General features: G+C 60.8%; 43 protein-coding genes and 9 pseudogenes (1 of these 52 running past the window's edge). 24 read left to right on the top strand and 28 right to left on the bottom strand.

Annotated features, from left to right (window positions below; all coding sequences use genetic code 11):
- Positions 1 to 987: the 5' end (the start) of a trifunctional glycosyltransferase/class I SAM-dependent methyltransferase/polysaccharide deacetylase gene (locus tag F3H96_RS21550; protein ID WP_149803730.1), read on the bottom strand. The gene continues 1,977 nt to the left of window position 1, outside the view; 987 of the gene's 2,964 nt are visible here — the first part of the coding sequence; its start codon is at positions 985 to 987; its stop codon lies off the left edge, out of view.
- 6 nt (positions 988 to 993) lie between these two features.
- Complete coding sequence (locus F3H96_RS31540) at positions 994 to 1,101, bottom strand: glycosyltransferase (RefSeq protein ID WP_348530077.1); 108 nt, start codon at positions 1,099 to 1,101, stop codon at positions 994 to 996.
- A gap of 453 nt (positions 1,102 to 1,554) precedes the next feature.
- On the opposite strand from F3H96_RS31540, the gene F3H96_RS21540 reads away from it, so the two are divergent.
- The gene (locus tag F3H96_RS21540) at positions 1,555 to 3,768 is read left to right on the top strand and encodes a mechanosensitive ion channel family protein (protein ID WP_149803729.1); all 2,214 of its coding nucleotides are present in this window, start codon (positions 1,555 to 1,557) and stop codon (positions 3,766 to 3,768) included.
- A 231-nt stretch (positions 3,769 to 3,999) separates the two neighbouring features.
- Here F3H96_RS21540 and F3H96_RS21535 read toward each other — a convergent pair whose 3' ends face one another.
- The 6 genes and pseudogenes from F3H96_RS21535 to F3H96_RS21510 form a co-directional block, all read right to left on the bottom strand.
- On the bottom strand, positions 4,000 to 5,067 hold the full coding sequence (locus tag F3H96_RS21535) for a cyclic nucleotide-gated potassium channel (protein WP_149803728.1): 1,068 nt from the start codon (positions 5,065 to 5,067) through the stop codon (positions 4,000 to 4,002).
- 263 nt (positions 5,068 to 5,330) lie between these two features.
- Positions 5,331 to 6,218, bottom strand: coding sequence for a metal-dependent phosphohydrolase (locus tag F3H96_RS21530; RefSeq protein ID WP_149803727.1), 888 nt, complete (start codon positions 6,216 to 6,218; stop codon positions 5,331 to 5,333).
- A gap of 239 nt (positions 6,219 to 6,457) precedes the next feature.
- Entirely contained in the window at positions 6,458 to 7,951 is a 1,494-nt protein-coding gene (locus F3H96_RS21525; protein ID WP_149803726.1) for a hypothetical protein, read from the bottom strand.
- Between the two features lie 355 nt (positions 7,952 to 8,306).
- Positions 8,307 to 8,945, bottom strand: coding sequence for an NAD(P)-binding domain-containing protein (locus F3H96_RS21520; RefSeq protein ID WP_149803725.1), 639 nt, complete (start codon positions 8,943 to 8,945; stop codon positions 8,307 to 8,309).
- Positions 8,946 to 8,949: 4 nt separating this feature from the next.
- Complete coding sequence (locus tag F3H96_RS21515; protein WP_149803724.1) at positions 8,950 to 9,288, bottom strand: hypothetical protein; 339 nt, start codon at positions 9,286 to 9,288, stop codon at positions 8,950 to 8,952.
- Positions 9,285 to 9,755 (bottom strand): annotated as a pseudogene (locus F3H96_RS21510) (Lrp/AsnC family transcriptional regulator). Before F3H96_RS21510 ends, F3H96_RS21515 begins: the two are co-directional and overlap by 4 nt.
- A gap of 123 nt (positions 9,756 to 9,878) precedes the next feature.
- Between F3H96_RS21510 and F3H96_RS21505 the strand changes: the two are divergent.
- Together F3H96_RS21505 and F3H96_RS21500 are read left to right on the top strand one after the other, a co-directional pair.
- Positions 9,879 to 10,425 (top strand): annotated as a pseudogene (locus F3H96_RS21505) (alpha/beta fold hydrolase).
- 170 nt (positions 10,426 to 10,595) lie between these two features.
- A pseudogene (locus tag F3H96_RS21500) lies at positions 10,596 to 10,877 on the top strand (ParB/Srx family N-terminal domain-containing protein); the annotation flags it as partial.
- A gap of 57 nt (positions 10,878 to 10,934) precedes the next feature.
- Here F3H96_RS21500 and F3H96_RS21495 read toward each other — a convergent pair.
- Both F3H96_RS21495 and F3H96_RS21490 read right to left on the bottom strand, forming a co-directional pair.
- Positions 10,935 to 11,246 carry a hypothetical protein gene (locus F3H96_RS21495; RefSeq protein ID WP_149803723.1) on the bottom strand — a complete coding sequence of 104 codons (312 nt, stop codon included), beginning with the start codon at positions 11,244 to 11,246 and terminating at the stop codon, positions 10,935 to 10,937.
- A gap of 210 nt (positions 11,247 to 11,456) precedes the next feature.
- On the bottom strand, positions 11,457 to 12,353 hold the full coding sequence (locus F3H96_RS21490) for a LysR family transcriptional regulator (protein ID WP_149803722.1): 897 nt from the start codon (positions 12,351 to 12,353) through the stop codon (positions 11,457 to 11,459).
- A 254-nt stretch (positions 12,354 to 12,607) separates the two neighbouring features.
- Between F3H96_RS21490 and F3H96_RS21485 the strand changes: the two genes are divergently transcribed.
- From F3H96_RS21485 to F3H96_RS21465, 6 genes are all read left to right on the top strand, one after another.
- Positions 12,608 to 13,342: an SDR family oxidoreductase gene (locus F3H96_RS21485; RefSeq protein WP_149803721.1), complete on the top strand. Its 735-nt coding sequence runs from the start codon at positions 12,608 to 12,610 to the stop codon at positions 13,340 to 13,342.
- 154 nt (positions 13,343 to 13,496) lie between these two features.
- Complete coding sequence (locus F3H96_RS21480) at positions 13,497 to 14,096, top strand: NADPH-dependent F420 reductase (protein ID WP_149803720.1); 600 nt, start codon at positions 13,497 to 13,499, stop codon at positions 14,094 to 14,096.
- Positions 14,097 to 14,902: 806 nt separating this feature from the next.
- Positions 14,903 to 17,278 carry an AAA family ATPase gene (locus F3H96_RS21475; protein WP_210248163.1) on the top strand — a complete coding sequence of 792 codons (2,376 nt, stop codon included), beginning with the start codon at positions 14,903 to 14,905 and terminating at the stop codon, positions 17,276 to 17,278.
- Between the two features lie 26 nt (positions 17,279 to 17,304).
- On the top strand, positions 17,305 to 18,132 hold the full coding sequence (locus tag F3H96_RS30900) for a hypothetical protein (RefSeq protein ID WP_210248162.1): 828 nt from the start codon (positions 17,305 to 17,307) through the stop codon (positions 18,130 to 18,132).
- A gap of 64 nt (positions 18,133 to 18,196) precedes the next feature.
- On the top strand, positions 18,197 to 19,579 hold the full coding sequence (locus F3H96_RS21470; RefSeq protein WP_149803719.1) for an FAD-binding oxidoreductase: 1,383 nt from the start codon (positions 18,197 to 18,199) through the stop codon (positions 19,577 to 19,579).
- A 5-nt stretch (positions 19,580 to 19,584) separates the two neighbouring features.
- Positions 19,585 to 20,790 carry an acyl-CoA dehydrogenase family protein gene (locus F3H96_RS21465; RefSeq protein WP_149803718.1) on the top strand — a complete coding sequence of 402 codons (1,206 nt, stop codon included), beginning with the start codon at positions 19,585 to 19,587 and terminating at the stop codon, positions 20,788 to 20,790.
- Between the two features lie 784 nt (positions 20,791 to 21,574).
- Here F3H96_RS21465 and F3H96_RS21460 read toward each other — a convergent pair.
- From F3H96_RS21460 to F3H96_RS31205, 5 genes and pseudogenes are all read right to left on the bottom strand, one after another.
- On the bottom strand, positions 21,575 to 22,492 hold the full coding sequence (locus F3H96_RS21460; protein ID WP_149803717.1) for an oxidoreductase: 918 nt from the start codon (positions 22,490 to 22,492) through the stop codon (positions 21,575 to 21,577).
- 48 nt (positions 22,493 to 22,540) lie between these two features.
- Positions 22,541 to 23,110, bottom strand: a complete 570-nt coding sequence (locus tag F3H96_RS21455) for a TetR/AcrR family transcriptional regulator (protein WP_149803716.1) — start codon at positions 23,108 to 23,110, stop codon at positions 22,541 to 22,543.
- Positions 23,111 to 23,314: 204 nt separating this feature from the next.
- Positions 23,315 to 24,208: an NAD(P)/FAD-dependent oxidoreductase gene (locus tag F3H96_RS21450; RefSeq protein WP_149803830.1), complete on the bottom strand. Its 894-nt coding sequence runs from the start codon at positions 24,206 to 24,208 to the stop codon at positions 23,315 to 23,317.
- A gap of 624 nt (positions 24,209 to 24,832) precedes the next feature.
- Positions 24,833 to 24,955, bottom strand: a pseudogene (locus F3H96_RS31210) (SEL1-like repeat protein); the annotation flags it as partial.
- 77 nt (positions 24,956 to 25,032) lie between these two features.
- Positions 25,033 to 25,701 (bottom strand): hypothetical protein, encoded by a 669-nt coding sequence (locus tag F3H96_RS31205; protein WP_244620097.1) that lies wholly within the window; start codon positions 25,699 to 25,701, stop codon positions 25,033 to 25,035.
- 599 nt (positions 25,702 to 26,300) lie between these two features.
- On the opposite strand from F3H96_RS31205, the gene F3H96_RS21425 reads away from it, so the two are divergent.
- From F3H96_RS21425 to F3H96_RS21415, 3 genes are all read left to right on the top strand, one after another.
- Entirely contained in the window at positions 26,301 to 26,525 is a 225-nt protein-coding gene (locus F3H96_RS21425; RefSeq protein ID WP_149803715.1) for a hypothetical protein, read from the top strand.
- 372 nt (positions 26,526 to 26,897) lie between these two features.
- Positions 26,898 to 27,602 (top strand): Crp/Fnr family transcriptional regulator, encoded by a 705-nt coding sequence (locus tag F3H96_RS21420; RefSeq protein WP_149803714.1) that lies wholly within the window; start codon positions 26,898 to 26,900, stop codon positions 27,600 to 27,602.
- Positions 27,603 to 27,898: 296 nt separating this feature from the next.
- Positions 27,899 to 28,642 carry a response regulator transcription factor gene (locus F3H96_RS21415; protein ID WP_244620096.1) on the top strand — a complete coding sequence of 248 codons (744 nt, stop codon included), beginning with the start codon at positions 27,899 to 27,901 and terminating at the stop codon, positions 28,640 to 28,642.
- Between the two features lie 127 nt (positions 28,643 to 28,769).
- Here F3H96_RS21415 and F3H96_RS21410 read toward each other — a convergent pair.
- Positions 28,770 to 29,216: pseudogene (locus F3H96_RS21410) on the bottom strand (methyltransferase C-terminal domain-containing protein); the annotation flags it as partial.
- A 1,007-nt stretch (positions 29,217 to 30,223) separates the two neighbouring features.
- On the opposite strand from F3H96_RS21410, the pseudogene F3H96_RS21405 reads away from it, so the two are divergent.
- The 3 genes and pseudogenes from F3H96_RS21405 to F3H96_RS21390 all read left to right on the top strand — a co-directional run.
- Positions 30,224 to 30,751: pseudogene (locus F3H96_RS21405) on the top strand (transposase); the annotation flags it as partial.
- A 117-nt stretch (positions 30,752 to 30,868) separates the two neighbouring features.
- Complete coding sequence (locus F3H96_RS21400; protein WP_149803713.1) at positions 30,869 to 34,222, top strand: Ig-like domain-containing protein; 3,354 nt, start codon at positions 30,869 to 30,871, stop codon at positions 34,220 to 34,222.
- Between the two features lie 532 nt (positions 34,223 to 34,754).
- On the top strand, positions 34,755 to 35,453 hold the full coding sequence (locus F3H96_RS21390; protein WP_244620095.1) for a hypothetical protein: 699 nt from the start codon (positions 34,755 to 34,757) through the stop codon (positions 35,451 to 35,453).
- Positions 35,454 to 35,621: 168 nt separating this feature from the next.
- On the opposite strand, the gene F3H96_RS21385 is transcribed toward F3H96_RS21390, so the two are convergent.
- From F3H96_RS21385 to F3H96_RS21365, 5 genes and pseudogenes are all read right to left on the bottom strand, one after another.
- Positions 35,622 to 35,864, bottom strand: coding sequence for a hypothetical protein (locus F3H96_RS21385; RefSeq protein WP_149803712.1), 243 nt, complete (start codon positions 35,862 to 35,864; stop codon positions 35,622 to 35,624).
- A 70-nt stretch (positions 35,865 to 35,934) separates the two neighbouring features.
- The gene (locus F3H96_RS21380) at positions 35,935 to 36,936 is read right to left on the bottom strand and encodes a nucleotidyltransferase family protein (RefSeq protein WP_244620094.1); all 1,002 of its coding nucleotides are present in this window, start codon (positions 36,934 to 36,936) and stop codon (positions 35,935 to 35,937) included.
- Complete coding sequence (locus F3H96_RS21375; RefSeq protein WP_149803711.1) at positions 36,927 to 38,081, bottom strand: aldolase; 1,155 nt, start codon at positions 38,079 to 38,081, stop codon at positions 36,927 to 36,929. Before F3H96_RS21375 ends, F3H96_RS21380 begins: the two co-directional genes overlap by 10 nt.
- Positions 38,082 to 38,507: 426 nt before the next feature.
- Positions 38,508 to 38,887 (bottom strand): annotated as a pseudogene (locus F3H96_RS21370) (Tn3 family transposase); the annotation flags it as partial.
- Between the two features lie 197 nt (positions 38,888 to 39,084).
- The gene (locus tag F3H96_RS21365; protein WP_188131490.1) at positions 39,085 to 39,396 is read right to left on the bottom strand and encodes a DUF4158 domain-containing protein; all 312 of its coding nucleotides are present in this window, start codon (positions 39,394 to 39,396) and stop codon (positions 39,085 to 39,087) included.
- Between the two features lie 162 nt (positions 39,397 to 39,558).
- On the opposite strand from F3H96_RS21365, the pseudogene F3H96_RS21360 reads away from it, so the two are divergent.
- From F3H96_RS21360 to F3H96_RS21350, 3 genes and pseudogenes are all read left to right on the top strand, one after another.
- Positions 39,559 to 39,666, top strand: a pseudogene (locus F3H96_RS21360) (integrase core domain-containing protein); the annotation flags it as partial.
- A 259-nt stretch (positions 39,667 to 39,925) separates the two neighbouring features.
- Positions 39,926 to 40,597, top strand: a complete 672-nt coding sequence (locus F3H96_RS21355) for a sugar transferase (protein ID WP_149803708.1) — start codon at positions 39,926 to 39,928, stop codon at positions 40,595 to 40,597.
- A gap of 67 nt (positions 40,598 to 40,664) precedes the next feature.
- Entirely contained in the window at positions 40,665 to 41,033 is a 369-nt protein-coding gene (locus F3H96_RS21350) for a hypothetical protein (protein WP_149803707.1), read from the top strand.
- 464 nt (positions 41,034 to 41,497) lie between these two features.
- Here F3H96_RS21350 and F3H96_RS21345 read toward each other — a convergent pair whose 3' ends face one another.
- From F3H96_RS21345 to F3H96_RS21320, 6 genes are all read right to left on the bottom strand, one after another.
- Complete coding sequence (locus tag F3H96_RS21345; protein WP_149803706.1) at positions 41,498 to 42,787, bottom strand: lipopolysaccharide biosynthesis protein; 1,290 nt, start codon at positions 42,785 to 42,787, stop codon at positions 41,498 to 41,500.
- On the bottom strand, positions 42,784 to 44,169 hold the full coding sequence (locus F3H96_RS21340; RefSeq protein ID WP_149803705.1) for an O-antigen ligase family protein: 1,386 nt from the start codon (positions 44,167 to 44,169) through the stop codon (positions 42,784 to 42,786). Before F3H96_RS21340 ends, F3H96_RS21345 begins: the two co-directional genes overlap by 4 nt.
- 2 nt (positions 44,170 to 44,171) lie before the next feature.
- Complete coding sequence (locus F3H96_RS21335) at positions 44,172 to 45,776, bottom strand: right-handed parallel beta-helix repeat-containing protein (RefSeq protein ID WP_149803704.1); 1,605 nt, start codon at positions 45,774 to 45,776, stop codon at positions 44,172 to 44,174.
- Positions 45,766 to 47,919: an exopolysaccharide transport family protein gene (locus F3H96_RS21330; RefSeq protein WP_149803703.1), complete on the bottom strand. Its 2,154-nt coding sequence runs from the start codon at positions 47,917 to 47,919 to the stop codon at positions 45,766 to 45,768. Before F3H96_RS21330 ends, F3H96_RS21335 begins: the two co-directional genes overlap by 11 nt.
- The gene (locus tag F3H96_RS21325) at positions 47,916 to 49,181 is read right to left on the bottom strand and encodes a phosphotransferase (protein WP_188131489.1); all 1,266 of its coding nucleotides are present in this window, start codon (positions 49,179 to 49,181) and stop codon (positions 47,916 to 47,918) included. Before F3H96_RS21325 ends, F3H96_RS21330 begins: the two co-directional genes overlap by 4 nt.
- 87 nt (positions 49,182 to 49,268) lie before the next feature.
- A complete protein-coding gene (locus F3H96_RS21320) occupies positions 49,269 to 50,762 on the bottom strand; it encodes a hypothetical protein (RefSeq protein ID WP_149803701.1) in 1,494 nt (497 codons plus the stop codon).
- A 267-nt stretch (positions 50,763 to 51,029) separates the two neighbouring features.
- Between F3H96_RS21320 and F3H96_RS21315 the strand changes: the two genes are divergently transcribed.
- From F3H96_RS21315 to F3H96_RS31630, 3 genes are all read left to right on the top strand, one after another.
- Positions 51,030 to 51,869 (top strand): WecB/TagA/CpsF family glycosyltransferase, encoded by an 840-nt coding sequence (locus F3H96_RS21315; protein WP_149803700.1) that lies wholly within the window; start codon positions 51,030 to 51,032, stop codon positions 51,867 to 51,869.
- 187 nt (positions 51,870 to 52,056) lie between these two features.
- A complete protein-coding gene (locus F3H96_RS31200) occupies positions 52,057 to 52,449 on the top strand; it encodes a DUF5372 family protein (RefSeq protein ID WP_348530074.1) in 393 nt (130 codons plus the stop codon).
- A complete protein-coding gene (locus F3H96_RS31630) occupies positions 52,430 to 52,567 on the top strand; it encodes a hypothetical protein (RefSeq protein ID WP_348530073.1) in 138 nt (45 codons plus the stop codon). The genes F3H96_RS31200 and F3H96_RS31630 overlap by 20 nt, the downstream gene beginning before the upstream one ends.
- Here the strand turns inward: F3H96_RS31630 and F3H96_RS31190 are convergent.
- Positions 52,561 to 52,837 (bottom strand): annotated as a pseudogene (locus F3H96_RS31190) (transposase); the annotation flags it as partial. The gene F3H96_RS31630 and the pseudogene F3H96_RS31190 sit on opposite strands and share 7 nt — an antisense overlap.
- A gap of 202 nt (positions 52,838 to 53,039) precedes the next feature.
- On the opposite strand from F3H96_RS31190, the gene F3H96_RS21300 reads away from it, so the two are divergent.
- The 3 genes from F3H96_RS21300 (at position 53,040) to F3H96_RS30645 (ending at position 57,598) form a co-directional block, all read left to right on the top strand.
- Positions 53,040 to 54,176: a transposase gene (locus F3H96_RS21300; protein WP_149803698.1), complete on the top strand. Its 1,137-nt coding sequence runs from the start codon at positions 53,040 to 53,042 to the stop codon at positions 54,174 to 54,176.
- Positions 54,177 to 54,899: 723 nt separating this feature from the next.
- Positions 54,900 to 56,207, top strand: a complete 1,308-nt coding sequence (locus F3H96_RS21295) for a polysaccharide biosynthesis/export family protein (protein ID WP_149803697.1) — start codon at positions 54,900 to 54,902, stop codon at positions 56,205 to 56,207.
- 332 nt (positions 56,208 to 56,539) lie between these two features.
- Entirely contained in the window at positions 56,540 to 57,598 is a 1,059-nt protein-coding gene (locus F3H96_RS30645; protein ID WP_188131488.1) for a right-handed parallel beta-helix repeat-containing protein, read from the top strand.
- The last annotated feature ends 73 nt before the right edge of the window (positions 57,599 to 57,671 follow it).

Raw genomic sequence — 57,671 nt, 5'->3', positions numbered from 1 at the left:
CTCGGTGAGGGAGCCGCCGAACCTGTCCCACCTGGCAGCCAATTGCGCCGGCGCCGATTGGCTTCCCACCATGACGCCATCGAGGGCTACCTTGGCGATCTCACGCGCCCACTTGCGTGCCGGCGGCAGCGCGCGCAGCGACAGTCCGTCGATCGAGCGCGAGCCGCGACCGCAATCGGACGCGGCGTTCCACAAGGCGAACCATGCGAGTGCTTCGCGAGCGGTGCGGCCGTTAGCCTCGCTCGCTCCATTGGCGTGAGCCGCTGCCGGGTGTTTGACCCTGGGGTCGCGAGAAAAGCCGCGGGCGATGACGATTTCCGCATCCAGCAGCATCTGTGTCGAATTGCGGGAGCGCGCGTTGGGGTTGGCCCGATAGAAGGCGAGCGGCTCGTCGACCATCACCCAATTTTTGCCTAGACGTGCGAGGCGCTGCCACAGATCCCAGTCCTCGCAGGTGCGCAGCGACACGTCGAAACCGCCCAGTTCGACAATTGTCTCGCGGTCGACCAGCAGCGCGTGCGTGCGAATGGCGCACTGGCGCGCGAATGTTTCGAAGGGCTGGATCGCCACCTCCGTCTGGATGCTCGACGGGGTGAGTTCGCCATCGGGCATCACGCGCCGAGAACCGCAATAGGCGGCCACTGCATCGGGAGCGGTTTTCAGCGCGGCCAGCATTTTCGCAAGGAAGCTGGCATCCACCCAATCGTCCGCATCCAGAAACATGAGCCAGTGGCCGCGCGCCGTCGAAATCCCGCTGTTGCGCGCGCCGGCGAGGCTATACGCGCAAGACCTCAACGTCCGAAAGCGGGCATCGCGCTGCACATAGCCGGCGATGATCGCGGGGGTGCCGTCCGTCGAGGCGTCGTCGACGATGATCGCTTCCCAATCCGCGATTTCCTGGTCGAGAAGGCAATCGAGTGCGCGCGCCAGCGTTACTTCCGCATTGTGCGCAGGAACCACGATTGAAACCAAGGGATTATGCGCCACGCCGTCTTATCCGCGCCTGGTTCGAGGGTAGAACAAAATGCGTTGAACTTTCTCGGCGTAGGCCGTCACAATCGACGTCGATCCGTCCGTCGACCCATCGTCCACCACGACCAAATCCAGCAGCCGGTCGGTCTACCGGCGGATCCCGGCAAACGGAACCACACCGCCTGCGGTAGCAGGCTTTGGTTTTCTTCGGCAAGAGACGGCGAATGTCAAAAACGGATGACGGCATCGGATGGCGGCTCTGCCCTGTCAAGATCGGGGCGAACTGGAGCCGGGCAAAAGGCTTCAAGCCAGGCCGAATGGCAAGCGCTCATGCCTCGCAGTATCGGAATGCCCTGCCCCAGCGACAAGATAAACACTGCCAAGTACCCGGCGCAACGGTCTAGCTCGGAAGGACGAAGTCTTGTACCACAACATCGACTTCTTCAAGGTAGGAGCAACGGCGGACATAGATGTCGTCGCTTGCCGATTTTACCGGAAGGTTACAGCACGATGCCACGCGAGATTCGACGATTGAGAGCCGGGAGTCTGGCGTGCGCGGCACGTCTCGGAGAGTTGACTGCGGTGTTCGTCCTGAATGCCAGGCCGCTCGTCTTTGGCATCGCCCTCTTGTTGGCTGGTCCGGCGCTGGCGCAGGCGCCCGTCCCACCTGAAAAGGTCAAGCAATTATTCGAGCTGCTCGACGATTCGTCCGTGAAGGCATGGGTAGCCGAACAACGAAATCAGGCCGCCAGGTCGACGGGAGCGCCTGCCAAGGCAGAAGCTTCGCCGGCCGACGCATCGTCCGACGCCGCGGCCGCACCAGGCCAGATGAATACGATGGCATCCTCGATGCTCGATCGGATCAAGCATCATATCGAAGCAATCGTGCGAACTTTGCCCTCGCTGCCAGGCCAGTTCGCGCGCGTTCGGGAAAAGACCATGGAGGATATGTCCAGCAGGGGGTCTGCAGGCGTGCTTTTGCTGATCGCAATATTCATCGCTGCCGGCGTGGCGCTCACCTGGGCAACGTACAGGCTCACCCGTCCGTTTCGTCTTTGGATCATCGCGCAGCCGAAGGACACGCCAATCGGGCGGGCCAAGAAGATTGGCGGGCGCACGCTTTATTCCAGCTTGCTGATCGTCTCGTTCGCGCTGGGCAGCGCCGGCGCATTCATGTTGTTCGACTGGCCAATGCTTATCCGCGAGATCGTGCTGACATTTCTGATGGCTGCAGTCGTTACGGCGGGTGTGCGCATGTACCTCGCAGCCATGCTCGTCCCCTCCTTCATGCAGGTCGAGAACGCCTTCGAGGTCCGTGCTTTGCCGGTCACCAACGAAACGGCCGACCATTGGTTCTATTGGCTACCCCGGATCGTCGGCGTCTTCGCCTCCTTCGCCGCCGCGTTCATCCTCTTGCCGGGTCTCGGCATCGATCGGGACGGGATGATGGTCCTGTCGGTAGGCGCCGATTTCGTGCTGCTGGTGCTCCTGCTGCTTGCCGTCTGGCGCCGGCCAAGAACACGGCGGGACGATGGGCACGGTCACACGGCAGCGACATGGTTGTTGACTGCCTATTTCGTCGCCCTGTTCCTGGAGCGCATCGCCGGCCTGTACACGTGGTTCTGGTTTACCTTGGCCGCATTCGTCCTGCCTTTTGCAATCGTGCTGACGCAGCGCGGGGTCAATTTCGTCCTGCGGCCGGGTTCGGAAGATGCCGGCCGGCCTACGATCCCGGCGGTGACGATCGCTGTGATCGATCGCGGAATCCGGATGATCTTGATCCTGGCGGCGGCTTACCTTCTTGCGCGTGTCTGGGGTCTGGACATGCAGGCCATGCGAGACAGCGATACGACGACCACGCTCATATTGCGCGGCTTGATCAATGTCATGGTCATTGCGCTTGCCGCCGATTTCGGCTGGTCGATCATCAAGGCCTTGATCGAACGAAAGCTGGGCATCGAAACGCCGCATGCGGTGATCGGCGAGGAGGACGTCCCTACCCTCGATCCGCAGCAGGCGCGGTTGCGCACGCTCTTGCCCATCATCCAGAACATTCTGCTGGCAGTGATCGTCGTGATGGCGGTGCTGATGATGCTCGCCTCAGTCGGTATCCAGATCGGCCCGCTGATCGCCGGCGCCGGCGTCGTCGGCGTCGCCGTGGGTTTTGGCGCACAAACCATCGTCAAGGACGTGATCTCAGGCGTGTTCTATCTGCTCGACGATGCATTTCGTGTCGGCGAATACATTTCATCGGGCAGCTACAGGGGTACGGTGGAGAGCTTTTCGCTGCGCTCGGTGAAGCTGCGCCACCATCGTGGCCCGCTGTTCACAATACCCTTCGGTGAACTCGGAGCCGTCCAGAACCAGAGCCGCGACTGGGTTACCGACAAATTCAACATTACCGTTGGCTATGACACCGACATCGACTTCGCGCGTAAGCTGATCAAGCGGATCGGCCTGGAGCTGGCGGAAGATCCCGAATTCAAAAACTGGGTGATCGAACCGATCAAGATGCAAGGCGTACAGGAGTTCGGTGAGTACGGCATCGTATTGAGGGTCAAGGTCACAACCAGACCGGGAGGTGCCTTCGCTATGAAAGGCAGATTCTTTTTACGCCTCCGCCAGGCCTTCAAGGAGCAGGGCATCGAACTCCCATTCCCGACCGTCCACGTCGAGGGGCTGCAGATCCCACATGGGCAAGAGAATGCGCCTGTGGAGATCACACCAGAGCTAAAAATGGCCGTCGCGCAGTCGCACGCCAATCGGCGCAGGAGAAAGGCCAGCACAACGGAGTAGAAAAGCGGCGACGCCTGCCGGTCGCGGCGTCGCTTCGCGCGCATCGCCCGTGACAGGGATAGTTCCAGCCGGCTGCCATCGGCAGGCAATCGGCAACCTTGCCATCGCATCCTCCTCCTGACGAACAGCTAGAGCGTTTCACCGTTTCACGGAAACGGCGAAACGCTCTATCTCTTTGTTTTGACGCAATTCCTGACGGAAAACCGGGTCACCCTTCTCCTGGAATTGCTCTCAAGCCATCGGTGGCGCGCCGCGCCGCTCGAGCGCGGTCTTGCGGATGATTTCAGCGATCTCCGGGCTGCTGCTGCACAGCATCTGGAAATCCGCTGAATGCAGCGACAGAAGCGAGACCACCGTTGTGGCGCTGACGGTCGCCGAGCGCGGTTCGCCGCTGACCAGCGCCATCTCGCCGAAAAAGGCGCCAGGGCCAAGCTCCACCGGGTTCGGCGTCGCGACGCTGACGCGTCCCTCCACGACGAAGAACATCCGATCGCCGGTCTCGCCCTTGCGGCAGATCACGGCGCCCGCCGGCACGGTGCGAGGTCTTAACGCGCGCACGATCTCGACCAGCGCGGCCGGGCCGAGCTTCTGAAACAACGGCACGCCGGCGATCAATTGCCAATTGCGGACGAAATCCTCGCGACGGACTTCTTGGTAAAAGCCGGTGGCAAGAATGCCGGCCCAGAGCCCGAAGATGCCGATGCCACTCATCATGACCGCCCCGGCAAGGACGCGGCCGGCGAAGCTTTGCGGAATGGCGTCGCCATAGCCGGTGGTGGACAGCGTGACCACCGCCCACCACATTGCAAGCGGGATGCTGCCGAACTTTTCCGGTTGAACGCCGCGCTCGATGACATAGGCCACGAGCGCGACACCGAATAGAACGACGCCGAAGACCGTGGTGACGCCGATCAGGTTGCGTGCTTCGTTGGCGAGGATCCTGCCAAGCAGCGGGAAGAAAGTAGAGTCGCGCAGCGGTTTCAGCAGCCAGACAGCACAGTAGAGGCTCCAGTCCGGCGCGCCGACGAGCAGATATGCGGCGAGTGGAACCAAAACCGCGAGCACATCAATGATGATTGCTGGCGGCCTGTCCCGAACGTCTTCCGCCCGCCGCTTGAGCAGCGTCTGGGCCAGTTGCAGGAGATAGGCGCCCCAAATGACCGCGAGCACGGCAGCCAGGGCCAATCTGGTTCGTCCGGACATGTCCGGCGTGGTGAGCGCAGCCACCGCCAAAAGCCCAGGCGCGGCCAGCAGCGCGTTGAGCGGCACGTAAATTCTTAGGAAAGGCAGTACCGACATTCTATGCCCACGAGCGACTACTACCCTGCAAAATAGGATGCCTTCAAGGCAAGCGTAAAGGTGCTTACTGTCGCTGCGATGTATATCGCCAGCGGTCAGCTCAGGCGTCCGGGAAAGCATCGTGACCGGAAGTGAACAGACAGGAGCACCTCCCTGCGATCGGGGCAAGGAAGATCGCCCCCGGCGTTCATCTTGGTCGACAGCTGCCGCAGGCAAGCTCTGCGGGCTTGGCACCGGCGGAAAAAGCAAACAATCCCGGGCTCTTACGTTACCTCCGAGAGGCTCACCGAGGTCGGCTGCAACACGCCGGGGAACGGCCCGATCCTGGCCGGGCGATGCCCGGACTGGAAGAGGTTGCTGTGGAGGTTGGCGATCCACTGCTTGCCTTCGGTCGTCAGATCCAGATAGCGGATCGCGTCGCCGATATAGGGCTCGACCTGCAGCGTGAAGAAATCGGTGAAGATGGCGCCGAGATCGGCGGCGGTCTTGCAGCCGAGCTTTTCCACCATCCCGATCTCGGAGAACTCGGCAAACAGCGCCGGCAGCTTGCGGTGATAGAAGGGATCGGCGAGCTGGCCGATCAGGTCCGCGGCCCTGACCAGCGCCGGCTCGGTGTTGGTCACCCGGTAGGCCGGATCGTTCGGCACCGGAAAGCGCGTCATCTCGATCGCCTCGACAATGCGCTCCTCGTCGATGAACTTCGAGGAAGCAAAACGTTGGCGCGCATAGATCTTGGCGCGCTCGATATGATAGGGCGCAAGAACCGCGTCGGAGGCGCCGCGCGGAGGCGTATAGCGGTCACCGGCCTCGTTGATGACGAAGCTGTCCTCGGTGTCGCCCTGACATACGCCGTGCACCATGCCGATGTCGTGGACAAGCAGCGCGCAGGTATAATGCAGCCAGTCATCGGGGGTCAGGGATTCCGAAAGCAGCCGACCGCGGATGATCTGCTGGCCAGCGAGCGTAACCATCAGTGTATGCTCGATGTTGTGATAGAGCGCGTTCGAACTGCCGATGCGCTCCAGGACAAGGCGGGCCGCCCCGCCCATGTAGCTGGCATATTCCGGATTGCGATGCGAGAAATACTGGAGATAGAGTTCCGACAGATAATCGCCGAGCCGGTCGGCCATGATGGAGATTGGATTGAGCATGACAATCGTTCCTGACCGCTTTGAAGCATGACAAGTCGCGCCGCGCGGCGGCCACACTATCACGGTTCCGGCGTAGATTTATCTTAGGACCAAGGTCCCTGAGGCAGTGGCGACTACCGAATGTTGCTGCGGTCACGTCGCCAGTCACGAGTCCGCCCCCCGCTGTCGGTACCATTTGCGCCGTCGGCGCGACTGCCGTGGACCGGCTTTGTCCATGCTTCGAGGTGCCCTCTCCGCGTCTATTCCGGCATGTCTATCCTGGGCTCAACCTGACCGCGCGCGGCGATGTATTCCAGCCGGGCAGCGAGATAGCTGCCCATGATGCCTTCGGCGCAGCGGGAGGCTTCGAAGGCCGAGAGACCGCGATTTTGCATCAACCATTTTTTCGCGGCGCCCTGCCCTTGCTCGACCGCCGCCAATAGTTTCTTCAAGTCGGATCTGTCCCAGACGCGCGGAACCTGCTTGCGGATGAGTCCGATGGCCCGCTGCTTGTCTTTCCTGTGCCCGGGGGTGTCGAATTGGCGAGGAAAGTTGACGGCTCGAATGTCGTCAGCTGCCCAGTCGGCGGTGATCGCGAAGCGAATGCTGCCAGCTTCCGTCTCGTCCGGTAGAGCCGCGACGAGCATGTCGCTGAGGGACTGCCAAGCTGGCAGGTCCATAAACGTCGGACCGTCCTCACAAACCGGGTCATGACCGTCCATGCTGGAGCCAAAGAGGCCGCCGAACGCGACCAGCGCTCTCCCTTCGTCGCGTTCGAACATGAACCCGTGGGGGCAGGAGAAAATCGGGTCGGCTTGAGTCTGGTCGAGCGCAATGCGGAGCAGGAAAAACGGTACGTCCGCGGCCTTTCTTTTCGGAAGGTCAAGCATGCTCAGGATGCTCGGGGTTTGTTCCTGAAAAATGGCAATGGCTCGCGCCTTCGCCGCGTCGCCCTCGCTGGGCGAGACGCCAGCTTCCGGGACATGCGTGGCGAGGTAAACGAGCCAGGAATTGGCCAACGCGCTGCCAGGATAGCGCCGAAAGACAGCGGCCGACTTCGCCGGCGTTATCGGAACCATAGTGCTTGCCGCCATCGTCAAGATGTCGTCGTCGCGCAGGTCAGCCTGCAATTGCGCGATGTGCCCCTGCATCGATTTGCGAAAGCAAGAGGGCTTGTCGTCTGCATGCGCGCAACCAAGAGACCAGCTCTTCTTCTCTTCTTGTTCGACCTCTTGCATGAATGGTCGCTTTTCCGGCGCGACGAGTTCACCCATCTGCGCTACCAGGACAGCGATCTGGCGATCCATCTTGCTCAGTTCATCGCTCGCGCAAATCGCCTTTTCGGCCTCGATCGAGGCCTTCGCGCAATCGAAAGACGGACCGGCGGCCGCGAAGGCAGAGCCGGCGAAGAATGACACCCATGCAAGAACCAGAAATACGCAAGACAGCCAGACAGAAGCGAGCAGGAAACTTGGCGTTCCAGCCGCATTGCGGCTGGAACCATTTCCGCCAGCTACAACCATGCTGGCCGATCGACAAAGCGCGGCTGCCGCCCGGCCGGGAATAGTAATTCGAGAGGCAAATCCGCAATCGTCGCAGAGACCATTGTCCACGGAGCGGTCAAGTCGGCGTGCCTCGTCGGCAACGGCATCGGCAATCTTGAACAGCGCGAGCAACAGGCGAGCCGTGCGTTCTCCAAACGTCAAACGACAATTGCTTAAGCAGCATTTCCAGGCTTCGTCTCTGAAACCCATTTTGCCGCTCCCAATCCTGATTGCGCGATACTCCAAGGCGTGGCGCATGCGTCGCGTACGGTCTGTGTCGCAGGTCACGTGTTGCTTCAAAAAAACGTCCGGATGGGTAGACTGCCCGCAACGGCCCGAGTGCGCCAGAGCGCAATATTGATCGGCATTTTAGAGCGCGTCGCGCTGAAACGGATTCAGGCGACGGGTTTCAAGTCTTTGTTTTGATACATGTCGTCGTCCCAGAGCCGCTGCACACTTCTGAGCGACATGCATTGGGGAAGCGTCCATGACGTAGGTTGTCATGCCGCTGAAATCGCGCGGAAAGACGAAGAGCCGCCCGCGCACCAACTGTTTTGTGAAAAATCTATTGCTTGCGGCGAGCTATCGCGAACGACCAGTCGCGCCCCTCACCGCGGATGATGGCCTGGTTGATCCAGACCATGGCGTATGGCTCGAGCAACCGCGCCATGCGCAGTGGGCCGGCATCCAGCGCCTCGAAACCAAGTCCGCGGACCAGCTCCGACGCAATGTTCTTCGCGGCCAAGTCGTCGCCGGCGAGAAACATCACCGGGCGCGGCTTGAGAAGCGACGTGTCGCCCATCACCTCCGCACCAGCCTGATTGAGCGTCTTGACGACACGCGCGCCCGGAATCCAGGCGGCCAGACGCTCCGCGCCCGATGTGTCATAGCCACAGGCAAGCTCGAGCACCCCTTCTCGCATCGTGAGCGGATTCATGCAGTCGATGACGACCTTCCCGTCAATGTCGCCAAGCCCTTGAACGGCAGCTTCTGCCTGCGCCCACGGCAACGCTAGAACGACGACGTCCGCGCCCCGCACCGCCTCAGCTCCCAATTCTTCACGCCCTCCGCTCCGCGCAATGAAAGACGCCATATTCTGCGTCCCAGTTGTGCGCACGCCATAGACAACGTCGTGATCCGCCTTGCTCCAGGCCGACCCGAGCGCACGTCCCACCGCGCCGGCGCCAATTACTGCAATACGCATGGTTTTAAGTCTCCTTTCCGCCCGAGGTTTGCAGGAGCCAGGCACGCCTGCGGTTCATTCCCGCGACGAAGGCCGGAGGCATCCAGTTATGAGGATGCGGCCAGCCCCGATCCCAAAGACAGATCGCCAAATCGAGCGAGGTGTCGGCCACGTCGATGCGCACGATCTTATTCGCCCTGATCGTCAGCAACAACGTTTCGACCGAGCTTCCTTCGCGAAATGTCGGCGCAAGACCCATGAATTCGCGGTCGTGTTTCCAGTGGAGATTGAAGGTGATGAAACCGCGCCCCGCGTCCGACGACGCATCATCGCCGAAAACCTCCAGCCCCGAGCCGGCTCTCAATCGTCTTTGTGCCCGATGAGCGCCGCGCCGATTGGCCTCGGTGGTTCGCTGCGCAGCACGAGCGACGTTGTGACCGCGCCATAGCCGGCAATCCGATCGACGATCGTTTCCAGTTCCTCAGGGCTCGGCACCAGCACTTTGAGGACGAAACAATCCTCTCCGGTGACACGGTGCACCTCGACGATGTTGGCAATTTCGGCAAAGCGCTTCAGACAGGTCTTAATATTCTCGTGCGTCGTGCGAAGGCGAATGATCGCCATCATGCCGAGGCCGAGAGCACGATAGTTGATGCGCGCGCCGTAGCCCTCGATGACGCCGCTTTCCTCCAGACGCCTCACGCGCTCCGACATCGACGGCTGAGAGAGGCCGATCTACCGCCCTAGCTCAGCAAGCGGCGCTCGTGCGTTGCGCTGCAGCGCCTCGATGATCTGCAAATCCTTACGGTCGATTGTGCCGATGCGATTCAACTTCGCGACCTGAGTTGCCTTGAAACAATCGGAAGACCAGCTGGAATTCCGATGAATACCCATACACCAGAGAGTGCTGCCCCGACATAATGCCAAGAGTGACAATGAACTCAAGGGTCAAGAATGCAGGCTTTCATCACGCTGCCGGGCATCGGCGGCTCCGGCGACGCTCACTGGCAGAGCCACTGGGAACGCGCCGACAAGCGCTTCAAGCGGTTCGAGCCGACCAGTTGGGACATGCCCGACCTTTCGAATTGGATCGGCGCCGTCGACAACGCTCTGCTTGGCGACAAAGACAAGTCCTGTGCTTGTCGCCCACAGCCTCAGCTGTCTCCTGGTCGCACACTGGGCTCAGCGGTCGAAGACGTCGGTGGCGGGAGCCTTTCTCGTTGCGCTCCCTGACCCCGACGGACCCGAATTCCCGGCAGAGGCGGCATCGTTTCGCGACGTCCCTATGGCGCCGCTTCCGTTTCCCGCGCTGATCGTCGCCAGCACCAACGACCCCTACGGCACGAGCGCGTATTCACGTTCGACGGCGGAGGCGTGGCGCGCAGGCCTGGTCGAGGTCGGCGCGCTCGGCCACATCAACGGTTCAAGCGGCGTCAGCGATTGGCCCCAAGGTCGGCAACTGCTCGGCGCCTTCTGTGCTGGTCTCGGAGATGGTCGATAACCAACCTGGTGCACAATCGCTGGCCGAAGCGGTCATGGTCCACGCCCCTGCTGCAAGTCCGTCCAGAATTGCGATTCGTCAGCCGAAAGACAGGAAGAGGGCTGCGCCGGTCTTCGCGACGGGTTGAAAGCGAGAGAGAGCCTTTCGCGCCGTCGCGGAGAACCGTCCCGATGGCTAGTGCCGTTCAGAAGATCACCCTGTCGTCGTCGTGCGACATCCTCTTCAACAAGCTTGTTCTCTCTCAGTCGAACATCCGGCGCGTGAAGGCCGGCGTCTCGATCGAGGAGCTGGCCGAGGACATAGCCCGGCGCACGCTCCTGCAAGGCCTCAACGTCCGACCGGTTCTCGACGCCGAAGGCGTGGAGACAGGCATGTTCGAGGTCCCAGCCGGCGGCCGGCGCTACCGGGCGCTCCAGCTTCTCGTCAAACAGAAGCGTCTCGCCAAGACCGCAACACCCGCCCCGGGCAATGTCGGCTCAAAGCCCAGTTGCAAGAAGGCCCGCGCCGCGTCACGGCGTGATTGTCCACAGCGTCTCGTGGTTGGTGATGGGCTCGAACGAGATCCCGGCCGCCTCCAAGATGGGCCGCTGTGCCAGCATTTGCGGCAGCGTGTCCATCCGGTGCGCGTCTTCAAGGGATGCCCAGACGCTGACATTTGTTAGCGCACCGTGAACGCGGTCGATCCCCACGTAATAGTGCAGCAACCCCGGCAGAGCTGTCAGCGCGGAACGCAGAGCGCGCTCGCTCTCCAACAGCAGGCGTTCGGCATCGCTGGCATTCGCGATATCGAACCTTCCTTTCGAAATACGGACGACGGGCATGTCAGAACTCCCAAGCTCCTGGTCTTACGGGGAGCGCATCCAATAGCGTGGACGCCTGTCGACTGCTGTTTGCTGAGGCAATCTATGCATACGTACGCCGCGCTATCCGATTCAACTCCACGTTACCTCCTCACTCCCGCTCGATTGTTCAGAGGCCATGGTAACTCGCTGATTTAGCATCGCAATCTTTTCGTCGTACGATGATGAACGTCAGTCGGGCGATACGGACAGTCCCGCGAGAAGCGGCGCGTACGCGGCGAGCCTGCGGGATACGAACTCGATGAAGAGCCGCACACGCTTCGTCTTGCGTGTCTCGCCCTGTGTGAGAAGCCAAACCGTTCCGTACATGTGCAGGTCGGTGCCCGGCACCCTCACCAGTAGGGGGTCGGCATCTCCGACGAAGCACGGCAGTGTCGTCATCCCGAGTCCTTGCCGTACGGCAACGATCTGCGCCTCGCCGTCCGTGATCCTGAACGGAACCCCCGTGGTGCGAACCTCACCCTCGCTGGCCCATTCCGGAATTCCATGGATGCTTATGACGATCCACCGGACGGGATCAGGCGCGCCCGCGCGCCACGCTGCCAGTCGATCGCGAGCCATGTAGACGCCGCCGAACAGCTCCGGTCCCTTCAAGCCGTGAAGATTGAGCGGCAGGGTTTTGCGGTCGTAGACGACGCGGATCGCCACGTCGGCCTCCCGGTTGGTCAGATTTGCCAGCTCGCCGGACGACAAGATTTCCATCTCGATGTCCGGATGCAGACGCGCGAAATCGGCGAAGTCCGGCATGAGCAGGTGTGTCGCGAGGGGCGGTGCCAGCGTCACCCGCAGAAGCCCGCGCACGCCCTGGTCGCGCCCGAAGACGCGCGTCTCCAGCTGGTGCGACGACGCTTCCATCTGGTTCGCGAGCTCGAGGACCTCCTCGCCCGCAGCCGTCAGGCGGTAGCCCGAAGGCAGCTTTTCGAACATCTGCGCCCCGAGGCGTTCCTCGAGTTGAGCGATGCGTCGCAGCACGGTCGAGTGATTCACCCCGAGGCGCACGGCGGCGGCCCGCACCGAGCCTCCGCGCGCGACGGCAAGAAAGTAGCGAACGTCATCCCAGTCGATCATTGTGCAATCCGGCACCGCGCGGTGCGCCTTCCAAAGCCCGTACCTAACACATCGAACAGCAATACGGGCTTTGATCATGGCCTAGGCCCGATTGCGAACGGCGGACACCGATCGTCGCGGCCGGCGCCAGTCATCCAGCCGGATCGATTTCGCACCACCGATGTGCGCGCTTCCGCACTCAACAACTGACGCCGGCGGTCCCATTTCGAGGTTCTCGGAGGCAGATGCTGTCCCGACACCACGAAGGAGAAGTTATGGGAAAGCTCGAGGGTAAGGTTGCAGTCATCACGGGCGGATCGAGCGGCATGGCGCTGGCGAGCGCCAAGCGGTTCGTTGAAGAAGGCGCCTATGTTTTCATCACGGGCCGGAGACAGGAGGCACTAGACGAGGCCGTCAAGCTGATCGGCCGGAACGTGACCGGCGTGCGCGGCGACGCGGCCAATCTCGACGACCTCGACCGCCTGTTCGACACGGTCAAGCGGGAAAAGGGCAAGATCGACGTCCTGTACGCGAGCGCCGGCACAGGCGAAGCCGTCCCGCTGGGCGAGATTACCGAGCAGCATTTCGATGCGACCTTCAACCTGAATACGCGCGGCACGCTGTTCACGGTGCAAAAAGCGTTGCCGCTGTTCAACGATGGCGGATCGATCTTCATGACCGGATCAGTTGCTTCGGTGAAAGGTTTTCCTGGCTACACCGTGTATGCGGCTAGCAAGGCGGCGCTGCACGCATTTGCACGCGGGTGGCTCAACGAACTCAAGGGCAGGAATATCCGGGTGAACGTGCTGCACCCGGGGCCGATCGCCACACCGATGCAGGACCAAGTTCTCACCGAGGAGGGAAAGCGGATGTTCGAATCCCTAATCCCGCGGGGAACGATGGGGCGTCCTGAGGAAATTGCAGCGGCGGCGCTGTTTCTTGCTTCAGACGATTCGAGCTTCGTGAATGGGCTGGAGTTGTCTGTCGACGGCGGCTTCTCGGCCGTCTGACATCGCGCCACGCCTTCCGCGCTGAACGGTCAAGCCCGGCCGCGCGGAGGTCGTTCACAACAGGACGTCCACGGGCACGTCGCCGCACAGCGCAAGCGATAACCCGCGCCGTTAAAGGCCGTTAATTAATATCAACACGGATTGGAGAAGCATCATGAGCTATGCGATCATAGGATTCGGGAAGATAGGCCAGGCCCTCGCCCACGCCTTCGCCCGTAAAAACATCGACGTGACCGTCGCGAGCCGCCGTCCGCCCGAGGCGTTGGCGCCTCAGGCTCGGGCGATCGGACCGACGGTCGTCGCCAAGTCGCTGCGGGATGCAGTCGAGGCCGACACGATCATTTTGGCGGTCCCATTCGGGGAGCATCGCGAGGTTGCGAAAGCCCTGCCGAGCTGGGAAGGCAAGACGGTCATCGACGCGATGAACCTGTTTCCAGTTCCTGAAGAGCTGGACGGTCTCCCGTCCTCCGCCTTCGTTGCAAAGTCGTTCACCGGCGCCAAGCTCGTCAAAGGATTCAATCACCTGGTTGCGGCCACCCTGGCTGCCGATCCGGTCGTCGAGGGTGGCCACCGGGTGGTCTTTCTGTCGAGCGACGACGAGGACGCGACCGCTCCCGTGGCGACCTTGGCCAAACAACTCGGGTTCGCACCCGTCAAGCTGGGTAAGCTCAGCGAGGGTGGCGCGCTGGTGCACGCACGCGGCCGCACTTGGGGCCAGCTCATCTTCCAGGATTTGTTCAAGAAGGAGCAGTAATCGATCGACGACCGTGTGACTTGGCCAGAGCAGTGCGATCCCGAAACGTCGGCCATCCATGCGATCAATGACATCGACATGAAGGCGCCCCCTCAAGCGGTGTGACGCCCGACGGGGCGGCGGATCTACGGGTCGCTTAGCATCTATCGACTGCTATCGATGGCCTAGGATTCGCCCGAGTGTCCTCTGCTATCCGATACTGCTCCGTGGCACTCCCCCGTCACTCCCACTCTATCATTTTGATCTGTGGTAACGGATTGATTTGTAAGCGTAACAGTTTCTGTGGACGGCCAAAATCCGGCTGCCGACCCTTCAGAATTTTCCGCCGTTGCTTTCGAAGTGAAATTAGCGCACTTCGGGCGCGCCGAGGTTTCTATCGACGACGCCAGCTCACCTCCTCGCGTCCGCGCTTGCAGCTCGCGATCAGCTCGACAGCAAAAAGCACCGTCAGCGGTATTTCCCGACAGGTTGCTTATGCCCAGGGAGGCTGCCTGCTCCTATCTACGAGACCTTGTCGTCGATTTCGATGTGCAGTGGCAGTCGTCTCGCGAGCGCTCTGCCCGCCACTGGCTCCCCTTTTTCAGAACCCGCCGTTGGATCGACGCGCGGGATGTTGGACGCGACCCAAGGAGCCGGGTTCTTCGGGTCTCCAACCAGCTGCAGCGGGTCCCAAACGCCCTTTACTTCGCCAGTGCACGCGCTCAGATGAACAGGACGACTTGTTGGAGCTCGATCGAGGTTCGACACTCGTCTGCTTGCGGATCGGCTTGCTGTTGCCGGCGTGAGCAGAGAGCGGACTCTTGGAGATGAAGCGCAACCAGAGTAGCCATATGCCAAGCGATATGAGCGGCGTTGGTCGCGAGTTGGTGCCGACGCGGCTGCAGATCCGACTACTTGGTGCAGTCGAGATCACCCTGGACGGCCGGCGTCTTCGCGCCTTCAACTCTCTTCGATTGCAACGGTTTCTGGCGTTGATCGCGTTACGGAGAGACCCGCAGCACCGCTCACGACTCGCGTTCGAGCTTTGGCCCGACTCCGACGAACGTCAAGCGCGCACCAACCTCAGAAAGTTGCTCCACGACTTCCGTCACTCCCTTCCCGACATCGGTGAGTTCGTCGAGATCGATAACGAGACTGTACGGTGGCTTCCGACCGGGCCGAGCGAGGTCGACGTGCTGAGGGTCCGCGACGCCATGGCGGCAGGTGATCTCGACCTCGCCGCGCGCCTCTATTCGGGCGATCTCCTTCCAGCTTGTTACGACGACTGGGTCCTGGACGAGCGAGCCAAACTTCGCGCTGAGGCGTATGACGCCGTTGTGCGGCTGACTGAAGAGGCTGCGGGGCGCGGCGACCATAAAGCCACGATCAGGTATGCCCAACGCATCATCGAACTGGAGCCGACCGACGAAACGGCCGTTCGACTTCAGATGGAGGCACATCTCGCGCTTGAGGATAGAGCCGCGGCGCTGCGCGCCTATCACCGGTGCGCGGAGGTGCTTCAGCGCGAGCTCGCGGTGGCACCGGGCAAGGCGATCAGAGCCATGTACCAGCGGCTCCGGGCTGGCGCACTCAACCGCGACGAGATGCAGGGCGAGGATTTGGCGCCCATCGCCGAATCGCCTTTCGTGGGCCGCGACCTCGAGCTGAACCAGCTCAACAAGGCATGGAAGGCCGCGCAGAAGGGTGCAGCACATCTCTTCTTGGTGACCGGGGAACCGGGGATCGGGAAGTCCCGCCTCGCACTGGAACTCGGCCGTCGTGTTCGAGCGGACGGGCACGTGGTGGCATCGGCTCGTGCGTACGAGGCCGCGGGTAGACTGCCGTGGGGTCCGGTGATCGACCTGCTCCGATCGGATGCCATCCGTAACCACATCGACACGCTCGACACGGTCTGGAGGGTCGAGCTCGCTCGTCTCCTGCCCGAACTCCGCGACGTTTCCCAGCCTACTGGACCGAAACAGTCGGGCGACGTGACTCAGCGCCATCGGTTATTCGATGCCGTGAGCCGAGCCATCGTGGCAGGCGACCGTCCGCGTTTGCTGATCATCGACGATCTCCAGTGGTGTGACGCCGAGACCATTGAGTTGATCGGTTTCGTTGTCCGTTCCGGACAAACGGCACCGGTCCTCATCGTCGGTACTGTCCGCTGGGAGGAGATCCCACCGCATCATCCCCTCGTTGGACTGGTCGACGCCTTGGGCCGCGATCAGGCCGTGACCACAGTGTCACTCGACCGGCTCGACGAAGCCACCGCTGCGACGCTAGCTGCTCGGCTGCGCGCTGAAGACGCGATTGATCCGGCATTGGCGGCACGACTCTGGAGCGAGACCGAAGGCAACCCGCTCTTTGTCATCGAAGCAATCCGAGCCGGTGTCTCCTCTGACGGAAGTCAGGCAGTGCTCACACCCACGATGCGGGCGGTGTTGCATGCTCGACTGGGCCAACTCACTGACGGCGCTCGAAGACTCGCCGAGGTGGCGGCTGTCATTGGTCGGCCCTTCTCGGTCGATTTGCTGGTCGCCACCACCGGGACCGATGAACGTGAGCTCGTTGATTATATCGACGAACTTTGGCGTCGTCGGATCATCCGTGATCAGGGGCTCACGTACGACTTCAGTCACGACAAGCTTCGGGCGGTTGCGCTGGAGATGGTCAGTCCGGCTCGTCGACGTCAACTCCACCGCGCCGTTGCCGAGGCGATCGCGGTCGAGCGCCATAAGGACCGCGACGCGGCCAGCCCGCAGCTGGCCGCACACTACGATCAGGCCGGAATGGTCGGACCGGCCATCGATGCCTACCGCCTCGCGGGGGCCAGAGCAGTGGCAGTGTCGGCCCTCGACGAAGCGGTCAGTATGTTTCGGCGAGCGCTCGCACTGCTCGTCGAACTGCCACCGTCACCCGACCGCGATGCACTCGACTCGACATCCGGATCGCGCTCGGATCACCCCTTGTTGCTCTCGAGGGATATGGCTCCAACAGTGCGCACCAACTCTACGAGCGGGCCCTTTCGCTTTGCTGCAAGCTTCACAGACCCGTGGACCCGCCGATTCTCCGCGGCCTCGGCCTCGCCCGGCTGCAGGGCTGCCGCTTCGACGATTGCAGTGAACTCGGCCAGGCCCTCCTTGACGATGAGAGTCATGATGCGATCGCCAGGACAGAAGGCCTATACCTCCTCGGCGTGAGCGCGTTCTGGCGGGGCGATCTGGCCATGGCCCGCCACTATCTCAATGGCGCTATCGAAGCCTATGACGTGTCCCGTCGCGATGAGCATCTGGCCTTGTACGCCCAAGACCCGAAGGCGGTTTGCCTCGTACGGCTGGCCTGGGTCGAATTATGGGCCGGAGATCCCGGTCGGGCCGACGAGACGGCCCGATCCGCTCTTGAGTTGGCCGGCGGTCTCGATCATCTGATGACGATGTGGTACGTCATCACTTACGCGGCGATCATCGCGGCCGAATCCGAAGATTTCACACGCCTCGCCGAGCTCCTCGCCGACGCCGACCGTCATCGGAAGCGTCTTCCGGAGCGCTACCTCATGGTCGTCCTGGAGGCCCTTCGGGGTTGGCTGGACGTCTGCGAGGGATCGACCGGGAGCATCGAGAAAATCGTGCGGTCGGTGGCGCGCTCGCGGAAGGAAGGGGAGACCCTCCACCTGACTTACACACTCCTTCTCCTCGCCCGGGCTCGCGGCATGATCGGCGAGTTCCGCGAGGGACGAGCTGCCACACGCGAGGGGCTCTCATGGTCACACAGGTGCAACCAGCGCTATCTCGAGGCCGAGCTGTGGCGAGTCAACGGTGAGCTGGCTTATCGCAGCGGGGAAACGGAAGCCGCCGCTTCTCTGCGCAGTGCCGTCGAGACCGCCACCGCTCAAGGTGCACGGTGGCTGGAACTTCGGACGCTCCACTCCTTCGCCAGTCGATTTCCCGATCAGACACTGCGTGAGCAACTTGGGGACCTCATCGAGACTATCCCGTCGGGCCATGATCTCCCCGCGTTCCGGGCAGCAATCGGCCTTCTGAGCGGGTCTGGCTGAGAAGGAACGCTTTCGGAACGCCCAAAGGCGCTTCCTCGTGCGAGATCGAGCAGCGGAGCGCCCAATGAGCAACAAAATCGAGGCGTTGACCAAAACGGTGCGGGGTCGCGTCATCACCCGCTCCGATTCTAACTACGACGAGGCTCGCGCTGTCTACAATGCCATGCACGACCGCAAGCCCCGCGCCGTCATCCAGTGCATGGATTCGGCCGACGTGATGGCGGCGGTCGCTGCTGGCCGCGACGCCGACCTCGACGTGGCAATTCGTGGTGGGGGCCACAGCGTTCCCGGATTCGGCACGATCGAAGACGGTCTGGTCATCGACCTGTCGAACATGAAAAACGTTCGGGTCGACCCGATCAAGAAGATCGCGCGAGTTGAGGGCGGCGCGACATGGGGCGATGTGGACCATGCGACCTACCCGTTCGGCTTGGCGGCGCCCGGCGGGATCATCTCGACGACTGGGGTTGGTGGCCTGACGCTGGGCGGCGGCATCGGCTACTTGACGCGCGGGGTCGGGCTCTCCATCGACAACCTGCTGTCGGCCGATGTCGTTCTCGCCGATGGCCGGCAGGTCACCGCGAGCGATTACCAGAAAGAAGACTTATTCTGGGCGTTGCGCGGCGGGGGCGGCAACTTCGGTGTGGTCACCAGCTTCGAGTTTCAACTGCACGAGGTCGGCGACATCGTCGGCGGCCCGATATTCTACGAGGTAGACGATGCAGCGGCAGTCCTGCAGTGCTACCGCGAATTTATTGTGCAAGCACCGGAACAGCTCGGATGCTTTTTCGGCTGGCAGATAGCTCCTGACCTGCCGTTTATCCCCAAGAACCGAGTCGGGGATCTGTTCTGTGTGCTGGTCACTTGCTGGAACGGTCCCCACAAGGAAGCCGAGAGAGTACTCCAGCCACTTCGCGATGTTGCCGAAGTGAAAGCGGAGCAGGTCGGCGTTATGCCGTTCCCGGCCCTGCAGAGCGCCTTCGACGGTCTCGTCCCAAAGGGCATGCAGCATTACTGGAAGGCAGACTTCATCACCGAGCTCACCGACGAGGCGATCGCTGCTCACGTCGAGCATGGCAAGAAGACACCGCACATCAGCTCGAGCATGCATCTGCATCCGATCAACGGTGCGGCTCAACGGGTGGGCGCCGACGAGACCGCCTTCGGACATCGAGACAAGAACTTCGCCGCGGTCGTCGTCGGAATATGGTCGGACCCTGCCGACGACAAGGCCAACATCGAGTGGGTGAAGGACTACTACGCAGCTATTCATCCCCACTCGGGCAGCGATGGGGGCTACGTCAACTTCATGTCCAGCGACGACGATCACCGTGCGCCCGCAAACTATGGCGCCAACTACGAGCGGCTCGCATCCGTGAAGGCGGCCTATGACCCGGACAACTTCTTCCATATCAACCAGAACATCGCGCCGGCGAACGGGAGGTGAGAGTGATGACCGGACTTACCTTGACGCACGGAACAGGGCAAACGCATTGGGAGCCCGACACGTCGCTGATCGATGCGGCGCGGGAGATCGCTCCGATCATCCGGAAGCACAGCGGGGAAGCGGAGCGCGAACGACGCCTGTCCCAGCCGGTCTTGGATGCACTGCGCGAGACGGGCCTCCTGCGAATGACAACTCCCCGTTCACTCGGGGGGTTGGAGACCGACCCCATCACCCGCGCCCTCGTTGGGGAGGAAGTCGGTCGCCACGACTCCGCCGCGGCGTGGACCCTGGAGAACCCTCTGGACTGGGCCTTCTTTTGTTGCCGTCTCCCCGACGAGGGAGCCGAGGAGATCTACAGCCGTGGAGCCGACATCCTCATCGCTGCCCAGTTCGGCCGTCCACTGAGGGCGACGTCGACCAACGGCGGCTACCGCATCTCTGGTCGAGCGCCATTCGTCAGCAACTGTCATGACGCCGACTGGATCTCGTCGACGGTCCTCGTGGATGACGAATCCGCCGGCGGTGAGCCCGAGATGCGCATGGTCTACTTCCCCAGCCAGGAGTGCGAAATCATCGATACGTGGAACGTCATGGGCATGCGCGGCACGGGCAGTGACGACATCCTGGTGACCGACGTATACGTGCCCAAGTCCAGGACGTTCCCGATGGTGCCAGACTTCGAGCCGGGATCGCACTATCGGGGCCCGCTGTATCGACTCCCGGTCGTGGGCGCGGCGGCGTCCGGTATCCCGACGCCGATGCTGGGGGTGGCGCGACGAGCTCTCGACGAGGTGACCGAACTGGCCCGGACCAAGACTCCGGTGGCATCGAGCGGTCTGCTAAGGGAACGCGCGTCGGTCCAAATCCAACTGGGCCGAGCGGAAGCGATCCTGCGCTCAGGGCGCTTGTTGCTTCTTGACACCCTGACCGAAGCGTGGCGTCGATGCATCGACGGCGAGACCCACTCGCTGGAGCGGAAGGCAGACATCCTGCTTGCGATGACCCACGCGATGAGCAGCGCCGTCAAGGCGGTGGAACTGGCCTGCAGCATCGCGGGAACGACGGCGTTTCGAGCCACCAATCCGCTGGAACGTTGCTTCCGGGATGTTCAGACGATGAGACATCATGTCTTCGCCTCGGAGCCTCGTTATGGGACCTTCGGGCAGGTATATCTCGGGGTTCCCGCGGACTTCCCCGTGGTTGCCTTCTAGGTGAGTCCACAGAAAGTGGATGATTCCGTGAGCGCCGTTTGCTTCTGGCGCCGGCGCTGGATTGAACCACCGTTTGGGCTCATCCAAGACCGAAGCCGCCTTCTCTGGCGGGAATTCACCGCCATGCATATGTCTTGCTACCTTAAGGAGTGCAACCTATGTCGAAGAGGATCCTCATTGTCGGCTTTGACCCGCACAAGATCACATTTGGGCCCGAACGTGGCCTGACCCCGGAAGGCGTAAGCGCCACGGGTCAAGCGACCGCTGACAAGCTTTTAGCGCTTGGGCATACAGTGGAGTCGTGGCTCATCGGCCCGACGCGGACGAAAAATCTCTCGTCGACCTGCTCTCTCGGCAGGAATTCGACGTCATCCTGATTGCGGCCGGCCTTCGGGACTGCCAGAACACACGCTCCTCTTCGAAAGAGTCATGAACGTGATCCACCGATATGGTCGGTCCGCAGCCCTTTGCTTCAACAGCAGGCCCGACAACGCCCTCGACGCCATCCTGCGACACACGTGAGTTGCCACGCGCCTTTTGAGAGAGCCGCAACGCATTTCCTGGTATGAGCCGCCCTACGAGAAAGACAGTCTGCGCTCCGCGCTCCGTCTCCCCCTCACTCCCACCCGATTGTTCGGACGAATCATAAGCGGCGGATTTCGCTCGAAATTTCTCAGTTTAGATGACAATAGCCTACACGAGGGCGTGACGCACCGTTGTCGCCTCCCTATTCCGCTTTTCGCCGGCAGCCACGGCTTCGCAGCCTTGATCTGGTGAGTGATAGTCAGGCGGCGGGCAAGCCCGGATCGATGCCGGTCATGGCGATGGAGACCTCCCAGAGCCGCTTCGCGAGCGCGGGATCTTCGGCATGCGGCGCCCGCCTTGCTTCGCCGGCTGCACCGCGGATTCCGCCAAAGCCGGTGGGACCGTAATAGCCTCCGGGCTTCACCTGGCCGGTCGCGGCCAGAAGTGCCGGCCACGCGCCCTTGTCGGCGCTGTTGAGCAACAGGCCGACGATTGGGCCTGCGATCTGGACAAATCCCATATGACGGCCAAGGCTTGTGCTGGCGATGCCAGGGTGAACGCCGATTGCCGTGACGGGCGACTTCGCCGCGCGCAGGCGACGATCCAGTTCGAGGAAGAACAGCGCGTTCGCCATCTTGCTGGCGCCGTAGCGATCGGTCTTGATGTAGCTCTTGTCGGCGTTGAGATCGTCCCAGTCGATCTTGGCCTTCAGATGCGCGACGCTCGAGGTCACGACCACCCGCGATCCCGGCGTCTGCGCCAGCTTAGGCAGGAGCAGCGAGGTGAGCGCGAACACGCCGAGATGATTGACGCCGAACTGCGATTCGAACCCCTGCTTCGTGCGCGTCAGCGGCGGGTTCATGACCCCGGCATTGTTGATGAGCGCATCGATCCGTGGCTCCTTCGCGGCGATCCCGACCGCGGTGCGAACGCTGTCCAGGTCACCGAGGTCGAGCGGCAACCAGACGAGATCGGCATTCGGCGTGATCCGCTGGATCCGCGCGATGGCGTCCTGCGCCCTGGTCTGCTCACGGCAGCCAAGCAGGATGCGCGCGCCGCTGGCGGCAAGCGCCCGCGCGATTTCGAACCCGACGCCGGCGTTGGCGCCCGTGACGATGAAGCTTTTCCCCGTCTGCTGGGGGACGTCGGCTTCGGTGAAACCCTTGCTATTCGACATTTTCGGTCCTTTTTATGAGTAATTACATGCTCATTTATGGGTTAAAACTCAGGCGGCGGATCCCTTCCAGAACAGGTCGAACCCGGCCTGCCGGATGGCGTCACTTTCCCGAGGTTTGGCTGTGACCGCGTTGATGCTGATGTCGGCCAGGTCGAAGAGAATGGTATCGATGTAGAAGGCGATCCTGTCAGCCGCCGCATGGCCGGCGAGACACTCCTCCACCATCGTGCGCGCATCCCGCTGCATGGCGTGGCACCGGTTCCGGCTTTCCGCTGTCACGCGATCCGATACCTTCAACTGGCGAAGGGCCCTGCGCGCCGTGGCGTGAGCCAGTCCCCAGTCGATCAGACGGTTCCAAACCGCGAATAGCCGGTCTTTGGCGGAGGCGTCCGCGGGATATGGCGCCAGCATCGTCTCTGTAAGGTCGGCCTCGATCTCGAGAAAGAGCTGGTTGAGCAGATCGTCCTTGGTTGGAAAGTAGGTGAACAGCGTCCCCTCGGAAACGCCAGCAGCCTTCGCGATCTTGGCCGTGGACGCGCCTGTGCCAAGGCGCGCGACGAACTCGGCCGCTGCATCCAGCAGCGCTTGTCGCTTTTCTTCACTGAGGGGACGCGCCATATTTCCGTCCAACAATATTGAGCGAGTAGATACTCAATTATATGGGATGGCATGAGTTTGGTCAAGGGATGCTGAAGCCCCGCATCTTTCGCCACGACGCCCAATCAGGAACGTCAGGGGAGAGGGGGCCCGCGTTCCGTGGCACCGGCCCGCAACCTTCAGAATATGATAGCCCGCGGCAACCGGAGAAGGGAATCTGTGCTCTCAAACCAGCATCGACTGCTGCGCGGAGATACCCGCCGTCGCGCCCTGCGATATTGCCGTGGTGACCGAGGCCATGGCTGGGTTTGCAAGATCGCCGGCAGCATAGATGCCGGGCGTGCCGGTTTCGCGACGCTCGTCTACCTTGAGGGCGATGCCGAGGGGCGTATTGACCGTGGCGAGGCGCAGTGATTCATGCAGGCTTGCGGACGGCTTGTTGCGCGGATGCGCGAACAGGATATCGACCGCGGCATTGCGGCCGCTCTCGAGATTAACGGTGGTGATTTGACCCCGGTGATGGGCGATTTCGGCGATCCGGCCATCGACGACAGGTATGTTGCGGCGCGCCAGATCGGCCCGGATGTCGCGTGGAATGTCGTGACCATCGGCGAAGACCGTCAACGTTTCGGTCCAGTCGTGGTACAGCCTGACATAATTGTGCGACGGCGGGCCCGACCAGACGAGGCCCCAATGCTGGTCGGCGACTTCAAAGCCATCGCAATAGGGGCAGGGCACGATGGATGTGCCCCAGCTTTCGGCAAAGCCCGGAACATCAGGCATCTGGTCGGCAACGCCATAACTCAGGATCAGGCGGCGCGCCCCAAGGCTTTCGCCATCGCCGGTGAGGACGGAGAAATCGTCGATGGTGCCGGAGATGCTGTCGGCCCGGGCATTGAGCAGCCTGATCGTGGGATAACGCGCCAGTTGCTGCCGCGCCTCGGCCAGGATGTCCAGCGGTGGCTTGTGATCGTGGCCGAGCAGACCATGCGAGTGGCCGGCGAAGCGATTGCGCGGCAGGCCGGTATCGAGAACGGTGACCTTGCGGCGGGCACGGCCGAGCTGCAGGGCGGCGGCGAGGCCGGCAAAGCTGCCGCCGATGATGATGACGTCATCCATGGTGATGGGCTCCGTGTTGCGGATGAAGGGGTTTGGGTTGGGCGTGGCGCGAAATATCGTCCAGCGATACGAGCTCAAGATGGGCAGCGAGCAGGGCTCCCGCATCGCTGAGACAGTCGCCCATGCCTGTGCTGACCGACCGGACGACGGCATTAATGTCGGAATTTGCATGACGTTGATCAATATTTGACAGCAATTTCCCGTTCCATGTTCGGTAAGAGCCGCCAGAAGATAGATTGCCGTCGGCAGACCCGCATCCGCAGCGCGTCGGACCTCGGCGGCGATCCTTCCCCGATCCTCGGGCTGCTTGCGCCCGGCGAGCGAGAGGGCAAGGCCCAGGCATCCTTCCGGGCAGCCCGCCGCCGCGGATTTCTCGTACCAGCCGTGCGCGGCATCTGGGTCATCTTTGCTCGGGATGTAGCCGAGAACGGCCTGCCCGGCCGCCGACCCAGCTTCGGCCGCTTTTCCAGCGAAGTGGAGAGCCATCGCAAAGTCGGGCGCCTGCGAGGAGTCCTTTTCGAACAGCCGCTGCGAGCTCTTACCTTGCGCGTCGTCTTCGTTCACGGCCAGACCGGCCACGAAAAGCGCGGCGAGAAGGGCCTGAGCATCTGCGCTTCCGTGATCGGCGGCCCGACGCAGCCATCGCGCGCCCTCCGACCGGCTTGGCGGCACGCCGGAACCTTCAAGGTAAGAACGGGCGACGCGGTATTCGGCTTCGGGGATGCCTGCACGAGCGGCGATCGCCATAAGGGGGAAGGCCTCTGCGGGCTTTCCACTTTCCGCAAGCCGAACCGCTCGGCGGAGCGCCGCAGGGTGCAACCCTGTCAGCCGATCCAGGATCGCCATCTTACGGCTCTCGCATTGCTTCGACCTATCGGCAGCATCGCACCGAGGATGTATTTGAGGAGCGTCCGGCGACCTACCTTTACATCCGCAGTGACCGGCATGCCTGGGCTTACAGCGAAGCCGGCGGGCACGCCATGCAGGGCGACGTTATCGATGGATCTGGGTTCGATAGAACAGCTCGGCATCCGCCGGCAGCACGGCCGGAAGAATCCGCGACGTAGCTGATCGATCCTGTCGGAGTGCAGAAGGAGTACGCCAAGCGCTATCGCAGTCAGCCCGCCAAGAACGAGATAGCCGGTCTGCGATATGTTTGCGGAGACCGGCTGAAGAGAGGCTTCGACGACTGCACCCCGCGTCTTCGCCTGCACGAAAACGACGGTCTGTCCCGCGAAGAATCTAGGGAGTAGCCATGACCCAATAACGGCGTACACGATGAGGGCGGCGAGGATCCAAATCAAGCGGATGCTTCCGAACGTGCTGCCTAGCTCGACCCAGAAGCGGCACTCGGCAGTCACAGCTGTCACAAGCAGCCCTGCGAAAAAGGTGTAGATGAGAGGAGTGGATCCGCCGAGCGATGTAAGGGTCATGAAGGACGTCGAGCCAAAGGCCAGCGATGCCAGCAGGCCGATATCAACAGGCCGCGGCAAAAATGAGCGCCAATCAAGACAGCGGCGCCTACTGCCAACCCCGGGATTGAGAACTGCATGGCGCGGCCTTTCTCGCACAAGTCGTTAACTCGACGCCGCAAAGCCTCCAGAGGCGGTTCTCTCAGCCAGAGGTGATGTCTCAGATTGTATACTTCGGCAGACGGGCGTTCCGGACAAGCGATCCAAAGGAAGTAGCCGAGCCTCCGGCAGCGGTAGGATGACGGCAAGCCCCTTCCGAAGGACTTTGTGGAGGATCGCCCCCGCGGTACCCAATAGAGCTTAATGAGGACGGATGTACTGACGGCCTCAGTTCGATGTAAGCTCGATTCCTGACTCGGGTCGGCCCGTCTGGATGCCAGTGCTGAATGTGCTTGCAAAAGCCGGGAGCAACTGACCGAAAAACCGAACCCGTTGGTTTTGCCCGTCAAGGAAGGCTGCGGCCCAAGTGATCTGCCTCATCGCTTGCGCAGGTGCGGCGATCCCCGAGATAGGTCCCCACCTGTGCGTGGCTGAACTAATCGAGGGCGGTTACAATCGCGCATTCGTAATTCTGGCCCAGGCGGCGGATTGGTTGGCGTTCCAGCTCAAGGAGGAGCGATATGACCAAGCATGCTACGCGTGGAACGCTGGGGCACAAGGAGATAAGACAGCTCAAGGAAGTTTACGACCGGGCCCGAGCCGTTCAAGCCAAGTACTCGGAGTCACACATCGCGAGCAGAGCCGCAAAAACGCTGATCGATGCGTTCGAAGCCGAAAACGACCCCGAAGATACGGAAGTCGATCCTCAGTGGCTGAGCAGGGCCGCCCCCCGGGGGAACGCCTGAAGGCCGAACGTCATCATGCGCGCGCAAAGGCAGCGGATGAAATGAACCCATGCCTGTGTGTCTCGCATTCTCAGGCCTTGCGGACAAATCCGGTAGCAACCTTCAACAAACGGCCGAGAACCGCTTGCACGCGAAAGTGCGGAGATAAATACCGCCTAGCCTGAACAGCCCACGCGATCTTCGGGGAGGACGTCGGCGTTCAAATTTCTTGAGGGCCTGAAACGGAACTTCGACTCGTTGCAGCATTGAAGACAAACCTTCTATCTGATTTCAATCATAATGGACTCTCTGTGAAGCCGCTCACATCTGGCTTTCAAAAGCCAGCTAACTATTGTAGGCTGTGTTGGATCTGGAGAAACTTGGGCGGCCTCCATGCAAACGCTGTCGCAGTACCCAGCGCCGCGTCCCCCTGGGGGGACGCCATCACAGACCGAATGGGGCAACAACGATATCCTCGGGATTGCCGCAAGACCCTACAAACCCCATTCGATTTTATGCCGTCAGGATGACGAAGAAGACACAATATTCATTATAAAGTCGGGCTGGACCTTGCTTTATCGCGGACTGCCGGACGGAGATCGTCAGATCATCGACACGCCTCTTCAAGGCGACATTGTCGGCTTCCGTTCCGTGCCCGGACCTCGCTTCGCCTCGCTAGCCGCTATAACCGACGCTGCTGTCCACCCAATACCAAGGAAGGCGCTGACTGATCTCATCTTGTCGGAAGGAAGTTTCGGCAGCAAGATCGCCCGCTCCCTGGCGCGGACAAACGCCATTGTTGCCGAGCATCTTGTGAACGTCGGGCGGCGCAATGCCATGAGACGGACCGCTCATTTCCTGCTAGAGCTGGAGGAAAGACTCACCAAAGTCGGCCTTTCGGCCGAGGGGGGATATGATTGTCCACTAACCCAGAATGAGCTGGCAGACATTCTTGGCATGACTCCCATTCACGTGAACCGGACATTGCGCGAGCTCCGCAGGGCCGAACTCGTCTCGTTCAAGACCGGCCATGTGGAGATGCTCAACCGCAAGAGCCTTATCAAACTGGCGGGGTTCGAAAAGGAATATCTCAGCTAGATTGGTCGTTCCGGACCGTGATCGCTTCCGGGCTTCATGCGACAAATACTGGGCGTCTCCGCGAACCAGTGCTGAGCGTTGCCGGCCGCTATCACTTCTGCAAATTTACCAAAAATTAACCTAAGTTAGCGACCCCTAATAATTGAGCCTTAGACTGGGGTTAGCGGATCCTTGTCGGGGTAGGCAGGACCGCTTTGGGAATGAACGATCCAGCCTAAGACGGCGCGGGATTTTTCCAGAAATAAGAGGGATGGCGGCCGCCGGAACGCGGCTTGTGTGCAAAAGGGGTGGGTAATATGAGTTCTTCAGCAGGACTGCTTAATTACGCGTCTTCAAGTCAGCCAAGAGTTCCGAGCAACGGAACGGCTCCTGATAAGGAATGCCTTCTCATACTGGACGGACGGGCCTTGGACCGAGAATGTCTAGCATCGGCCCTGGTAGACCACGAACTGGGCATGGCGGTCGCGGCCATGGGCTCTATCGAAGAATGGCGCATGAAGAAGAGTTCGGCACCGCCGCTGGTCGCCATTCTCTTCAACCTCGGCGGCCGGAAGGTCACTGATCACGCCACGGCAGACGAGATCAGGCGCATATCGTCTGAGTTCAAGTCGATTCCCGTGGTTGTCCTGGCCGACAATGAAGACCTTGCGCAGATACTGGCAGCTCTCGAATGCGGCGCACGGGGCTACATTCCGACCTCGGTCGGCATCGATGTATGCGTCGAGGCGATCAACCTTGCGGCGGCCGGCGGCATCTTTGTGCCGGCAAGCAGCGTTCTTTCCATGCGGCATCTGATCGGCTCGGACAACCGCGACACGCAACCCCTGTCGAGGTTGTTCACGATGAGGCAAACCGAGGTCGCCCAGGCGCTCCGGCGCGGGAAGGCGAACAAGATCATCGCCTACGAACTGAACCTGCGTGAGAGCACCGTGAAGGTGCATATCCGGAACATCATGAAGAAGCTGAAGGCGACCAATCGCACGGAAGTCGCCTACAAGGTCAACGATCTCTTCACGGAAGGGACTCCGGCCGAGAAGTGAACCAATGGATTTCCGTTCCAGCGATTTCCGCGCAGATCAGATCATGCGAGCCTCTCGCTGGAGCGGAATCTTCCGCGCCCACAAGCGAGGCTGAGACCTTAGACGGCCCCGCCGCCGGGTCCGCCGATCAATCGGAAGAGCGGATTGGGTCAGGAAAGGTGTGCTGACCCACCCAACTTACGGCTTCCTCGATCGTATCAAAATTCTTATGCCGTCCGCTCAGCACGAACTTCGCGCCCCAGGCGGCGACGTGGTGCATCTGCTTGATGATTTCGTCGTTCAAGTTCCAAGGAAGGATCAGGATGTAGTCCGGCTTCGCGTGGTCGATCGCCTCGATCGGCTTAATCGGGATGTGCATTCCCGGTGTGAAGCGGCCGTGCTTGTAGGGATTTCGGTCGACCGTAAAGTCGAGGAAGTCGGTGCCGATGGCGCAATAGTTGAGCAGCGTGTTGCCCTTGCCGGGCGCGCCATAGCCGCAAATCCTCTTGCCTTCGCTCTTGGCCGAGATCAGGAACGCCAAGAGATCGCGCTTCGCGCGCTGGGCCTTTTCTCCGAAGGAGGCGTAGGTCGCCATCCTAAAGGGCGTCGCGATCTTTCAGCGCGTCGCGCTATCGGCTGCCTGGCTCGGCCAGGAGACCGTGATCCGAAAGCAATCTCGCTGCGGCAGCCAATTCCCTGAATTCGGAGCACGTCGACCTTGCACGGCATGAGGTGCCCACCGGCACCCAGCTCTTCGACTGGGACCGTTCCGAGGGAATGGAACCCAGCCTCACAACGACGACTGCTCACTTGTGTCGTTCAGCCGCAGTCGACTGGGTGGCTAACGCTTCTGGAGCATCCCCTTTTTGCTGAATCAGCAACTCCCGGAAAAGGAGTAACCTGTTGTTCCAGCCGGTGCCGCCAACATGCCGGTTAGGCCCAGCGGCGATCCAAGTCACACCCGTGCTCGCTGGGCCGCCCGAGACACACAGGCAACCGTTCAAATCTGACCATCGCTCGCCGCTGGCACACACAAGATTGGCGCTGATCACCGCCTCGTCATTTAGCCTTAACTAATTGTAGACGGCGCTGTCCTATTCTGAGACAGCGCGGCACCACCCGCCCGCGCAGGCGGCTTCGGCACTTATAGCACACCCCTGCCACGGTCGAAGCCGCCACCTTCCGTATACTAGCAATGGTTGAATCAACCGTTACCGAGCACCGTTAATGGTGTGTTTTGTCGTCCGTCAAAGCTTGAGCCCAGCCACGACTGCGCCTCAAGACAAGGCGCCCAGGTCTGGCGCTGCTCTGCCATTATCGCCTGATTGGTGGATTGCAGGTTTCGCATGCCGCGTACTACGCCGTCGACGTGGAAGCGCTCGAAGGGCCTACGGCCGAACTTCGCACAAAGATATCAAATAGTAGTTTGGTGTTCACAATAAGCCAGGATTCTTGGTCGTGTCCCGCGAGGTGGTGTAGCTCGGCGGTGGCGAAGCCGCTCGTGAGCGCGCGCCGTAGCGAGCGAGGGGCGCAGCGGTGGTCATCGATGTTCTTCCGTTAGGGTCGGGTTGCTGACACCAACCTGATTCGAAGGAAGCACCGATGACCGACGACATGATGAACCTGCGCGCGCTCGTGGAGAAGACTCCCGATGCCGATCTCCTGCGCGAGATGATCGGCTTTGCCGCCGAGCGGCTGATGGAGTTGGAGGTGGGTGCCGCGGCGGGCGCCGGCTATGGCGAAAAGAGCGCGCTGCGGACCGCCCAGCGCAATGGTCACCGCGACAGGGACTGGGAGACGCGAGCCGGAACGGTCGAGCTGCGCATCCCCAAGCTCAGGAAGGGCTCCTACTTCCCCAGCTTCCTGGAGCCGCGCCGCATGGCTGAGAAGGCGCTGACGGCCGTCATCCAGGAGGCCTACGTCCAAGGTATCTCGACCCGCTCGGTCGACGACCTGGTCAAGGCGATGGGCATGAGCGGCATCTCCAAGAGCCAGGTGTTGCGGCTGTGCGAGGAAATCGACGGCAAGGTGAAGGCCTTCCTCGAACGGCCGATCGAAGGTGACTGGCCATATCTTTGGATCGATGCGACTTATCTCAAGGTGCGCCGCGGCGGCCGCATCGTCTCGGTCGGAAACCCCAGTCCAATTGCCATACCTCCTTTGGTGGATGCACGCTGCCTTTAAACCGGCTCGGATAAGGACTAAACTTACCGACTGCGTGGCTTCAATCCCGAACGCGAGGGTAAAGTGACAATAAAAGCCAAGGCGGACACCGCGAGTCTTCTCGAAGATACCACGGTCACTGGTAACTTGCTTGCCAACGACACGGAAACCTTCGCGTTAAAGTGGATCAAGTTTGGCAACACCTCCAAGCTGGTGGGCTCGACGACTACCATTCAGGGCCTCTACGGGACCCTTACCGTCTATGCCGATGGAAGCTACAGCTACAAAGCCGACTTGGCGAAGGCTGAGGCCTTGGCCGCGGCAGCGGTCGTAACCGAGAAATTCGGCTATACGGCGAACGATCAACTCGGAAATACCAGCAGCAGCACGCTTACCTTTACCATCACTGGCGTTAACGATAATCCGGTGATCTCGATCGGCAGCGGCGACAGTGCAGGCGCCAACCTGACCGAAACCAATGCCACGCTTACGGCTGCCGGCAACTTTACGGTGACCGATGTCGATACCTCCGACACCGTCAGTTCAACTGTGACCAAGGCGGTTCTGACTGGCGCGACCGGCGGCCTCGTCGAAGCCGATGTCAAAGGACTGTTGAAGCTCACTCCGGCCACGGGGCTTGCTGCCAACGCCGGCGACTCCCATAACCTCGGCTGGCAATTCGACTCCGGATCGCAAGCCTTTGACTTCCTGGGACAGGGCCAGGTCTTGACCATCGCCTACACGATTTGGGTGTCGGACGGTCATGGCGGGTCGGCCACCCAGCAAATCAATGTCGCCATCACCGGCACCAACGACGCGCCGGTTGCTAGCGCAGACGCCTATGCAGCCGAAGCCGGCGTGCAACTCAATGTGTCGGTGGCGCAAGGCGTCCTAGCCAATGATCACGACGCAGAGGGCAGCGCCCTCGATGCCGTGTTGATTTCAGGCCCGTCGCACGGGACGCTCCATCTGCTGGACGACGGGTCCTTCGACTACATTGCCGCCGCCGGTTACACTGGCCCGGACAGCTTTACGTACGAGGCTTTCGATGGGGCCGCGTACAGCGCCGATACCGCCGTCACGCTCTCGGTTACCTCCGGCAACACGCCACCTGTTGCCGCCAATGACAGCTACAATGTCACGGCCGGGACGGATTTTAGCGTCGTCAGGGCGGGGGGCGTCCTCGCCAATGACAGCGACGCCGACAGCAACCCGCTCGAGGCCGTCCTGCAGACGGGGCCTGCCAATGGCAGGCTGACCCTCGATAGCGATGGTTCGTTCATCTACACGGCAGTTGCCGGCTTCACCGGAACCGACAGCTTTACTTACAAGGCCTTCGACGGGACAGCCTATAGCAACACGGCAACTGTCAGTCTGGTGGTCAGTTCGCCCAACGCCGTTCCAGTAGCCACTGACGATGTCTACAGCTTGAATGCCGGCTCGACCCTGACGAAGAGCGCTGCCAATGGCGTCCTCGCCAATGACAGTGATGCCGATAACAACGTGCTGCAGGCGGTGCTGCTCATCGGCCCCAGCAAGGGCACATTGGCGCTCAACGCGGACGGCTCATTCACCTACACGCCCATTGCCGGCTTCATCGGGACCGACAGCTTTACCTACCGGGCATTCGATGGCCACGACTACAGCGCAGCGGCATCGGCCGAACTGACGGTGAACGCCATTCCCGCCCCCACGACCGTAGTATTCCAGGATGGATTGAACGGCTATGCGGCCACCCTGGACACCACCTTGGATCAGGCAAAGCCCACGACGTCGTTCGGCTCCGACGTCGCAGTGAGCGTCGACAAAGCCGATGCCGGCGTCGCCAATGCCAAGCAAGCGCTGCTCGGTTTCGACAATTTGTTTGGTTCGGGCCCGGGGCAGATCCCAGTGGGTGCCACCATCACCTCGGCAATCCTCACCTTACAGACGAACAACGAATCTGCGTCGGCGGCCAATGGTGCGTTCTATCGCATGCTGGTCGACTGGACCGAAAGCGCGACTTGGAACTCGATGGTCGGAGGCGTCCAGGCCAATGGCGTCGAGGCCCTGTCCGTGGCGGACGTGACTGTGGGGCAGACTGCTCTCGGACCAACCACGGTTGATGTCACCGCAAGCCTGCGCGCCTGGGCAACGGCGGGTACGACTGCTGCTGAACTCAATGCTGCAAACCAGGGCTGGCTGATCAGCACAGGTTCTACCGACGCCTGGAGGTTAGACTCCTCCGAGGGTTCAGTGCACCCGAAGCTCGCCGTAACCTACTTGATCGGCACCAGTTCCATGCCGGTCCTGGGCATTTCCGATGCCGCGCAAACCGAAGGCCCGGGCGCCAATATTACCTTCCACCTCAGTCTCGACCATACTGCGTCTCAAGACATTCTGATCAGCTACTCGATCATTGACGGCACCGCCACCGCCGCCAATGACCTGCTCGGTCCGGCGACGGGTACAGTAACCATTTCTGCCGGCCAGAGTTCCTTGGACCTTGCGCTCACGCTCAAGGACGACACGTTCACCGAGAACACGGAATCCTTTAGCCTCAAGTTGAACTCCGCAAACGGTGCCTTCATCGCAGACAATACGGCGACTGGTACGATTTACGACAACGATCCAAACCCCTTCATTCAAGCCAGTGTCGTAGCCGTGACCGACCTCGCCACGGCCCCTTTCCGCGATGTCGATGCGGCAGGGGCTGGTATCGGCGATCCCTCCGGCCTGGCCTATGATCCGGTCTCTCACAAGCTGTTCATTGCCGACTCGGAACATGATGAGAGACCGTGGTTCAGCCAGACCAACCTGTTCTCGATCGGTCCCACCGGTGCTATTCAGGGATACAGCGTGGAGTCATTCACCTTCGAGCCCACCGGCCTCGGGATCAATCCGTCCAACGGCCATATGTATATCTCCGATGACGATCAGCTGGAGGTGTTCTGGGTCGACCCGGCCAATCCATCGGCCAAGCTTGGATCATTCGACACCGCATCCCTGGGGCAGGACGACAGCGAGGACTTGCGGTTCGATCCGACGACCGGCCACATCTTCGAGCTCGATGGCCACCAGAAACTGATGTACGAACTGACTGGCGATGGGGCACTGGTGAGAACCATAAATCTCCCCTCGGTGATGCATGACGCGGAGGCGCTGGCCTACGATCCAACTCACGGCATCTTCTTCGTCGCCTCCGGATTGAGCCCGAATATCTGGGAGATGGATCACGACGGCAACATCATCTCGACAATCAGCGTCCTCAACTCGCCGGCCTACACAAACCCGATTACCGGGGTGGCGGTGAGGCCCAAGGGTCTGGAGCTGGCACCAAGTTCCGACCCGAACGACGGACAGCAAATGAGCCTCTACGTCGCCGACTACGGCGTCGACCAGGTCGCTGATGGCCGGTTGTTCGAAATCCATCTGGGCTCGGACTGGCTGCTGGCCTGACGGCTGGACTCAGGAAGCCGAGAATGGTGGGGGTGGGTCGTGTACAAATGCAGCGCTCGATAGAGGGCGGTATGTCCTGGAGTTGGCACGCCGAGTTAGGGATCGGCACCGGCATCCTCATGAAGGTTCCCGGCGTTATCCTCATTCGATCGTGTCTTGCACCGGTACCCGCGACGCTTCTCAAGTACGAGTGCCATCCGCTCGATCTGAAGTACTGCTCGTAGAAGTCTGTCCTCTCAGCAGCGAACCTGAAGACTCGGCACGTGTCGATGAGGGAGATCGCGGAGGCGACGGCGAGGCACAATGAGTCATTGAAGGAGCTTGGCCTACCTTTACTGCCATCTAGAGCCCGTCCTGTGATCGATGAATCGATTGTGATGTGACGGCTGCGTTTTGTGCTGATTCAACATCCATCTCGAGCGTGGATCTTCGGTCGCGGGTCTTGAAGGCTTCGGACGAGGGCGTGTCGGCGCGGCAAGCGGCGGCGCGGTAAAGGAATGATAATCCCTCCGTCTTTGCCCTCAACAGCGACATGCAGGACACGCCGTACAATCCGAGCGGCTACACTGCCACCATGCAGTGGCCCTTCGAGCAATGGGGTGTGAACGCGGTCTTTGCCGGGCACGAGCACAATTATTACCGGGAGAACCGGGACGACAATGGCGACGGCGTCTACCTTCCCTACACGACCACCGGCCTCGGCGGCGCCGGCCACACCGTCCCCAATGTCGGCGCCACCCTGGTGACGGTAACAGACCAGCGCATGCTGATCGAGTTCTACAGGGTGAGCAGCTTCAATGGGACAACCGCAACTCCCGTTTTGGTGGATTCCTATTTTGTCTCGACGCCCGCCGGGCGCACGCCGACCATCGTCAACGGCGGCTATGTCCTGAACGGCACGATGGGCGCGGACTACCTGTGGGGCCTTGGCGGCAACGACACGCTCATCGGCGGCAAAGGCAACGATCTGCTCGTCGCCGGCAACCAGCACAATCTGTTCGTGTTCCACAAGGGAGATGGGCACGATACCGTGGCGGGTGCCGGCACCGGCGATGTCCTCGATCTCAGGGATTTCGGCATCACCAACGCCAGCCAGTTCCAGCAGGTGGCCACGAACCAGGGCTCGAATGTCATAGCTACGCTGGGCGGCGGCGATCAAATCACCATGACCCGCGTCCATGTCGAGCAGTTCCAGAACGACAATTTCGTGAGCACTCTGCTGCTTGCGTAGGGAGAATTCCAAGCACACCTCGGCCACATGTCATGGTGGCCGGCTCCCGAGATGCTCGGAATGGTCGAAGGCCCGCGCATGCTGGTGGGCCAGATCACCGCCCAGCAAAAAAGCCCAGGCTGCTCAGGCGAGCGGCCCGGGCCTTCAAAATGCTGTCGAACAAAACCACTATTTTCCGGTTTGGCCGGGAGGGCCGATGTGAATGTGGTTCTTGTCCCCCCAGCCGTTGCCCGGCCATCCGCCCGATCTGGCGATTGCCCTGGAGTTCAAGCTCGTGCCGAGCAGAAGCGTGATGGCTGGCGGGGTGACAGCCGCGAAGCGTCCCGCCTTCATGAGAAAGTCACGACGCGCCTGAGCTTCCGAAACGAGAATCTCCGGTTTCCCTTCCGAAGATTTACTTTCGATCGCCATGTCAAACCTCTCTATTTCTGGCGAAATTACTTTATAGATTGCAGAAAAATAAACCAGTACGTCAAAAGGCTTAGACTTTCGCGCGAGAGAAAAAAAGAGTGCGAATAACGCGACGTCCGAGATCGGACGGACCGCGTCGCGCCAAATCGTCGGCACGCGAGAACCGCCATGTGCCCCACGCCAGATTGGCGGCCAAACGCAACGGGGCGCCGAGGAAGGGATGTCTCGCCGTGAAAACCCGTCTCCAGTGCTGGAAGCGAACCATCGGGCGCGGTGCGCAGCTCGTCGGGATCCTCGTCCCGAAGAAATGGTGCAAGGCCAGGAGTTGGGTGTCGAGCGCATTGCGCGCGCCTCGATCCGACATGGCTGCCCGCAAAGCCGTCCAATCCATGTCGTCGCTTTCGGCCAACTGCGCCAGATCATGAAGGTGCCTGAGATCGATCCGTCCGCGCCAGTAGTCCCCCTCCTTGAGAAGGTCATGCATCATCCAGTGCAGGGCGCGAGAATGTGCTGGAGGAATCTTCACGCGCAGACCATTTCTTTCGACGGGACTGGACGGGCCGAATGCGCTTGCCTGACTGGCCCGCAATTCCAGCATTCCAGCGTCCTGCCGGCGGGCTAAGCCCCGACCGCTCGCCACCGGCGCGTAGCCAAGCGCTTCCAGGCAGGCTTGGGCGGTCGCCTCTTCGGTCGGCTCCACAGCCAAATCGAGGTCACTGGTCATCCTGCTGGGGACGCGCTCAGGGACGGAAAGAAACAAGGGTATGGCCCCCTTGAGCAGGAGCGGAACGATCTCGCGCCGGTTCAGCGCTGCGACGGCTTCAGCCAGCTGGGCGCGCAAGCGCAGGTTCCGTTCCCGGTTGCAGTCGTGAACGAACCGAAGGTACTCGCGCACGTCGTGCGGCAGGCCGTGGATCTGGCCGGCATGCGCGAGGGAGGAGAACAAGGCGGGTGTGAGCAGAGTATGGTTCGCAAGCGCGATCACCGCCTGCCAGTTGGCGCCGGCGGGTGGCCGGCCGCGAAGTCCCGCGATCAACGCATCGAGCGTGGCGCCGGCGCGCATCATCGGCATGCCTTCGCGATCAGCTCCACCGCATCGTCGAGTCTGGAATAGGTCAGGCAGTAGGCCTGCGCCGATCCGATGATTTTGGTCAGCGTATCAAACGCGGCTCCGGTTACTTCCCTGCCGGGCGCAAAAGCGCCATTGAGCAGGCCGCGCAAAGCGCTCGCCGGATCGACCGGCGCCAGGCAGGCTTTCGCGTCGTGACCTCGACGGAGCAGGATCACACTGCCGACGGAATGAGGAGAATGCGGTGCGAACGTCCTCGGCACGGCAAACCGCACGCGCCGGCGATCCGGACGGCGAAAGATCGGAATGGCATGGAGATCGGCGCAGTATTCGGCCAGAAGCGGCCATGCTCCCGCCTTGACAGCGGGAGCAAACGGAAGACCCACGCACCGCCCTTTCGAGTCCAAAAGCGTCACGTCGTCCGCGGCGAAGCCGAAGCCTGCATGGACCAATGCCATGGTCAACGTCGTCTTGCCCGCGCCCGGATTTCCGCAGAGGAGCACGACGCGTTCTCTTCCGAGAAGCGCAGCCGCATGGACGGCAAGTTCATAGGCGCCGTGCTCGAGAACCTCGGTAAGCAAGTGCCCTTTCAGCATGACGGGAAGTTCGTCGGGCGAGCAGGACTGGATCCAGTCGGAATCCCGGAACAGATGAATCCGTCCGCGGTGCTCGGCCAGATGTAGCAGAATATCTGCAGCATCTGTCTGAACTTCGAGATGCCGAAATACGGCGATGGCCGGAAAGGCCCAGGCCGCCGGATAGGCGATGCGTATATGAAGGCCAGCAATGGCGACCACCCGACTCACATGCTCGTATGCCGACGGCGGAGACAAAGGCGCACGGGGCCGTATCAGACCCAGTCGTTCCCAGTCCTCGAGAGCTGCCTCGACATACCTATTTGCCTCATGCCTATCGATGCCGCCGCGCGCAATCTCGAACGCAATGGCCGCCGGCGGCATGCCTTCTTCCACAGAGCACCAGATGTCGGCAGCGGTATCGTTGACGGCGAAGATGGCCTGCCCGGACGAGCCGAACAGGATGTTCTGCCCCCCGACGCGCGCCAGCCGACCCTCGATCACGAAGCTGGCCGGGCTGCAGTCGACACGACCTGCCGCCATGGTTCCATCAACGGCCTGGTGCTGCTTCATCGGATTGTCGTCCCGCCAGCCAATTCATCGAATCTCGGGATCGTGCGTAAGCCAGCGCGTGCTGGTAGATCGTACGAGGCTCCCTTAAAGCGCGTCGCGTTTGACAAGTTCACGCGAGGCGCTTTAACCAGTGAAAAAACGCCCGCCACCTTCGAGGCGGTTATTTATGCCGCGCATGGGAAATAATGCCCTCGGACTTGTTCTTCGAGCGGCCTGTGTTACCTGTTGGCATGATGACAACTCCCAAAAACTGACAGGTTTACTTTTGCATCTTCAGTATCGACAATATTTACCTTAGCACTTCCAGTGCCAGCCTTAGATTCATCCTAAAGGCGTACCGGGCGCAAGAAATTCGGTAGATCCGTGTCCGTTACCGGCGAACGTCACTCGCGCTGGTCAAAGAGTTTCCTTTTCGGGCCAGTTCGACGAGCGCTCGATCCGACCTAGTTCCCGTAGCGCCCTTGCAAGCTGGCTTTCCTTCGGAGATGCGGACAGCTTCTTTAGGACCGTAGACGGCACCACGAATCGCGTCGTGATCGCGGCCAGATGGAGTAGATCGTCCAAATGGTCGAGAAACAGAGTGGTGTTGATCGGCGCCCCGATGTGGTTCGACAGTGCCGGATATCCAGCGCCTTTCTCGAATGTGTGGAATTTCCGGTCCTTGAGGTTGCGCAGTCGAGGCGCGAACCGCTTGCCGATCAGGGCGAACAGTCCGAAGACGTGGTCGCTCGCATGGCACAGAGGCTGCCTCGCTTTCGGTCGGACTGATGGGCAGAATGCTGAAGTAGCTGATCGGAAAGATGGCTACCATCGCCCGACACTATCCTCGACCAATCTGCCGGGAGCGTTGTCGAGTCGGACGGACGAGGAAAATCAAAACTGGTGCCTGGCGGTGGCAATCCACAGAGATCCGAGGCTGCACATCCGAGCTCCGGCACGATTGCAGCCACAAGGGCCGCGCGACGATCGTCTCTGGATGCAGTCCAGAGACCAAGGTGGGTCATCAAAGATCGGCTGTGATCGAAACGCTTCGATGTGCATAGAAGGCGTGGAGCGCGCGTCGATACCGAGCTGATCCGCAAGAAAGTTGATCACAGCCGCAGGTGGCTGCTCGGTACCCCGCAAGAGCCGCCGTCTGGGGCATAGTGCAAAGTTGAACCGCGAAGCCCAGCTTGTTCTGCGGTCGGCGGCGGAGCTCGCATTCCAAACGATCTGCCGGGTCCAGTGTAAAGTGACGGATCAGGCTATCCTCGTCCGTCGCTATACCCAGGAGTATCGCCGCTTCCTTTGAGCTGACGGGCCTTCTTCTATCCACTCGCCTTCTCCCTTGGCACACACCGACTTCAAGGGGAAATTGGTCGCCATCAGCCAAATGCTTTCAACCGGCCGGCAGCTTCATCTACAGATCAATCACGCAAGTTCGTGCTCCGTTCGGTCTTAGGGTGTCGGTGGGAACAGTTCTTGTTCCGACCCCTTGATGGAAAACTTCAGTGGCCATCCGTGCGACGAGTTCCTGAACGAGACCATGTTCACCTCGCTCGCCCAGGCGCGCGCCGCACTTGAAGAACGGCGCCTCGACTACAATATCGTCCGGCTCATTTTCGCATCGGCAGGCTAACGTCAGTCGCGTTGCGCGAGTTAATTTCGCTAGACTCTTTAATCCAAATTTTGTAAAATTATTTGCAGTAAATCTTTCCGGAGGCGCATTTGCAATCTGGACGCACGGTGGTGTATGAGATGCGCTAGTTATCTCGGCGACGCTGAGTAAAAAGGATGCCAACGGCGCAGTGATAACCACCAGACGGTGTGTTTAGTCTGGAATGTTGTTCTTATTGCAATGAGCCATGTCGTTTGTAGGGGTCGACATGGGTGTGTTAGAGCAATCTACTGATCGGGTTATTATCGATCTATCCCGCAGTTATCTTAACAGCCGGTTCAGACGCTCGCTGGATACGTTGGTAGCTGTACTCTTGTTGGTTGCCCTGATCCCGGTGATAGGGCTCATAACCGTCGGTATTTCAACAACATCTCCTGGACCAATCCTTTTCCGGCAACGGCGGAGCGGAATAGGCATGAAGCCATTCATGCTCCTCAAGTTCCGTACGATGTATTGGGCGGAGACGCGGGCGGGAACGGTCGAGCAAGCGATCCGAGGGGATTCACGAGTCACCCCTTTGGGCCGGTTCCTCCGGGCGACGAGCCTCGATGAGCTTCCACAGCTCTTCAACGTGGTGCGTGGTGAGATGTCACTCATCGGCCCGCGGCCACATGCCGTTGAGCATGACCGATTCTACATGGCGCGCATCCCACATTATGTGCGGAGATTTGAAGTTCGCCCAGGCCTGACTGGGCTTGCGCAAATCAGCGGCGCGCGCGGGGGCACCCCGCGAATACAGGACATGCGGCGGCGTGTGGACATTGATTTGGAGTATATCGAGAACGCCAGTTTGCCAGTCGATTGCCTGATCTTCCTTCAGACCCTCCGTGAGGTGTTCGAATCAGATTCCGCCTACTGAGCCGGTCTGCGGCCCCTCCCCCAATCGTGCATACTTGAGTGATTCGGAAGTTGTTTGGAGTCTGACCATGACGACCGAAGCAGTTCCGTTCGACCGCACGCACATTGTGTTATCGCCAGTGGACAATCCGCCGAACACGTGCGACGCGCTCGCCCGCTCGGAAATAGCCGCATTTTGGGCATCAGCTGAGAACAATAAGCACGAAGCAGTGCGCTTAGTCTTGCACAACAATCCGGGCAATCTTGCCGCCGCAGTGTTGGTGAAAAAGACACCTAGCAGCGAAATAACTCGCGTTGAAGATACGAGGCTCGCGGGCATGACCTGCCCAACGGCACCCGCCAGGCTTGGCTGCGCTGGCGGGTGCCGTGAGCTGGTTCGGGAATTCCGGCCTCTCTATGGCGGTTCAGCGTTTGATAGAATCGCCGAACCGCTCTAAGTATTTGTTTTGACGCAATTCCGGACGGAAATCCGCTACCGCGCTTATGTGAACGAGCCGGATGGCAACCGCATGATTTCCTCTCTCAATTCCAGACTTACATCAATACTGGAAAACCGCAGGATGACGTCACCCGCCATTGCGAAGCGAGCCTGCGCCAGCCAGTGCCGGCTCCCTTGTTACGACGCTCTATTCGCCGGTGGTGGGAGAAGCCGGCGACCGTGACCCATTCGATCGTCCTGCGCGATGCTGATTTCCACAACGGGATTGCTGGCGTCACGATTGTAGGGGCTGCGGGAAGCTTTGGCCCCAGCATGAGTTCCTGCGGGAGTCGGCGCTGCCTCTGGCGTACACCGGCTGATCGTCAAAAGCGATTGCAATGCGCGGCTCCACCAACTCCGGCTTGCTGGTGTTTCCCTTCACGATCAATTGAGGACGGCGCTTATGGGACGGCTACCAAGTGCTCAAGGTTTGATCGTTCGCCAGAAACATATGAAATAGGTGATGTTGGCAGCGATTAGGGTAGCTGCGGTCGCAACGGCGGCGCCATCGGCACCGTAAAGTGCCGAAAGGATGAAGGTTGCTACGAAATTGAATGCCACGAAGCCCAGTGCCAGCTTGCTGTAGGTCCGCTCCTTGTCAACCATCATCAGTGCCGTGGCGCAAGGGCCTACGGCGGCAGAGATCAGATAGCCGAGGCCAAGGAGACGGAGGATAGCGGCCGCTCCAATAAACTCGTTGCCGAACCAGCCGAGCACAAGACTTGGCGCCGCCCAGAACGCAACGGCAAGCGGCAGTGCACCAGCGAGCGACAATAGACAAAGGCGCAAATATGACGCCCTCAGTTCCTCGAGGCGGCCATCGTTGAACATCACGCTTATCCACGGCGCCGCAACCGGCGTAATGATCCGCAGCATGAAGACGTTCATCAGCGCGAGCCGCGACGCGGCTTGATAAAGTCCCGCACCATGGTTGTCGCCGGTAAAGCCCAAGATCAGCACGGCGGTGCGTGATACGACCTCGTCACTAAGACTGCCGACCAGCATGGCGGCGGCTGCAAAAGCCCATTCGCCCACACGCCATTCGGCTGCTGTCTTCCAGGTGGCGGGCGGCGTAAAATTCGCGACTGCAACTGCTGAAATCGCAAGGAGCGGAACGCAGCTGGCGCCGTAATAGACCACCGCACGGCCTGGATCGTGGAGCCCCAGTGCCAACACCAAGCCAATGACGCTCATTGGCAGCATCAGGGTAGGCAAAGCCTCACCGAGGTCGCCCGCGTGGAAGCCGCGCAACAGGTAACGATGCAGTTCAAGCAGTGTCAGTGCTGTGGCAAGAAATGCCATATAGGCCGGAACTATGTTGCCCGCGATACCTGGCCACATGAAGCGTGCGAAGCCCAGCGCGCCGAGGGATACGGCGAGCCCGGCGATAGTCGTCGCATAAGCCTGCAGCAGCACCCCCTTGATGAGACCGAACTGTTGCGCGTTAGTGTAAGCGCTCAGCAGCCGCGTCGAAGCGTTGAGCCAGCCCATCGGAGCAAGCCGCGCTGCGACTGTGGCGATCGCCAAGGCGACATTGAACGCGCCGTAATTCGCTGCGCCAAGTGACCGGGCCAAAACGATTTCGAGCGCGAACAGGGCAGCAACGCCGGCGCTGCGCACGAAGAGTACCCGCAGGATGCGCCCACTCAACTTGCGGCGCAAAGCGGCGCCGGCATTGGCGGTCTCCAGCCGCGCCGACGGGAGGAAGGTCATGACCGGAGACTCTGCCGAATCGGGGACTGCAGCGCCACCCTGCGGGCGGATTGCAAGCTGGCTGCGAGAAACTCGCTGTAGGCGATGAAGAGGAAAATCAGTATGGAGGCGATCGCGGGTGCGTCAATATCCTCGAACACGAGCCACGCCCACAAAGTGATCTGAAGCGTCAACAACAGCCGGAGCTGCGTTCTGGCAACGACTGGCAGCCTCTTGGCGGCCGCCGCGAGACCGAGCCAGCGTATGGCCGGAAGAACCAGCAGGTAGGCCGCCACCAGCGACAGACCGAGAACGCCTCCCTTTGTAAAAGCGGAGATGAAAGTCGAGTGTGAACCCAACGCAATATGGCTGATTTCTTCGCGCGGCTTTATGCCGAGGCCGAAGACGGGGTCGTTGTCGAGCGTTTCGACGACGGCTCGGACGTAGTTGTCGGTGCGGCTGTCGGTGCTGTATTCCCGGTAAGTCGTGAGCGACGATAAGTCCGCGAGTAGCGGCAGGAGAAGGGCCGCGGCAACCGCGGCAATGCTTGCCAAGCGTCGAGATGGCGAACCGAAAGCTATTCCCGCCACCGCGAGCCCCGCCAACCAGCCAGCAAGAACTGAACGGCTTAACGAAATGGCGAGTGTTGCCGTGATGAGGCCCTCAAGCAATGGCGCGAGCAGGGCTCGCCGGCCTCCACGGTTATGCAGGTGCAGAAGCGCTAGGACACCGAGGATGGCGATGATGATGGCAGTGGCGTTTGGATAGGGGCCATAGATGCCGATGCGTGGCATCGGAGTTCCGTGCAAGCCCCAGTCGGCAATAGTGAGGGTGATTGTTGTGGACTGGCGGATGAGAGCAGCCGAATCTGGAATCCTGTCACCGGCGATGGCGCCAAAGAGACTTGGGAATTGCAAGTCGAATCGCCTGACTGCATAGGCGAACACGAAGGCGCCCCAGGTCAGGGGGATGAGAACTACAAAGCTCCAGAAGGCAAGATGAAGAATGCGGCGGCGCCCATCGCCGGCATCTTGGAGGAGCGCGCGAAACTGCTGGACGATGATGAGGGCGCTCGCCCAGATTGCCGCATTGTAGATGGCCGCGGCGAATCTCAGCGATTCCTGCGCGATGATGAGGCCATTGACGAATGCGGATCCGGTGAGCGCAACGATGACGAAGGCGAGCAGACAGTCCCCCAAAGTGAAATGCAGGTTTGCCGAAGGGCGCATGATCAACAAGATGAGGGCGAGTAACATCGGCATCACGAAGCCGATGCCCAAGGCCCACCAAATGGGTAGCCCGAGCAGAAAAATCGAAAAAGCTGCTTCGGTAAGGTGAACATAGCCCTTCTCCCGCCTGCGGCTGGCGGCAACAAGGCGCGATGAGGCAGCATTCATGGACATGTTCAGGAGTCGATCCTTCCGCAACTCCGCCAGTTGCCTGGGCTTCCGCGCATTACACAGAACCACGCCGCCGCGGCACCTGGAGTAGGTGCATCGTTGTCGATGCGGAGGCCCGCAGGGTGCCACCCCAGTGACGGTGGAGCGCTTGCAAACTGAAAACTGTTGCCGGTGAAGCGAGGCCGGACCGCCATTTCGTCCCAAGGCCGCAAGAAGGGAGTAACGGTTCCCGGGGCGGAGTTTCCAATGACTAGCGCTTCAAATTCGCCGCCCCCCGCCTTTCCGAAATCGAATGTGGAAAAGGCATGGGTGGCAGCGCCTCGCCTGACAATCGTGTTGCCGATGACGACGGCGCGCGCTGTGGGCATCGATCCGGCCCGGAGGCTGATTGCCACATAATCATTTCCGGCAGTGGCCGCTACAGAGCGGCAGGCGATACGATTGGATGAAATAATGAGCGAGCCATCGGCGCCGTCGCCGAGCGCGACGACGGAGTTGCATGATATGGCTGAGAGAACCCCTTCGCGCGCTCCCGCGCCGACGCCCCAACCATCAATGTAGCAACCGGAAATTTCCGTCTGGAAGGCATGCTCGAAGACCATGCCATTACGCCCCGCGCCGTTTAGGTGGCAACCGGTGGCGCGCCATCCTGCGGATCGGGTGATGTGAATGCCGTTACCACGGCAACCCAGAAGTGCTTCGGGGCCGACGGCGACGGTGCAATAGTCCAAGATGCCGTCAGTCGCCAATGGCGGCTCAGCTGCGCCTCTGGGGTCTCGGGCTCCCGGCAAAGCGCCAACCAGGATGCCGCCGAAATTCATCTCGCCATGTGGTCCTGTGAAACTGGCTCCGCCTACCCCCGCGCCCTTGACCCATACGCGACGGAGTAGGTTGTCGACGAGCGCAGCCATAAAGGTACCGTCGGGGCGCTGGGTATTAATCCACAGGCCAAAGCCGGTGGCGCTCCGGACCCAAATGTTATGAATGTCGAGCTGTTGATTGGCAAGCATAAGCCCGTGGACTGGAACACCGCCGTGCGCTGTTATGGCATCGACGTCGAAGTACAAGTCGCGCATGTGAAGGCGTCTTGCAAAATCTTTCCCCTCCACCCATTCACGGCTGACCAGCAATGCGGCAAGCGGCAGTGGAGCCACACCTTCAACGCTTGAATAGTGTAGGACATATGGCGTCTCAAATCCCTTCAGGGCCCGAAAACCGCTCAGCGGAGAATTGCCGTCCCCCGGCACTTCGCCAGCAAGCTCGATCGACTGCGGAACGGCGATTGGGCGGGCGAGGCCGAACACGCGAGGCGGTACACGCAGCCGCGTGCCGGGCCTTTGCCCTGCCCAGTCAAGTGCTGTCTGCAGAGCCTCAGAGTCGTCGGTGACGCCATCGCCGCGCGCACCGAAATCGTCAAGCGACGGCAGTTCCCGCAGTTTATCTTCAATGCGGCGCTTAACACTTCCCGGTGCCGCAAGACTGAATTCCGCGCCTGCGTCGGACGCATTGGCACTCACCCCCGCCGGCAGCGCAGCGCCTGCTCCAGCAAGACCTGCAAGGAGGAAGCGCCGCCGGTTGGACGGCGCGGCACCTTGGTCTTCATCCCTCATAGAGTCTCCGGAAACGCTTTTGTGTGATTAGGCCTGACGACTGGACTTGTTGGCCCCGGATTTCGACGCCGGTCATGACGGCAAAGACGAAACGGGTGGTGAGCCGCCGCAATACTCCGGCACCAGCCTCGGCGTCGGAGCGCTCGGTCCTGCCCCATTCCAGGGCGATGAGGACGCAATCGCCCTGGCTTGCGAGGGCGTGACAGTCGCTTACCCCCAGCAGCGGCGGCGCATTGACGATGATATACTTGTAGCGCTTGGCTAGCATCTTGATCAGCGTCACGATGTTGTTGTGGGGGGCAGAAACATGGGCGTCACTTTGGGGCTCGCCGTCGAGGGACAAGATGTCGAGTCCCGTTGCCTGATCGAGGGTCAGCGCCACGTCGATCGAGGTGTCGGAACTCAGATTTGAGCTCAACAGCTTGGTTGCTTCGGCCGGCACTTGCAGGCCGAAATCTCGCATCAGTACCGGTTGGTACTTGTCGAAATTCACCAGTACCGTGCGCTTGCCGGCCTGGGCGGAATAGACTGCGAGATCGACAGCGAGCTGCGCCTTTTCGCGGCTCGGCACGGGTGAGGTGATCACAATGGTCCTGGCCCGCGGTGAGGCAACGGCCAGTCGCGCCTCCAGAGCGCCAACCGCGTGGGCATAGAGGGAGTTCGCCTTCCGGCCGAGGGCCGAGCGGTGGCGGATCTGACCGGCGACGCGATCAGGCTTGGGCAGCAGAGCCAGGCAGGGCACCCCTAACGCTTCCTCGACCTCGCGTGAACCGACGAGCCGCTTGTCCAAGGATTCGCGCGCAAGTGCGATCGCGGCCCCGAGCAGAGTCGAAAGCACCGCAGCAGCAGCGGCGATGATGAAGACACTAAGGCTCGATGGCTTGATAGGAATCTCGGCCGGCGACATGACCCAAGCGCCCGCATCCGCAGAACCGAGCATAGCATCGGCTTGTTGTTCGGAACGCAGCAGATCCTCATAGACTGAGCGCCTTGCTACGGCGTCGCGCTCAGCTACCTGCAATTGCACGGAGTAGAGCTCGGCGCGTCCGTTTTGGTCTGCGGCTCCCTTTAACTGCTCTTCGAACGCTGCCGACCGCGCTGTGACCGCGGCGAGTTCGTTGCGAACGCCGGTGACGATGCGGTCAATCTCTTGGGAAATGCGCTGCCTGACCTCGGCAAGGTGGCCGTTCAGGATTGCAGTACGCGGATTGTGGTCGTTGTAGATCGCTGAGTTCTCGGCAATCTGGCGCATCAGATCCAATTCCAGCGTGCGCAATTGCGACACGGCTTGGGAGGCGAGAACCTCATTGATCGCGTTGATAGAACCGCCGGACAACCTGATCTGATCGATGGCGGATAGTTTCGATCGGAGATTGGCTTCGTCAGCCTTCGACTCGATCAGCAGCTTGTTTAGTTCTTGCATATCGGAATTTGCAAGCGTGACATTGCTGCTTGCCAATATCTGGCCCTTCGCACGCAGGTCAGCGACTCTGCCTTCGGCTTCTATCACCTGGCCCTTCTGGGCATCGAGCGACTTCAGGGCGCGTGCCCGCCAAGCACTGACGTCGGCATTTCTGCGGTCGAGAAGATTGGCCACGTAGAAGTTGGCCAGCCGATTTGCAATTGCTGCCGCCTTGCCGGAATCGATGGAAGTGAACGAAATTTGAATTACGCGTGATTCCGGGGGATTGGTGACGGCGAGGTTCCGCTGAAATATGTAAAGTGCATATCCGCGCAACTCTTCGGTGGCGTTCGCTTCCTGGCCTTTGCTTGAGAACCGCGCAAGGAACCGGCCACGTGCGCTGATCTGGAATTCTGGATCATTGAGGAGTTCCAGTGCATCGATCGTCTGGTTGGCAAGAGGATTACCCAGCACAGTGTTGACCTGGGTCTGCATGAGTGAGGGATCCGTGGTGGGACTCTGTGTCTCAACAGGGGCGCCGGTGATGCTCTTGTTTGGGTCGACGACGACCAGCGCCGTCGCCGTGTAGCTGGGGCCGCGCCAGATGGCAAACGCGGCAGATGCCATGGTGACGACGAGCATGGTGGTGATGATGGTCCGAGTGCGCTTGCGCAAAATAGCCAAGAGATCGCTGAATGAGGCTTCGCGACTTGTTTCGGCGATCGGGTTCTCATTGATCATGATACTTGATATCTCTCGGTCTTCCCGTCGTGATCGTTATTCTGAAGATCCGTTTCAAAGGCGCCTCCGGCCGCGCCAAAATGAAGGCAGGCCGCGAGGGCGGTCGCGAATTCATTGCAGTTGCTCTCTTCACGGCCGGCAAGCCTGGATTCAACAAACCACAAAAGTGAGCGCAGCAGACTGATCGCCGCGAGCGGCTGCGCATTGTCCGGATTGAAGCCCTTGCTTTGCAAGGCATCGCGGCCCACGTGGATGATGCGCGGCATCAGCGGCAGCTTGGTCAAACGGCGCATTTCAACGAACATCACGAACTGCATGATGTCGAGGCCGAGTGGAACTCCGATTTTGCCACGCTCCCAGTCCCACACGTTGAAACGGCCACCTTTAAGAACCCGGATATTCGGCGGGATCCAGTCACCATGGCTTACACCAAGCGGGAAGACGATCCCGCCCCAGCGCGCTTCCACTGTCTTCCAACCGTGTTCGACAGCGGCGGCGACACCGGCAGACAGCAGAGGACTTGATTGGCTGGCCAATGTGCGAATCTCCTGCCAGAAGCGGGTCTCAGCCAGGGCTTTGGGTGGTGACGGCGCGAGGCTGGCGATGGCAGCAGCGGCCGGCAACATCGTGTGCACAATGGGGGACCGCCCGCGGCCGGGAAGCTGTTGGACGATCAGCGCCTCAAGACCGCGCCAGGGTCCGCTGCCGAGCACCGTCGGAATGGCCACGGCGCTCTGGCGGCAGAGCGGAGCGAGTTCTCTGAGAAATTGCGCTTCATGGCGCACCAGGCGGCGAGTCAACTCATCCCAGCCGAATTTCGCATAGGCCAAAACCTGGCCTCGCGGTGATACCGCTTGAATGACGGGCTTGCTATTGGGCCGGCCCGGGGCAAGCCTAAAACTCATCACGAAGTCCCCCGTTCCGAGCACATCCGCAAGAAAGCCGTGGACCGGAGTGTCTTTGGCTCCAAGCGAATCTGTGACGACGGAGACGCGATTGCCCCAGGACAACAGCGGCAGACCGAGACGGCTTTCGAATGACAACACCTGGGCGGCCAGGCGCGACACGCGCGAACCCGCTCCCGTCCCATACTGCGCAAGGACCGCAGTGCGGGCCTTAGCACCACCGGTGAGTGGGATAAGCACACGGGGATCATCGAGCCCGGGGAATACCGCATAGCGCTCAAGGATTTTGTGGCCGTTCTCCTTGCCTGCGAGGCTCATTTGGAGCATGCCAAACTGGCCGCCAGAGAGCACCTGCAAGGCGGAATCGAGGTGCCGCGGACAGAGCATTGGGTCCTGTGTGTTGCTATACCGTAGATCGTGCACCAAGGATCCAACCCTCCTTTTTCACAAGACCGCCCAAACCGCATTGACCGCCTGTCTGGCCGTCTCTTCCAGAGGTCCGGTTGTGTCGATGGTGACGACAGGCGTCGATCCGAAATCCGTCTTACGTTCGAGTTCCCAATGCCGACGTACCGCGGCCTCGTCCGGTCCTCCTGCCTTGTCGCGTGTGGCATCGCGCGCGATGGCGATAGCGATCGGCGCTGTGAGTTTTATTACGAGATTGGGACGGGGTATCGCGGAGTAGCAGTAGCGTTCGTATTGCATCAACTTGCGCTTCAGCCATGAATCGCAACCGGCAAGGGCCAGACTGTCGAAGCTGCTGCTGTCGATGGTGCCGGGCTGCAACGAGGGATATCGGTCAGATATGACAATTGCGCCCGCTGCCGCTTTGCGCGAAGCGCGCTGCAGCAGACGGCGGCGGTCGTGTGCGAGCAATGCCATCCGTGCGACATGGAAGAGGGAGAAATCGCGACGCCCGCGGCGCGCGGCGTCTTCATAGACCGCCATCCGTTCATGCGGCAGGAGGCGACGTGCCAGGGGAACGAACCAGTTCGGAATCCAGGAAATCAACGTTGGCGGCGGTTTTCCAGCGTGGATGCGGCAAACGTTTAGGTGCCGGCCGAGGCAGCGGGCGAGTTCATTCGCGGTCGTTGATTTGCCAGTCGCCTTGGGGCCTACCAGTGCCACAATGGCGCCGCCGCTCACGAGGTGCAAACTCTTCGCGCCACTCAGTCTGCCTCTGACGAAATCGCCAAAGCGCCAGAGCCGCGAGACAGCAGCGGCAAATGCTGAAAGCCGTCGCATGCCGCGCAGCCGCCATGCGACCTTCCAGCCAAGCCGAATACGGAGGAAAATTGCTTCCTGTCTGGCGATAGCATTGACGAGATCGGAAAAGAGTCCAGCACCAACAACGGGAAACAGCCTGTCGCAAATGGCCGGGGGCGGCACGATGCTTCGACTGGCCGCCTGTTGCAGCCAGGCAAGTTCGTCGGCGTGTTTGCTGCGATGACGGTTTGATTTCAGTAATTCGATGGGACTCAGATGTTTCAGGGCGATCCTCAGCACAAAATAGACCAACTCGCAGGCCGCGTCCGGCACCTTCACCCCCAAGAGTTCACGGGTGTTGGCAAGGAGCTCGCCCTCGATCGGCATGCGGTAGTTCTTCACCAGGCTGTCGCCGCTATAGACTTCATGGCAGACGTGGAGGTCGACAAGCTCGCCCGTGTGACCGTCAAGGCCAATCGCGTGAAATGTGCTGGGGTGGCCGGCTCCAAGAGCGGATTGCGCCAGTTTGAACCCCGAGACGCTCAGCGCCCCTTGGAGATTCGCGGCCTGTCGGCGGTCCACAAGAATGTCAATATCTTCGTCGCCGGCAAGGGTCGCTTCAAGACGGCAGTTGCTCTTCCAATGGCAATAGGAAATCCTTGCCGCATCCAGTTCGCTGAAAAGCTTGCGGATTACGGCTTTCTCATTCTGACCTTTGCTGTCGAGGCTCAAGGCCCCTGGCACTAGAACCTGATTCATAGCCATCCACACACTATAACTGAGTCTAAGACATCAAACCGGCGATGGCGGTTCTGTAATCTACCACTGGCCCCAGTTGCTAGCATGGATCTGACAGCAGCGTTATTGGGCTTTGCGGGTTAGTCGTGCGTACCTCTTTCGAGTGAGACCCATCGACCTTTTGCGTTTCCGCGGCACTCCCTGTGCGCTGGTACAATTCCCCCAACTGCACAGCGCACCAGCCGGCAAAGGGATTCGATGATGAGTGCGGACACCGTCAATAAGTCGTCACGAGTGCAACTGCGTGGGCGCACCGCCTCCCAGGCGCTACCCACGGAGATCATTGGTGGCGTGAGCATTGCCACCCTCAGCCGTGTTGAGACCGCAAGACTCGTGGTTGAAATGGCCCTAAAGGCCAGAGGCAGCGGACTCGCCCCCTGTATCTGTTCGTCAGTCAACGGACAGGTGTTGGCCGACCTCTATGTTGGCCGGAACCGTCATCGCACACAGCAGCTCCTTGCGTGCACGCATGTTCTGAGCGCCGATGGCCAGCCGCTTGTCTTCGCTTCCCGGTTGCTGGGAAACGGCGCGCTGCGAGATCGCTCCGCGACCACGGATCTGTTCCACGATGTGGCGAAGCTCGCTGCCGCCGAAGGCGCGAGCTTCTACATGCTCGGCGCTTCGGAAGATGAGAATCGATCCGCTGTTGGCAATGTCCGCGCCCGCTATCCCGGCCTTCGAATTGTGGGACGGAGGAACGGCTACTTTGCGTCCGCGGATGAAGAGCTGCTGGCAGTGCAGGAGATCAATGTCTTGCGGCCAGATATACTGTGGGTAGCGATGGGTTTTCCGCGCGAGCTCGAGTTCTGCCATCGCTGGCGACAAGAGCTGACCAATGTTGGCGTGATGAAGACCAGCGGCGGGTTGTTCAACTTTCTGTCCGGCGCCCACAGGCGGGCACCGCAATGGATGCAGTCGGCCGGTCTCGAGTGGGCGCACCGGCTGTATCTCGAACCAAGGCGCCTGTTGGTCCGCTACGCCACGACCAACCTAATCGCCACTTGGGCTCTGCTCAGCAAGACCAGGCACACCCCGCAGTAGGCGCTCTTCCCGTCTCCAGCCCCTCGGCGCGCTCGCGATAACGGGACCTTTTGGCGGCTTCCGTCCAACGTAAGCGCTTAGCCGATAGCGTCTGGCTTGAAGGTCCAAGGCTTGAGCGCGTCGATTTCGGATGCGGGCCAGCCTTGCGCGATGCGGTCAAGGTCTGGGAGGGAATCCAGGCTTCGACGTGGTCGTCACTCATCCATTCCATCCGTTGGTCGGGCAGACCGTTGCTGTGGTCGGTGAGCATGATCATGACGGCATCCGCCACCTTTTTATTTGGCAGCCGCACAGCGGGACCTTCCATCTTCCGGACTGGATGGCCGCCCCACAGGCCGGTTCGGTTGCGATCATTGCCGCGCCCCGACTTCCGCTCACACACCTCCTCGAACTTCGCGCACTTGTCGATCATCTCGTAGCCTCTCTTCCGAGGGACTCGATCTTTGGAGGAGGACATGCCGATGAAGAGTTCGCGCCCGCCGTGCCGCCGGGCAAGATGTCGAGCGAGGAACGGGTAAAAGCAGTGATGCATACGCCGCAACTGGAAGGACTGGGAGGTTTTGATCCGCGGCCACCATGAGGCATATATTTCCTGGGAGGAGTTCGAGAGGAATCAGCACCTGATTGCCGACAACGCCAACGGCAAGAGCTACCTTGGCGCGGGGGTCGGCCGCGGCGAAGCCTTGCTGCCCGAGTAGCCGTCGACCTGGAGGATGCCGCCCGGCGAGATGGCGCGCCACGCAATGCGCGCCCCTGCTGTCCTCAAAACGATAGGCAACCATGGGCGGAGTGGTTCCACCGTATGGTCGATCATCGCGCGCATAGGCCATAACCAGGCTTTCATGATCTTGCCGGCTCCGGGGACAAGGGTAGGCAAGGTCGTTTTCGTCAGCGAAGATCCTTTCGCCCTCCTTGATGCGCTCAAGGATATAATCAGCCAGCATCTGCAATTCGAACCTTAAAGCCCCATCCACCGCACCATTTAATGATCGGCTGATCGCGTCCGATGAGACCGGCATCCGGGTCGGCAAGGCGAATTGGTGGCTTTGGTCCTCCACCATGGCGACAGGCCGCCTTCGTTGCGGACAAGCACCGCTCCAGGGCGGTGGTTGAGGCCTTCCTCGGCAAGGACCACCCGGATTACTCGATCTCCACCGCTACGGCGGGCAGATGGGCTGGGCCAAGCGAGACCATCAAGTCTGTCTGGCCCATCTGTTCCACGATGTGCAATACGCCATCGAGGCCGCGCCGGGCCTGAAGGGCCTGCTCAAACGCGCCTGCGCCATAGGGCGGCGACGCGAGTGTCTCGCCGACGCCACGCTCAAGACCTACGAGGCCGACCTTGACCGCCGGCTCGACCGCCTCATGGCCCTGATCCCGAGCCGCCCGGCCGGCACCAAGCTGCAGACGGTCATCAAGAAGATCCGCCGCTACCTTTTCGCCTTCGTGACCAACCGGGACATCTCCGCGACGAATAACGGCTCGGAGCGAGCGCTGCGCCCCTGCGCGGTCTACCGCAAGATAACCAACGGCTTCCGCAGTGAATGGGGCGCTGCCCTCTACGCCTACATCAGGTCGGCCGTCGAAACCGCGCGCCGAAGATCGATCAGCGCCATCGACCGCCATCCGCCACACCCTCGACGGGCGGCCCCTGCCGATCGGCACATAGATTTGGCCGGCGCCGTCCCCTTGCCACGGGCAATGGCATCCGCAAAGCAGGGCGGTGGAGTCCGCCACGCCAATGTCCGACGCCGACAGGATGGGAAGATCGTCACCAGGACCAGTGTGCCGAAGAGCGGCGCCAGCATGAACATCATCACTCTGAAGATGACGCTGCGCGGCCTGAAGCCGCCGATGACGCTCGGCGACCTGCACGAGGCAATCCAGGCGGCCATGGGCTGGCACAATTGCCACCTCCATGCCTTCGACGTCGGGGGCGAGCAATTTCGCAATCGGCACAGTGTCGATGACGTCGCCGACGAAAATCGAGTGAGCCTAAACGGCCTGCTGGGATCTCCTGTCGTTCGCTTCGTCTATATTTATGACTTCGGAGACAACTGGCAGCACACGATGGCATTCGAAAAAGCGAGCCGGCGGTCGAGCGGGGAGCTTATCCGGTCTGTATCGCGGATAAGTGCAATTGTCCGCCGGAAGATTGCGACGGCGTCTGGGGTTATCAGGAATTGCTGGCCATCCTGGCGATCCCAGCCATCCCCGAACGCGTCAAAGAGTTCGGCGACGAGTTCGATCCGGACGAATTCGCCCTTGACATCACAAATGCCGCACTCGCCTCTCGGTTCAGGATGAAAATAGCCGCAGCCCGATAAGCCACTCTGCCGCCAAACCTCGGAAGGGGAGTAATCACTCCGGGCAGTGAATTCTGTAAAAGTCGTTTGGGTCATTACTCCGTCGTGGGTATCTGGTATACTCCGTTGTGGGTAAGTGGTATGCTCCGTTGTGGGTAACTAGTATTAAAGTGCGTCGCGCTGAAACGGATCCAAGCGACGCGCTTTAAGCCTTTGTTTTGATGCGTGTCGTTGTGCCAGAACCGCTGCACACTCCTGAGCGACAAGCACTAGTATTGTAAAACTTGCAGGGATACGAGAGTTAGAGATGAGTTCCTCACATGCATTCAAGGGGATAGCCATTGGGCTCTTGCTGTCGATCCCATTGTGGATGGCAATCGGTTACGCCTATTTCAATATATTGAGCCGCGATAATACGGTTCAGGTAATACGCCCCCACAATCAGGCGACCGATCAAGTCGGAAAAATCGCGACTAAGCCGGACGACGGCAAAGACCTGAAGCCGTCTACAGCGGTGCAGCCCTAGATCCGCACGGGTCGACCTAATCCAATTGGCTGATTATGCGCCTCACAATACTCCGAAAGAGGTAGACCGGTTTAATCCGATGCGCACTACCTCACCCGCAGCTGGTGTTGATAAACTCACCCTCAAGTAATCTCGCCGTCGCAATCAGGCATTGACGCTGTGGCCTGTCGTTCGTTCTGATTGTTTGGAGCTGCTCTGTTGGAAACGGGTGAGTTCATGCATCGCAATGTTCCGCTTTATGTTTCACTGGCCGCTGCTGTGGCTTTGACTGTGGCGGCGGCGCGGGCCGACGATGGCCTCAACTTTACGATCAGCCCGCAGGATAAGCTGAGCGTTCGCGTCTATGACTGGCAGCAGGCGGATGGGACGTTGCGCGCGTGGCCTGCATTCAATGGAGAGTTCGTTGTCGGAAGCAATGGGCGGGTGGAGTTGCCGCTGATCGGGCTCGTCGATGCGGCGTCGCGCAGTGCGCCGGAAATCGCCGCCGATGTTGCGAACAGACTGCAGGCCCAAGTCGGCCTCATCGCCAAGCCCAGTGTCATCGTCGATATTGCAGAGTACCGGCCCTATTACGTGATGGGCGATGTCGATCACCCCGGTGAATTTGCGTTCAAACCGGGGCTCACGGCATTGAAGGCTTACAGTATCGCCGGCGGGTCCCGGTTGATACAGGGGGCAACGGCGTGGCAGCCGGCGCACGACCTCCTTTCGGCGGCGGGCGATACGCGTACGCTGTCGCAAAGAATCGACGAACTCAAGGCAAAACGTGCGCGGCTTGGCGCTGAACTTGCGGGTGAGTCCGCAGTCTCCTTTCCACCCGAACTCGGTGCAAACTCGAAATCTCTCGTGGAAAGAGAGCGCCAGCTTTTTGAAGAGCGGCGCAACGCATTGCGCCAGGGTCTCAACTTACTTGCCAGCCAGAAGGCGCTGAACGAAGAGGAGGTAAAGGCACTTCAAGGGCGCATTGACGTGAACGCAGATCAGTCTCAAAGGATTGAGGCCCAAATCGAACGCACGAAGGGCTTGGTCCAGAACGGCCTGATCACGGCGGCACAGATCTTGACTCTCCAGCAGGCACACACTGACTTGCAGTCGCAGCAGCTTGATATCAATGGCCGCATCTTCATTGTGCGCGAACAGATCTCCAAAATCGAGAAGGACATGCTCGACTTGCAATCCTCCCGGCAGCAGGAAGTTCTCGCAGATATGCAGGCGACAGAGGCAAGCCTGCATGAGGCCGTGAACCGCATCCAGACGCTCAGCGACATTATAGGCCAAGCGCAGGCAGCAATCGCTAACCCATTGCACACGGCAAGCGCTATTCGATTCACGATCAGACGCAGGCAGAGTATCCTCACGTTTGATGACGGCCGCGACCCTCCAATCGAACCGGGCGACATTGTCACAGTCGAGCGGACCGGCAGCCAGGCGGCCGACGGTCCGCAGTCAGCGGCACAGACAGCGATCGTCCGGGCGGATGGGAAAAGCCCAGCTGACGTGCAATGAGGGAGAAGACCAAGGTGACCCGACTGCGGGAACTGGAGCCATTCTGACGATCAAAGCACGAGAGCCGAAGCTTGGTAGGCCTGTGTGGCTATCTGGTATCCTGCCCCTGCTGGTGGCAGGCGGGCTATTTCCGGCGGCTGCACAGGCTGCCTGGAGTATTACGCTTTACGCCAACAATCAGGTCGACTGCTCGGATGCCCAGGGGGACGCCCTATTGCACGATCAGAGCGGCCGTGGCCGTTGCCAATCCCGGCGACACGGTAGCGGTTGCGGCGGGTACCTATCTTGGCTAGGTGCTTGTGAAGGTTTGCGGCGTCAGCGAGGCGCCAATCGTGATCAGCACGAGTAGCAATGCGGTGGTCACCGGCGGCAATCGCGGCTTCGACCTGCCTGGTGTCTCATGGGTGACTATCAGCGGGCTCATCATCAGCAATACGGTTTACGAAGGTATCCGCTGCACACTGTGCGCCAATGTCGTCTTGTCGAACAACACGATCCAATCGACGGGCAATTCGGGAATATTGACCAACAGCTCCAGTGACGTGAGCATGAGCGGCAACGGTACACGAGACACCCCTCTCACTGGCATCGACATTGAGGGGTCGACGCGTATTTCCATCGCCGGCGGCTATGTACACGGGCCGGACAGAGGATCCGTGGCAAATCCTACAAGGGGATTAAATTCGATCTCTTCCAGCTCACTCGTGGACGGAACGGAGGTCTACAACTATTCGGATACTGGCGTTTATATGCTGGACAGTACCACAGGGGTGCGCGTGAGACACGTGCTTTCACACGATAACGCCCGGACCTTCTACCGCGCGGCGGCAGGTGTCGAATCGCGAAGCGACGGCAACATCGTCGAGTCGTGCATCACGTATAGAAGGAGGACTCGGGTATCAACATGCATCGCGGGAACTCGTTATCGGCGCGAGATCGCTCCGCTCCTGCTCAAGGGGGCCATACCCTTGTTTCTTTCCGTCCCTGAGCGCGTCCCCAGCAGGATGACCAGTGACCTCGATTTGGCTGTGGAGCCGACCGAAGAGGCGACCGCCCAAGCCTGCCTGGAAGCGCTTGGCTACGCGCCGGTGGCGAGCGGCACCCGCAATGCGCTCGACACCCAACTCCTGGCCTTGCACTTTCTTCGGGACGAGGATCCCGACGAGCTGCGCACCGCGCCCGATGGTTCGCTTCCAGCACTGGAGACGGGTTTTCACTGCGAGACATCCCTTCCTCGGCGCCCCCTTGCGTTTGGCCGCCAATCTGGCGTGGGGCTCATGGCGCTCTCGCGTGCCGACGATTTGGCGCGACGAGGTCCGTCCGAGCTCGGACGTCGCGTCGTTCGCACTCTTTTTTCTCTCGCGCGAAAGCCTAGAGCACGTCCTGTTTAATCCGGTTCATATCCTGCGGCTTTGAAGTAGTTGGCACATTCGACTGGGGTGAAGAGGTCGACGACCGCGCCGA

It is taken from the genome of Mesorhizobium sp. NFR06 (assembly GCF_900115245.1).
Taxonomy (GTDB): Bacteria; Pseudomonadota; Alphaproteobacteria; order Rhizobiales; family Rhizobiaceae; genus Mesorhizobium.
Note: the sequence above shows the minus strand (reverse complement) of the source record. Positions and strands in the feature narration are given on the sequence as shown.

Coding starts and splice junctions, on each gene's coding strand:
- F3H96_RS21535 (WP_149803728.1), bottom strand. CDS start 5,067: ATGTCGGTACTGCCTTTCCTAAGAATTTACGTGCCGCTCAACGCGCTG.
- F3H96_RS21530 (WP_149803727.1), bottom strand. CDS start 6,218: ATGCTCAATCCAATCTCCATCATGGCCGACCGGCTCGGCGATTATCTG.
- F3H96_RS21525 (WP_149803726.1), bottom strand. CDS start 7,951: ATGGGTTTCAGAGACGAAGCCTGGAAATGCTGCTTAAGCAATTGTCGT.
- F3H96_RS21520 (WP_149803725.1), bottom strand. CDS start 8,945: ATGCGTATTGCAGTAATTGGCGCCGGCGCGGTGGGACGTGCGCTCGGG.
- F3H96_RS21495 (WP_149803723.1), bottom strand. CDS start 11,246: ATGCCCGTCGTCCGTATTTCGAAAGGAAGGTTCGATATCGCGAATGCC.
- F3H96_RS21490 (WP_149803722.1), bottom strand. CDS start 12,353: ATGATCGACTGGGATGACGTTCGCTACTTTCTTGCCGTCGCGCGCGGA.
- F3H96_RS21485 (WP_149803721.1), top strand. CDS start 12,608: ATGGGAAAGCTCGAGGGTAAGGTTGCAGTCATCACGGGCGGATCGAGC.
- F3H96_RS21480 (WP_149803720.1), top strand. CDS start 13,497: ATGAGCTATGCGATCATAGGATTCGGGAAGATAGGCCAGGCCCTCGCC.
- F3H96_RS21475 (WP_210248163.1), top strand. CDS start 14,903: ATGAAGCGCAACCAGAGTAGCCATATGCCAAGCGATATGAGCGGCGTT.
- F3H96_RS30900 (WP_210248162.1), top strand. CDS start 17,305: ATGGCCCGCCACTATCTCAATGGCGCTATCGAAGCCTATGACGTGTCC.
- F3H96_RS21470 (WP_149803719.1), top strand. CDS start 18,197: ATGAGCAACAAAATCGAGGCGTTGACCAAAACGGTGCGGGGTCGCGTC.
- F3H96_RS21465 (WP_149803718.1), top strand. CDS start 19,585: ATGACCGGACTTACCTTGACGCACGGAACAGGGCAAACGCATTGGGAG.
- F3H96_RS21460 (WP_149803717.1), bottom strand. CDS start 22,492: ATGTCGAATAGCAAGGGTTTCACCGAAGCCGACGTCCCCCAGCAGACG.
- F3H96_RS21455 (WP_149803716.1), bottom strand. CDS start 23,110: ATGGCGCGTCCCCTCAGTGAAGAAAAGCGACAAGCGCTGCTGGATGCA.
- F3H96_RS21450 (WP_149803830.1), bottom strand. CDS start 24,208: ATGGATGACGTCATCATCATCGGCGGCAGCTTTGCCGGCCTCGCCGCC.
- F3H96_RS21425 (WP_149803715.1), top strand. CDS start 26,301: ATGACCAAGCATGCTACGCGTGGAACGCTGGGGCACAAGGAGATAAGA.
- F3H96_RS21420 (WP_149803714.1), top strand. CDS start 26,898: ATGCAAACGCTGTCGCAGTACCCAGCGCCGCGTCCCCCTGGGGGGACG.
- F3H96_RS21415 (WP_244620096.1), top strand. CDS start 27,899: ATGAGTTCTTCAGCAGGACTGCTTAATTACGCGTCTTCAAGTCAGCCA.
- F3H96_RS21390 (WP_244620095.1), top strand. CDS start 34,755: ATGCAGGACACGCCGTACAATCCGAGCGGCTACACTGCCACCATGCAG.
- F3H96_RS21385 (WP_149803712.1), bottom strand. CDS start 35,864: ATGGCGATCGAAAGTAAATCTTCGGAAGGGAAACCGGAGATTCTCGTT.
- F3H96_RS21380 (WP_244620094.1), bottom strand. CDS start 36,936: ATGCCGATGATGCGCGCCGGCGCCACGCTCGATGCGTTGATCGCGGGA.
- F3H96_RS21375 (WP_149803711.1), bottom strand. CDS start 38,081: ATGAAGCAGCACCAGGCCGTTGATGGAACCATGGCGGCAGGTCGTGTC.
- F3H96_RS21355 (WP_149803708.1), top strand. CDS start 39,926: ATGTCGTTTGTAGGGGTCGACATGGGTGTGTTAGAGCAATCTACTGAT.
- F3H96_RS21350 (WP_149803707.1), top strand. CDS start 40,665: ATGACGACCGAAGCAGTTCCGTTCGACCGCACGCACATTGTGTTATCG.
- F3H96_RS21345 (WP_149803706.1), bottom strand. CDS start 42,787: ATGACCTTCCTCCCGTCGGCGCGGCTGGAGACCGCCAATGCCGGCGCC.
- F3H96_RS21340 (WP_149803705.1), bottom strand. CDS start 44,169: ATGTCCATGAATGCTGCCTCATCGCGCCTTGTTGCCGCCAGCCGCAGG.
- F3H96_RS21335 (WP_149803704.1), bottom strand. CDS start 45,776: ATGAGGGATGAAGACCAAGGTGCCGCGCCGTCCAACCGGCGGCGCTTC.
- F3H96_RS21330 (WP_149803703.1), bottom strand. CDS start 47,919: ATGATCAATGAGAACCCGATCGCCGAAACAAGTCGCGAAGCCTCATTC.
- F3H96_RS21315 (WP_149803700.1), top strand. CDS start 51,030: ATGAGTGCGGACACCGTCAATAAGTCGTCACGAGTGCAACTGCGTGGG.
- F3H96_RS21300 (WP_149803698.1), top strand. CDS start 53,040: ATGGGCTGGGCCAAGCGAGACCATCAAGTCTGTCTGGCCCATCTGTTC.